Annotated in this window: 53 protein-coding genes (2 of these 53 running past the window's edge); 28 read left to right on the top strand and 25 right to left on the bottom strand. The window is 69.0% G+C overall.

Annotation, left to right across the window (positions count from 1 at the left end):
• Both treS and MKD38_RS16820 read right to left on the bottom strand, forming a co-directional pair.
• A protein-coding gene (gene treS / locus MKD38_RS16825) for a maltose alpha-D-glucosyltransferase (RefSeq protein WP_252678413.1) crosses the window boundary here: on the bottom strand, positions 1-3177 show its 5' portion. Its footprint begins 177 nt before the window's first position; only the first 3177 of its 3354 coding nucleotides appear in the window; its start codon is at positions 3175-3177; its stop codon lies beyond the left edge, outside the window.
• Positions 3178-3198: 21 nt separating this feature from the next.
• Complete coding sequence (locus MKD38_RS16820; protein ID WP_252678412.1) at positions 3199-6624, bottom strand: maltotransferase domain-containing protein; 3426 nt, start codon at positions 6622-6624, stop codon at positions 3199-3201.
• Between the two features lie 338 nt (positions 6625-6962).
• On the opposite strand from MKD38_RS16820, the gene MKD38_RS16815 reads away from it, so the two are divergent.
• Genes MKD38_RS16815 through MKD38_RS16805 form a run of 3 tightly spaced genes read left to right on the top strand, consistent with a single transcriptional unit; the run spans position 6963 to position 8457 of the window.
• Positions 6963-7334: a hypothetical protein gene (locus tag MKD38_RS16815; protein WP_252678411.1), complete on the top strand. Its 372-nt coding sequence runs from the start codon at positions 6963-6965 to the stop codon at positions 7332-7334.
• 36 nt (positions 7335-7370) lie between these two features.
• Positions 7371-7811 (top strand): PA2169 family four-helix-bundle protein, encoded by a 441-nt coding sequence (locus MKD38_RS16810; protein ID WP_252678410.1) that lies wholly within the window; start codon positions 7371-7373, stop codon positions 7809-7811.
• 28 nt (positions 7812-7839) lie between these two features.
• A complete protein-coding gene (locus tag MKD38_RS16805; RefSeq protein WP_252678409.1) occupies positions 7840-8457 on the top strand; it encodes a diguanylate cyclase in 618 nt (205 codons plus the stop codon).
• A gap of 105 nt (positions 8458-8562) precedes the next feature.
• Here MKD38_RS16805 and MKD38_RS16800 read toward each other — a convergent pair whose 3' ends face one another.
• Together MKD38_RS16800 and MKD38_RS16795 are read right to left on the bottom strand one after the other, a co-directional pair.
• A complete protein-coding gene (locus MKD38_RS16800; protein WP_252678408.1) occupies positions 8563-8907 on the bottom strand; it encodes a hypothetical protein in 345 nt (114 codons plus the stop codon).
• An 81-nt stretch (positions 8908-8988) separates the two neighbouring features.
• A complete protein-coding gene (locus MKD38_RS16795; RefSeq protein ID WP_252678511.1) occupies positions 8989-9555 on the bottom strand; it encodes a CinA family protein in 567 nt (188 codons plus the stop codon).
• Positions 9556-9827: 272 nt separating this feature from the next.
• Here MKD38_RS16795 and MKD38_RS16790 point away from each other — a divergent pair, with 272 nt between their 5' ends.
• From MKD38_RS16790 to MKD38_RS16775, 4 genes are all read left to right on the top strand, one after another.
• Positions 9828-10982: a flavodoxin family protein gene (locus MKD38_RS16790; protein WP_252678406.1), complete on the top strand. Its 1155-nt coding sequence runs from the start codon at positions 9828-9830 to the stop codon at positions 10980-10982.
• Positions 10983-11026: 44 nt separating this feature from the next.
• On the top strand, positions 11027-11593 hold the full coding sequence (locus tag MKD38_RS16785) for a BON domain-containing protein (protein ID WP_252678404.1): 567 nt from the start codon (positions 11027-11029) through the stop codon (positions 11591-11593).
• A 22-nt stretch (positions 11594-11615) separates the two neighbouring features.
• A complete protein-coding gene (locus MKD38_RS16780; protein WP_252678402.1) occupies positions 11616-11891 on the top strand; it encodes a BON domain-containing protein in 276 nt (91 codons plus the stop codon).
• A gap of 98 nt (positions 11892-11989) precedes the next feature.
• Positions 11990-12310, top strand: coding sequence for a hypothetical protein (locus MKD38_RS16775; RefSeq protein ID WP_252678400.1), 321 nt, complete (start codon positions 11990-11992; stop codon positions 12308-12310).
• 34 nt (positions 12311-12344) lie between these two features.
• Here the strand turns inward: MKD38_RS16775 and MKD38_RS16770 are convergent, their stop codons facing one another.
• Positions 12345-13742 (bottom strand): erythromycin esterase family protein, encoded by a 1398-nt coding sequence (locus MKD38_RS16770; protein ID WP_252678398.1) that lies wholly within the window; start codon positions 13740-13742, stop codon positions 12345-12347.
• Between the two features lie 59 nt (positions 13743-13801).
• Positions 13802-14023 (bottom strand): DUF2188 domain-containing protein, encoded by a 222-nt coding sequence (locus MKD38_RS16765; protein ID WP_018007233.1) that lies wholly within the window; start codon positions 14021-14023, stop codon positions 13802-13804.
• Positions 14024-14196: 173 nt separating this feature from the next.
• Between MKD38_RS16765 and MKD38_RS16760 the strand changes: the two genes are divergently transcribed.
• A complete protein-coding gene (locus MKD38_RS16760; protein ID WP_010814535.1) occupies positions 14197-14505 on the top strand; it encodes a hypothetical protein in 309 nt (102 codons plus the stop codon).
• 56 nt (positions 14506-14561) lie between these two features.
• On the opposite strand, the gene MKD38_RS16755 is transcribed toward MKD38_RS16760, so the two are convergent.
• The 4 genes from MKD38_RS16755 to MKD38_RS16740 all read right to left on the bottom strand — a co-directional run bounded on the left by MKD38_RS16755 (position 14562) and on the right by MKD38_RS16740 (position 19106).
• On the bottom strand, positions 14562-15929 hold the full coding sequence (locus MKD38_RS16755) for an MFS transporter (RefSeq protein WP_252678397.1): 1368 nt from the start codon (positions 15927-15929) through the stop codon (positions 14562-14564).
• Positions 15930-16083: 154 nt separating this feature from the next.
• Positions 16084-16308: a DUF2783 domain-containing protein gene (locus tag MKD38_RS16750; protein ID WP_252678396.1), complete on the bottom strand. Its 225-nt coding sequence runs from the start codon at positions 16306-16308 to the stop codon at positions 16084-16086.
• A gap of 36 nt (positions 16309-16344) precedes the next feature.
• Positions 16345-18087 (bottom strand): FAD-dependent oxidoreductase, encoded by a 1743-nt coding sequence (locus MKD38_RS16745; RefSeq protein WP_252678395.1) that lies wholly within the window; start codon positions 18085-18087, stop codon positions 16345-16347.
• 59 nt (positions 18088-18146) lie between these two features.
• Entirely contained in the window at positions 18147-19106 is a 960-nt protein-coding gene (locus MKD38_RS16740; protein WP_252678394.1) for an MBL fold metallo-hydrolase, read from the bottom strand.
• A gap of 311 nt (positions 19107-19417) precedes the next feature.
• On the opposite strand from MKD38_RS16740, the gene MKD38_RS16735 reads away from it, so the two are divergent.
• Together MKD38_RS16735 and MKD38_RS16730 are read left to right on the top strand one after the other, a co-directional pair.
• A complete protein-coding gene (locus tag MKD38_RS16735) occupies positions 19418-20242 on the top strand; it encodes an IclR family transcriptional regulator (RefSeq protein WP_252678393.1) in 825 nt (274 codons plus the stop codon).
• Positions 20243-20247: 5 nt separating this feature from the next.
• A complete protein-coding gene (locus MKD38_RS16730; protein WP_252678509.1) occupies positions 20248-21078 on the top strand; it encodes an IclR family transcriptional regulator in 831 nt (276 codons plus the stop codon).
• A gap of 10 nt (positions 21079-21088) precedes the next feature.
• Here the strand turns inward: MKD38_RS16730 and MKD38_RS16725 are convergent, their stop codons facing one another.
• Positions 21089-22069: a Bug family tripartite tricarboxylate transporter substrate binding protein gene (locus MKD38_RS16725; RefSeq protein ID WP_252678391.1), complete on the bottom strand. Its 981-nt coding sequence runs from the start codon at positions 22067-22069 to the stop codon at positions 21089-21091.
• A 113-nt stretch (positions 22070-22182) separates the two neighbouring features.
• Positions 22183-24156, bottom strand: coding sequence for a PAS domain-containing hybrid sensor histidine kinase/response regulator (locus tag MKD38_RS16720; protein WP_252678389.1), 1974 nt, complete (start codon positions 24154-24156; stop codon positions 22183-22185).
• 248 nt (positions 24157-24404) lie between these two features.
• Between MKD38_RS16720 and MKD38_RS16715 the strand changes: the two genes are divergently transcribed.
• The 3 genes from MKD38_RS16715 to MKD38_RS16705 are packed head-to-tail and all read left to right on the top strand — an operon-like array spanning position 24405 to position 26403.
• Positions 24405-25178 carry a Crp/Fnr family transcriptional regulator gene (locus tag MKD38_RS16715; RefSeq protein WP_252678387.1) on the top strand — a complete coding sequence of 258 codons (774 nt, stop codon included), beginning with the start codon at positions 24405-24407 and terminating at the stop codon, positions 25176-25178.
• A 9-nt stretch (positions 25179-25187) separates the two neighbouring features.
• Entirely contained in the window at positions 25188-25541 is a 354-nt protein-coding gene (gene flhD, locus MKD38_RS16710; protein ID WP_252678385.1) for a flagellar transcriptional regulator FlhD, read from the top strand.
• A 28-nt stretch (positions 25542-25569) separates the two neighbouring features.
• Positions 25570-26403 carry a hypothetical protein gene (locus tag MKD38_RS16705; RefSeq protein ID WP_252678383.1) on the top strand — a complete coding sequence of 278 codons (834 nt, stop codon included), beginning with the start codon at positions 25570-25572 and terminating at the stop codon, positions 26401-26403.
• Between the two features lie 12 nt (positions 26404-26415).
• On the opposite strand, the gene gabD is transcribed toward MKD38_RS16705, so the two are convergent.
• The 7 genes from gabD to MKD38_RS16670 all read right to left on the bottom strand — a co-directional run bounded on the left by gabD (position 26416) and on the right by MKD38_RS16670 (position 34028).
• The gene (gabD, locus tag MKD38_RS16700; protein ID WP_092315737.1) at positions 26416-27864 is read right to left on the bottom strand and encodes an NADP-dependent succinate-semialdehyde dehydrogenase; all 1449 of its coding nucleotides are present in this window, start codon (positions 27862-27864) and stop codon (positions 26416-26418) included.
• A 72-nt stretch (positions 27865-27936) separates the two neighbouring features.
• A complete protein-coding gene (locus tag MKD38_RS16695) occupies positions 27937-28149 on the bottom strand; it encodes a DUF3079 domain-containing protein (protein WP_115682572.1) in 213 nt (70 codons plus the stop codon).
• Between the two features lie 79 nt (positions 28150-28228).
• Complete coding sequence (locus MKD38_RS16690) at positions 28229-28444, bottom strand: hypothetical protein (RefSeq protein WP_252678381.1); 216 nt, start codon at positions 28442-28444, stop codon at positions 28229-28231.
• 106 nt (positions 28445-28550) lie between these two features.
• Entirely contained in the window at positions 28551-29765 is a 1215-nt protein-coding gene (locus tag MKD38_RS16685) for an AI-2E family transporter (protein WP_252678379.1), read from the bottom strand.
• A gap of 190 nt (positions 29766-29955) precedes the next feature.
• Complete coding sequence (locus MKD38_RS16680; RefSeq protein WP_252678378.1) at positions 29956-31377, bottom strand: aldehyde dehydrogenase family protein; 1422 nt, start codon at positions 31375-31377, stop codon at positions 29956-29958.
• Between the two features lie 30 nt (positions 31378-31407).
• Entirely contained in the window at positions 31408-32319 is a 912-nt protein-coding gene (locus MKD38_RS16675) for a TauD/TfdA dioxygenase family protein (RefSeq protein ID WP_252678377.1), read from the bottom strand.
• 38 nt (positions 32320-32357) lie between these two features.
• Positions 32358-34028, bottom strand: a complete 1671-nt coding sequence (locus MKD38_RS16670; protein ID WP_252678376.1) for a GMC family oxidoreductase — start codon at positions 34026-34028, stop codon at positions 32358-32360.
• Positions 34029-34213: 185 nt separating this feature from the next.
• Between MKD38_RS16670 and MKD38_RS16665 the strand changes: the two genes are divergently transcribed.
• Together MKD38_RS16665 and MKD38_RS16660 are read left to right on the top strand one after the other, a co-directional pair.
• The gene (locus MKD38_RS16665; protein WP_252678375.1) at positions 34214-34924 is read left to right on the top strand and encodes a GntR family transcriptional regulator; all 711 of its coding nucleotides are present in this window, start codon (positions 34214-34216) and stop codon (positions 34922-34924) included.
• Between the two features lie 283 nt (positions 34925-35207).
• Positions 35208-35459, top strand: coding sequence for a hypothetical protein (locus MKD38_RS16660; protein WP_252678374.1), 252 nt, complete (start codon positions 35208-35210; stop codon positions 35457-35459).
• A gap of 54 nt (positions 35460-35513) precedes the next feature.
• Here the strand turns inward: MKD38_RS16660 and MKD38_RS16655 are convergent, their stop codons facing one another.
• The 3 genes from MKD38_RS16655 to MKD38_RS16645 all read right to left on the bottom strand — a co-directional run bounded on the left by MKD38_RS16655 (position 35514) and on the right by MKD38_RS16645 (position 38837).
• The gene (locus tag MKD38_RS16655) at positions 35514-36038 is read right to left on the bottom strand and encodes a host attachment protein (protein ID WP_252678373.1); all 525 of its coding nucleotides are present in this window, start codon (positions 36036-36038) and stop codon (positions 35514-35516) included.
• Between the two features lie 218 nt (positions 36039-36256).
• Complete coding sequence (locus MKD38_RS16650) at positions 36257-37825, bottom strand: sulfatase-like hydrolase/transferase (RefSeq protein WP_252678372.1); 1569 nt, start codon at positions 37823-37825, stop codon at positions 36257-36259.
• A 34-nt stretch (positions 37826-37859) separates the two neighbouring features.
• Entirely contained in the window at positions 37860-38837 is a 978-nt protein-coding gene (locus MKD38_RS16645; RefSeq protein ID WP_252678370.1) for a Bug family tripartite tricarboxylate transporter substrate binding protein, read from the bottom strand.
• A 96-nt stretch (positions 38838-38933) separates the two neighbouring features.
• On the opposite strand from MKD38_RS16645, the gene MKD38_RS16640 reads away from it, so the two are divergent.
• The gene (locus tag MKD38_RS16640) at positions 38934-39494 is read left to right on the top strand and encodes a MarR family winged helix-turn-helix transcriptional regulator (protein ID WP_252678368.1); all 561 of its coding nucleotides are present in this window, start codon (positions 38934-38936) and stop codon (positions 39492-39494) included.
• A gap of 20 nt (positions 39495-39514) precedes the next feature.
• On the opposite strand, the gene MKD38_RS16635 is transcribed toward MKD38_RS16640, so the two are convergent.
• Positions 39515-40456, bottom strand: a complete 942-nt coding sequence (locus tag MKD38_RS16635) for a LysR substrate-binding domain-containing protein (protein ID WP_252678366.1) — start codon at positions 40454-40456, stop codon at positions 39515-39517.
• Between the two features lie 162 nt (positions 40457-40618).
• Here MKD38_RS16635 and MKD38_RS16630 point away from each other — a divergent pair, with 162 nt between their 5' ends.
• Genes MKD38_RS16630 through MKD38_RS16620 form a run of 3 tightly spaced genes read left to right on the top strand, consistent with a single transcriptional unit; the run spans position 40619 to position 43915 of the window.
• Complete coding sequence (locus MKD38_RS16630; protein ID WP_252678365.1) at positions 40619-41611, top strand: Bug family tripartite tricarboxylate transporter substrate binding protein; 993 nt, start codon at positions 40619-40621, stop codon at positions 41609-41611.
• Between the two features lie 53 nt (positions 41612-41664).
• Complete coding sequence (locus MKD38_RS16625) at positions 41665-42687, top strand: DUF1338 domain-containing protein (protein WP_252678364.1); 1023 nt, start codon at positions 41665-41667, stop codon at positions 42685-42687.
• Between the two features lie 13 nt (positions 42688-42700).
• Complete coding sequence (locus MKD38_RS16620; RefSeq protein WP_252678363.1) at positions 42701-43915, top strand: aminotransferase-like domain-containing protein; 1215 nt, start codon at positions 42701-42703, stop codon at positions 43913-43915.
• A 28-nt stretch (positions 43916-43943) separates the two neighbouring features.
• On the opposite strand, the gene MKD38_RS16615 is transcribed toward MKD38_RS16620, so the two are convergent.
• Positions 43944-44768: a FadR/GntR family transcriptional regulator gene (locus tag MKD38_RS16615; RefSeq protein WP_252678362.1), complete on the bottom strand. Its 825-nt coding sequence runs from the start codon at positions 44766-44768 to the stop codon at positions 43944-43946.
• A gap of 425 nt (positions 44769-45193) precedes the next feature.
• Here MKD38_RS16615 and MKD38_RS16610 point away from each other — a divergent pair, with 425 nt between their 5' ends.
• The 7 genes from MKD38_RS16610 to MKD38_RS16580 all read left to right on the top strand — a co-directional run bounded on the left by MKD38_RS16610 (position 45194) and on the right by MKD38_RS16580 (position 52643).
• Positions 45194-46396, top strand: coding sequence for an ABC transporter substrate-binding protein (locus MKD38_RS16610; protein ID WP_252678361.1), 1203 nt, complete (start codon positions 45194-45196; stop codon positions 46394-46396).
• 111 nt (positions 46397-46507) lie between these two features.
• Positions 46508-47365 carry a branched-chain amino acid ABC transporter permease gene (locus tag MKD38_RS16605; protein WP_252678360.1) on the top strand — a complete coding sequence of 286 codons (858 nt, stop codon included), beginning with the start codon at positions 46508-46510 and terminating at the stop codon, positions 47363-47365.
• Entirely contained in the window at positions 47365-48360 is a 996-nt protein-coding gene (locus tag MKD38_RS16600; protein ID WP_252678358.1) for a branched-chain amino acid ABC transporter permease, read from the top strand. Before MKD38_RS16605 ends, MKD38_RS16600 begins: the two co-directional genes overlap by 1 nt.
• Positions 48357-49133: an ABC transporter ATP-binding protein gene (locus tag MKD38_RS16595; RefSeq protein ID WP_252678356.1), complete on the top strand. Its 777-nt coding sequence runs from the start codon at positions 48357-48359 to the stop codon at positions 49131-49133. The genes MKD38_RS16600 and MKD38_RS16595 overlap by 4 nt, the downstream gene beginning before the upstream one ends.
• On the top strand, positions 49130-49834 hold the full coding sequence (locus tag MKD38_RS16590; protein ID WP_252678354.1) for an ABC transporter ATP-binding protein: 705 nt from the start codon (positions 49130-49132) through the stop codon (positions 49832-49834). The genes MKD38_RS16595 and MKD38_RS16590 overlap by 4 nt, the downstream gene beginning before the upstream one ends.
• A gap of 15 nt (positions 49835-49849) precedes the next feature.
• Positions 49850-51133, top strand: coding sequence for a Zn-dependent hydrolase (locus MKD38_RS16585; protein ID WP_252678352.1), 1284 nt, complete (start codon positions 49850-49852; stop codon positions 51131-51133).
• Between the two features lie 19 nt (positions 51134-51152).
• The gene (locus MKD38_RS16580; RefSeq protein WP_252678350.1) at positions 51153-52643 is read left to right on the top strand and encodes a M81 family metallopeptidase; all 1491 of its coding nucleotides are present in this window, start codon (positions 51153-51155) and stop codon (positions 52641-52643) included.
• Positions 52644-52686: 43 nt separating this feature from the next.
• Here the strand turns inward: MKD38_RS16580 and MKD38_RS16575 are convergent, their stop codons facing one another.
• Positions 52687-53355, bottom strand: coding sequence for a GntR family transcriptional regulator (locus MKD38_RS16575; RefSeq protein WP_252678348.1), 669 nt, complete (start codon positions 53353-53355; stop codon positions 52687-52689).
• 330 nt (positions 53356-53685) lie between these two features.
• On the opposite strand from MKD38_RS16575, the gene MKD38_RS16570 reads away from it, so the two are divergent.
• Positions 53686-54972: an MFS transporter gene (locus MKD38_RS16570; RefSeq protein WP_252678346.1), complete on the top strand. Its 1287-nt coding sequence runs from the start codon at positions 53686-53688 to the stop codon at positions 54970-54972.
• A gap of 4 nt (positions 54973-54976) precedes the next feature.
• Positions 54977-54978, top strand: a 2-nt sliver of a protein-coding gene (locus MKD38_RS16565; RefSeq protein WP_501985976.1) for a LamB/YcsF family protein. The gene runs 97 nt beyond the window's last position; just 2 of its 99 coding nucleotides fall inside the window; only part of the start codon is in view: it crosses the right edge, with 2 bases visible at positions 54977-54978; its stop codon lies off the right edge, out of view.

Genomic DNA, 54978 nt, shown 5'->3' with positions numbered 1-54978 from the left:
CGCGGCCTCCATGTGCTGCCGGTAGCAGTTCAGGAAGGCCTCGTTGGCGGTGGTGCGGAAGCGCTCCAGCAGCACCGCGCGCCGTTCCGCCAGCTGCGGTGGCAGTTCGCTGTGGGTGCGTTCGCTGCGGTCGGTGCCGACCGTGGCCGCGGCATAGTCGAGCGAGCGCAGCAGCCCTGCCACGTCGCGCAGCGGCGAGGTCTTGCGCCGGCGCCAGTCCAGCGGCAGGCCCGGCTCGCCTTCGAAGTCCACCAGGTAGGTGTCGTTCTGCGCGATCAGCACCTGCCCCAGGTGGAAGTCGCCGTGGATGCGGGTCTGCAAGCTGCCAGGCGCCGCGGCGGCGAGCTGCTCGACCAGCCCGGGCAGCGCATCGCCCGCGGCCATCAGGGTTTGCACATCGGCCTCGAAGGCCGGGCTGGCGGTCTCGGTGGCGGACGGTGCCTGCAGCCGGCTCAGGGCGCGCTGCAACGCTTCCATCGCCTGCGCGGCCCAGGCGCGCGCATCGTCGTCGGTGGCGGGCAGCGGCGCGAAGGCATCGTCGTCGCTGGGGCGCGCCAGTACCGCGTGCAGTTCGGCCAGCCGTCGCCCGAGCGTGCCGGCCAGCGCGGCGTAGCCGTTCATGGCCTCGGCGAACTCGTCCTCGCTGTCCTGCGACGGCAGCGCATCGTCGATGGCGCGGCCCAGGTAATCGAGGGTCCAGTCCCAGCCGTTGCCCTGGTTCAGGATATAGCCCTGCAGCAGCATCATGGTATGCGGCACGCCGTCCGGCCCGGTGCGCACCACCTCGCCCAGCAGCGCCGCGGCGTGGGCATAGCGCTGCGCGGTCAGGTAGCGCGTCATCTCGGCTTCGGGGTGGATGCCGCCCGAGAGCCGGCGCACCAGCTTGAGCACGGCGGTGTTGTTGTACGACAGCGAGCTGTTGGACTGCTCGGCCGACATGTACTCGATCGGGTCGCGCTCCAGTTCCAGCGCGGCCAGCCCGGGCTCGGCGCGGAAGTGGATCACGTCGGGCCCGGCGTGCACCCGCAGGTCGTTGCGCAGGGCGCGCACCACCTCGCGCGCGAACGGTTCGACCACGAAGCCGTCGGTGGCCAGCCCGACGCGGCTGCCCTGGCGCACGCGCGCCATCGACAGCCCGTGCGCCAGCTGCGAGACGCCGTCGGCGCTTTCGCGGTCCCACAGGATGCCCACCGGCAGCTGGTAGCGCTCGGTGCGCCCGGGCAGGCCCACCTCGACCTCGCCCAGGTAGATGTCCTCGCCGCCGCTGCCGCGCGCAAACGGCAGCAGGTAGGCCAGCGCGACGCGCTCGATGCGCTCGTGCTTGGCGCCGAACCAGCGGCGCCGGCCGATGTAGTGCGGCAGCACCTCGCTGGCCATCAGCCGGCGCGAGGCTTCGGTCAGCTCGGGCCGGCCCGTGTTCTGCATCACGAGGGTGATCTGGTCTGGCATTTGTTCGGGCGCCTCCACGTGCCACGACGGCGGCTGCGCCTCGTCGCTGAGCACGAACCAGTAGAAGCCATAGGGCGGCAGCGTCAGCAGGTAGGTCAGCGTGCCGATCGCCGGGAACGGCGTCGCGCCCATCATCTCCACCGGCACGCGGCCGTTGAACGCGGACAGGTCGAGCTCCACCGCCTGCGGCGCGCGCGACAGGTTGGCCACGCACAGGATGTGCTCGCCTTCGAACTCGCGCAGGTACGCCAGGATCTTGCGGTTGCCGGGAAACAGGAAGCGCAGCGTGCCGCGGCCGAAGGCGCGGTGCTTGCGCCGCAGCGCCAGCATGCGCCGCATCCAGTTCAGCAGCGAATGCGGATCGCGCGCCTGGGCCTCGACATTGACCGCCTCGTAGCCGTACAGCGGGCCCTGCAACGGCGGCAGCACCAGGCGCTCGGGATCGGCATGCGAGAAGCCGCCGTTGCGGTCGGGCGACCACTGCATCGGCGTGCGCACGCCGTCGCGGTCGCCGAGGTGGATGTTGTCGCCCATGCCGATCTCGTCGCCGTAGTAGATCACCGGCGTGCCCGGCATCGAGAACAGCAGGCTGTTCATCAGCTCGATGCGGCGCCGGTCGCGTTCCATCAGCGGCGCCAGGCGGCGGCGGATGCCCAGGTTGATGCGCGCGCGCCGGTCGGTGGCGTAGACCTCCCACAGGTAGTCGCGCTCGCTGCTGGTCACCATCTCCAGCGTCAGTTCGTCATGGTTGCGCAGGAAGATCGCCCACTGGCAGTTGGGCGGCACCTCCGGCGTCTGGCGCATGATGTCGGTGATCGGGAAGCGGTCCTCGCGCGCGATCGCCATGTACATGCGCGGCATCAGCGGGAAATGGAACGCCATGTGGCATTCGTCGCCTTCCGGGTCGGGCCCGGTCAGGCCGAAGTACTGCTGCGCGTCCTCCGGCCACATATTGGCCTCGGCCAGCAGCATGCGGCCGGGGAAGTGCTGGTCCAGGTGCGAGCGGATGCTGCGGATGACGGCGTGGGTCTCGGGCAGGTTCTCGTTGCTGGTGCCTTCGCGCTCGACCAGGTAGGGCACCGCGTCCAGGCGCAGGCCGTCGACCCCCATGTCGAGCCAGAAGCGCATCACCGACAGCACTTCGTTGAGCACCTGCGGGTTGTCGAAGTTCAGGTCCGGCTGGTGCGAGTAAAAGCGGTGCCAGAAATACGCGCCCGCCACCGGATCCCAGCTCCAGTTGGACTTTTCGGTATCGCAGAAGATGATGCGCGTGTCGGCGTAGGCCTGGTCATGGTCGGACCACACGTAATAGCGGCGCGCCGCGGAGCCGGGCTTGGCCTTGCGCGCGCGCTGGAACCACGGATGCTGGTCCGAGGTGTGGTTGATCACCAGCTCGGTGATCACGCGCAGGCCGCGCGCGTGCGCCGCGGCGATAAAGCGCCGCGCGTCGGCCAGCGTGCCGTAGTCGGGGTGGACGTTGCGGTAGTCGGCGATGTCGTAGCCGTCATCGCGGCGCGGCGACGGATAGAACGGCAGCAGCCATACCGTGTCGACGCCCAGGTTGACCAGGTAGTCGAGCTTGCCGAGCAGGCCGGCGAAGTCGCCCACGCCATCGCCATTGGCGTCGAAGAAGGACTTGATGTGCAGCTGGTAGATGACCGCATCCTTGTACCAGAGCGGGTCGGCGTTGAGCAGGGCGGCGCTGGCGGTTTCGGTAAGGCGTTTCATCCGTGTCTCCACGTATGCCTGTCAGGCGCCGTGCGGGTCGGTCGAGACCGGCGCAGCAGGTGGGCGGGGGGCGGGACGTTCCAGCGGCTGCGCATGCCAGACCGCGAACGGCAGCTGCGCCGGGTCGAGGCGGATGCGCTGGTGCTTGCCGCGCAGCTCGAAGCGCTGGCCGCGCATCAGGTCCTGCACCGCGAGGCCGGCCTGGTCGGGCAGGCCCCATTCCCACAGCGGGATTTCGATATCGGCATCGTGCGCGGTGCGCGGGTCGAGGTTGATCGCCACCAGCAGCACGTCGTCGCCGAACAGATAATCGGTGCCCGGCACGAAGCGCGCGAACCACAGCACCGCGTCGCTGCCGGCATGGTAGAAGCGCAGTCCCAGGTGGTTCTGCAGCGCGGGGTGGCCGGCCCGGATCTCGTTGAGGCGCGAGATCTCGGCGACGATATTGCCGGGCTGCTGCCAGTCGCGCACGCGCAGCTGGTATTTCTCGGAGTCCAGGTATTCCTCGCGCACCTTGCCGTCGAGCACGAAGGGCGCGCTCTCGCACAGTTCGAAGCCGCTGTACATGCCCCACAGCCCGGACAGCAGCGTCGCCAGCGCCGCGCGGATCAGGAACGCGGGCCGGCCGCCGTGATGCAGGAAGTAGGGGTTGATGTCGGGCGTGTTGACGAAGAAATGCGGCCGGAAGAAGTCGCGCAGCGGGCTCTGCGTCAGTTCGGTCAGGTACTCAGTCAGTTCCCACTTGGTGTTGCGCCAGGTGAAGTAGGTGTACGACTGGCTGAAGCCCAGCTTGGCCAGCCGCGCCATCATCTTGGGCCGGGTGAAGGCCTCGGCCAGGAAGATGGTGTCGGGATGGCGCGCGCGCACGTCGGCGATCATCCATTCCCAGAACGGCAGCGGCTTGGTGTGCGGGTTGTCGACGCGGAAGATGCGGATGCCGTGGTCGGCCCAGAACATCACCACGTCGCGCAGTGCCTGCCACAGCGCGGCACCGGCCGGCGCCGCGGCGTAGAAGTCGACGTTGACGATGTCCTCGTACTTCTTTGGCGGGTTCTCGGCGTAGCGCAGCGAGCCGTCGGGCCGGTGCGCGAACCACTCCGGATGGTCCCGCAGCCACGGATGGTCGGGCGAGCACTGGATCGCGAAGTCCAGCGCCAGCTCCAGGCCGTTGGCGGCGGCGGCGTCGATCAGCCGGCTGAAGTCCTCGAACGTGCCCAGCTCCGGATGCAGCGCATCGTGGCCGCCTTCCGCGCCGCCGATGGCATAGGGGCTGCCCGGGTCGCCCGGCTCGCTGCGCAGGCTGTTGTTGCGTCCCTTGCGATGGGTGCGGCCGATCGGGTGGATCGGCGGGAAGTACAGCACGTCGAAGCCCATCGCGCGGATCGCGGGCAGGCGCGCGATGACGTCATCGAAGGTGCCATGGCGCTGCGCGTCGTTGCTTTGCGAGCGCGGAAACAGCTCGTACCAGCTGGCGAAGCGCGCCGCCAGCCGGTCGGCCTCGACCGGCATCGCCACCGGATGGCGCGACGCGAACGGGCGTCCGGCCGGGGTCTGCATCACGGCCTGCATGGCTGCGGCGGTGCGCTCGGACAGCAGCAGCTGCAGGCGCCGTTCGTCATCGCCGGCGGTGGCGGTCAGTTCGTCGACGATGGCGGACAGTTCGCTGTCGGCGGTCTTCTGGTTGCCTTTCTTGCCGGTTTTCCTGCCGTTGCCCGCTTTTCCATTCGCGGTCGGCCGCAGCAGCGCATCCGCCACCAGCCGCGCGCCTTCCTCGGTCTCGAGCGCGACGTTGAGTCCGGCCGCGCGCTTCTTGCCGATTTCGTCGAGCCAGCTGGCGTAGGTGTCGCGCCAGGCCTCGACCGTGAATTCATGCCGGCCCAGCGCCACCAGCGGGAAGCTGCCTTCCCAGCGGTCATTGATGCCTGGCAGCATCGGTGTCTCGTGCCAGTCGGTCTCGCCCGGCGCGCGCCATAACACCGCGGCGGCAAGCTTGTCGTGGCCATCCATCCAGATATCGGCGCTGACGGCGACACGCTCGCCCACCACCCGGCGCACCGCGAAACGGCCGGCGTCGCAGGCGGGCTCGACCTGTTCGATGGCGATGCGCGGCGCCTCCATGGCGGCGACCACGCTGCCCAGGCCGGTGACCGCCAGGGTTTCGTGGCCGTGCGGCGCGGTCGCGTCGGGCCGCGGCATGCCGGGCCGGCTCAGCGGCACCGGCGGCACTTCGTATAGGCGGATGTCGGCCGGCGCCAGCGTGATGCTGGACAGCGCATCGAGCCGGCTGGTGCCGTCAAGCGTGCCGCCAGGGCCGCCCGCAGCGGGCTCCAGGCGGGCGCTGGCATGCGGCATGGCACTGAGCACGCGGTCGGCACCGAGGCTGGCCGGCTCCATCGGATCGGGATTGAGCACCACCGCCAGTGCGGGGCCCGCGTCGGGCACGGCCGGGTCATCGCGGCGGGGCGCGGCATCGGGCCCATTGCCATGGCCGTCGGGGGTGGGCAGGCGCGCCAGCACGGTCAGCGGCGCGTCGGGGCCGCTCAGCAGGCGCACCGCCAGGGCCGGCGCGGGGTCGCGCGCCGCCAGCCAGGTATTGGCTTCCAGCACTTCGTGGGTAATGTCGTAGGGCACGCCGTCATGCACGTGGCCGTCCGGCGCCAGCGGATCGCGCGCGTGCGCGCCGCCGGTCTCGAATCCCGCCGGCACCAGGATGCCGTCGCCGATCGCCGCGGCAGTCCACAGCGCGCGCCGCGCGCTGAGCGCGTCATGGCGCGCCGGCGCCAGCGCCGGCGCCGCCAGCACCCGGCCGAGGCGGCGCAGCCGCGCCATTTCCTCGGTCAGCCAGGCGCTGCGGTAGTCCCACCACGGCAGCGAGCAGAAGGCGCCGTCGAAGCCGGCGGGCGCCAGCTCGTCCAGTTGTGCCGGCGTCAGCCCCGGGGTCCAGGCGAGGAAGCGCGGCGTGCCGCGCGCCGTTTCCGGCACCGCATCGCCACGCAAGGTCGCCAGCAGTGCGGCCCAGCACTGGCCCGGCACGCGTGCCGGCGCACGGCAGCAAAAGCCGGCCGCGCCGGCGGCCCACGCCAGGCGCAGCCGCGCCGCCCACCATTGCACCAGCGCCTCGGCGATCTGCCGGTCATGCCAGCGCAGGCGCGAGCCGGGGATGTGGTTGTCGGTTTCATGCGGCGCGAAGGCGGGCGCCGCGGTGTCGATCCAGGCCGCATCGGGAAGATCGTCGGTCCCGGCGGCGCCGTCCGCCATATAACGGTCGAGTGATATATCGAGCAGAGGGGCCAGTCCATGCCGGGCGCACGCCGCGAGCGTGTCGTCCTCAGGCAGGTGCGGCCAGCCGCCGATCAATACGTGGTCGAACCCCAGTGCCGCCACACGCTGCAGCGCATGCTGATCGGCTTCGGGCGTTCCGGTCAGGTCGATCTGGCAGATCCGCACATGTCCTCCCGGTGTTTCGCTCCGGCGGAGCAACAAAAATCCCGGAGCGGCGCCTTGCGGCCTGCCGCCGGGATGGCTCTGCCATGCGAAGTGCGTGCCAGCGCGCCCGCGCGCCGCGACGGGCCGGTTCGCCCAAGCACCGCAAGGGCGTGCGGCGCGGCAGCGCATGTGCCGATCCGGCAACGCCTTGTAAAAAGTACTGGTGGCCGCCGCGCCGATGGAAATAACGCGCAAGCCCGCACGGCCGCTGCCGGCCGGTGCGCGCGCCGGTATGGTTCTTGCCCCTTTGAGCCCATGCGTGCCATCGCCGGCACGTGGCAAGCCATCTAAGGAGACCCATGGATCAGTGGCTGGAGGCGGCGCAATGGCCGGCAATGGTGGTGACGGTAGTGGCGACCTGGCTGGTCGGTTCGCGCTCGATCGCGCGGCGGCGTGCCGGCTTCTGGGTGTTCCTGGCCAGCAACGTGCTGTGGATTGCGTGGGGCTGGCACGGCGAAGCCCATGCGCTGATCGTGCTGCAGCTGGCGCTGATCGCCATGAACCTGCGTGGCATGCGCGAGGCGCGCAAGGCGTGGCGGGCCGCCGCGCAGCACGCCTTCGCCGCAGCTGGCGCCAGGCCGGGCCAGCCGCTATCCTTGGACCAGTCCGGCGTGCGCAACATGTCCGGCGCCAACGCGCAACCGCCGGCAGCCGCCGGCTCCGATCGGTGACTTCACGGTCCGCCCGCGGACCAGGGCAGGTGTGCCATGGCGAAGAAAAAAATCCTGTTGCTGAACGCGCTGATCGCGGCCTCCCGCGAGGGCGAACTGGGCTGCCGCCGCGCTGCCATCGCGGCGGCCAACCCGCATCTCAAGTCCGTGCTCACCAGCCGCGCCAATGCGTTCGCGCAGGCCGCGCATGAGTTGCAGGCGTGCCTGCTCGACCTGGGCGAGGTGCCGGAGGCATTGCCACCGGCCCCCGGGACGACACAAGGGATGGGCAAGCACAGGTCGGACCGTTCCATCGTGCAGGCCATCAGCAAGCGCGAGCATGCGGTGCAGCGTCGCTATGCGCGGGCGCTGCGCACGCATGTGCTGGGCTCGCGCCTGCGCGCCGTGGTGCGCAGGCAGTATCGCGGCGTGCAGGTGAACCACGAGCTGTTCCGGGTGCTGCGACAGCAGTACCGCGCGCCGCAAGAGCGGCCGTAGCCGGCGCGCATCGGGCCACAGCACTGCCATGCCGGCCGACCTCCCTGCCTTCGAACATGCCGCCCGGCTCGTGCTGATGTACGGGCTGGTGCCGCTGTGGCTGCTGGCGGGCGTGGGGGACTGGCTCTGCCACCGGGCCACGCAGATCGAACGCAACGCCGGCGTCACCGAATCGCTGCTGCACATGCTGATGCTGGCCGAAGTCGGGCTGCCGCTGCTGCTGGTGCTGTTCCTGGAGGTCAACGCGCTGGTGATCGCGGTGGTGCTGGCGGCGCTGGTCATCCACGAGCTCACCGCATGGTGGGATGTGCATTACGCCAGCAGGCGCCGCCATATCGCACCGGTCGAGCAGCACATGCACAGCCTGCTGGAAGTCCTGCCGCTGGCCGCGGCGTCGTATGTGGTGGTGTTGCACTGGGGCCAGTTTCTGGCCTTGTTCGGGCGCGGCTCCGAGCCGGCGCGGATGGCGCTGGCGTTGAAGGCAGAGCCGCTGCCGCCGGCCTATCTGGCCGGCCTGCTGGTGGCGGTGGTGCTGCTGGCGGGGCTCCCTTACCTGGAGGAGCTATGGCGCTGCGTGCGCTGGCGCCGGCGTGAACGCGAGGCGCTGCTGGCGCAGGCGACGCGGGCCATGCGCGGCGGCGGCTAGCCTGGCGCGACGCCCGTTAACGCGATAGTCCGTTGCGTTGCGGGCGCTGCAGGCGAGCAGCCGGCGCGCACGGCGCGCCGCGTGTTTTCAGGATTGATCGGGCGCTTACTGCTTGGGCGCCGGATCCGGCGAATCGCCCTTGGGGCCGCTCGGCGCATCGGCGGTCGGTGCGGCGGGCGCGCCTTGCTCGCGCGGCTTCTTGCTGGGCGCGGTGTTCGAGGCCTTGTCCGACTTCGACTTCGATTTCTTCATAGTGTCCTTGGCGCCGGGGGCGGAAGCGGAGCCCATGTCGGTAGCGGCCGGCTGGTTGCGCGAGGCCGGAGGCGAACCTTCGATCGGCGGCACGCTGGGGTTCGGCACGTTCGGCGACGCCGGGGCTTGTTGGGCAAAGGCCGGCAGGCAGAGCGCGGTGCCGACGACCAGTGCCGTGGTAGCGAGAGTGCGTTTCATGATGGTCTCCGTTGCAAGACTACGTCGGTCGGGCCCAGGGCCCTCGGGATTGCCGGCATGCCGTTTCGGCACGCCGGCGATTCATGTGCGCGGCTCGCGGCCTTGCCCGCTGCGCGTCAGTTCGTGGTAATGGCAGATGCGTGCCAGCGCCCAGTCGGCGGCCGCTTCGCGCACGGCATTGCGCGCGCCGGCAAAGCGGCGTGTCTCGGTAAATGCCGCAATCCCTTCCGCATGCGATACCACGTCGTGCGCGGCATGGCCGTGGCGACGGAACACCCACGCAAAGCATTGCGTGCCGGCGGGGATATCGCCGTCGCCGCCGCCATCGGCAACGCCGGTGTTGGCGATCGCCAGGTCCGCGCCGGTCAGTTGCATGGCGCCGCGCGCCATCGCCAGCGAGACGGCCTCGCTGGTCAGGCCATGGCGCCGGATGGTCTCCGCCGGGACTTGCAGCAGCTGTTCCTTGGCGGACGGCGAGTACGCCACGATCGCGCAGCGCAACACATCGCCGCAACCCGGCACCTCGGCGATGCGCGAGGCGATCAGGCCGGCGGTGCAGGATTCCGCCGTGACCACGCGCAGCCTATGGCGCAGCAGATAGCGCGCGATGCCGACGTTGTTGCTGCCGTCAGCACCACCGTGGCTTATCGCACTCACTCGCATGCTCTCCATCGCGGTATCCGCAGTCGATTTCCCGCAGGGCGGCAGGTTCCGTGCCAGCAAGTGGCTAGTGCACGCGCGGCGCTGCAGGGACAGCAAGCGCCCGCTGGCGGCAGCGGCGGGTGCTAATGCGGGGAAAAATGTACATGCAGCGCCGGAGCGCGCCTGTAAAAGCTGCGCGCCGCGCGCGGCGCACACCTTGCGCGGTGGTGGCGCTCATCTTGCATGTCCGGTGCGCAACGACTTGTACGGAGACCGACATGCCCGAGCAGCCGCCGAAGCCACCCACGCGCCCCGACCGTCCCGCGCACGATGCGCCGCGCGCGCCGCGCCACGCCGGCAACCCCGAGGACGTGCGCAAGGGCCAGGTAACCAGTCCGCTGCCGCGCGAAGTCTTTCGCCAGCGCTTCCTGGCGCGCTTTACCGACCCCGCCTATCGGCACGAGGACGAAGCGCTGGGCCGGCTCGAGCGCATTGCCTGGGACGCCTATGAGCAAAGCCGCAAGGCGCCGCTCACGCACAAGGCGGGCGCGGGCTATGCCGACCCGGATTACGACCTCTCCGACGAATGGCGCGCCGCCAGCGAGGCGGTGCGCGTGGCCCAGCAGCGCCAGGCCGACCCGGCCACGCGCTCGCGCGTGCTGCTGGTGTGTGCGGCCTCGCGCAACGACTACACCTGCCCGGGCGAAATGTCGAAATCCTGGCGCCTGGCCGGGCGGGCGCGCGAGCGACTGGAAGCGCAGGGCATCGAGGTCGACCTGCTCGACCTGAGCCACCTGACTTCCGACGCGCAACTGCATATCCATCCGTGCAAGGGCTGCGTATCGACCGCGATGCCGCTGTGCCACTGGCCGTGCAGCTGCTATCCCAACCATGCGCTGGGCCAGGTCAATGACTGGATGAACGAGATCTACCCGCGCTGGGCCGCCTGCCATGGCGTGCTCATCGTCACGCCGGTGTACTGGTACCAGGTCAGCAGCCCGCTCAAGCTGATGATGGACCGGCTGGTCTGCGCCGATGGCGGCAACCCGGATCCCACCACCACGCGCGGCAAGGACGTGGCAAGGGCCAAGGCGATCGAGCTGTCGGGCTGGGACTATCCCAAGCACCTGGCCGGGCGCGCCTACGGGCTGGTGGTGCATGGCGACGTCGCCGGCATCGAAGGTGTGCGCCGCGCGCTGTCGGACTGGCTGGACTGGATGGGATTGATCGATGCCGGCGCCCAGGCGCGGCTGGACCGGTATATCGGCTACTACGAGCCTTATGCCACCAGCCATGTCGCGCTGGACCACGATACCAGCGTGCAGGGCGAAGTCGACAACGTGGCGCGTGCGCTGGCGTGCGCGGTCGAGCAGCTGCGCCATGGCCAACTGCGCACCGCGGACCACGGCCTGGTACCGCCCCGGCTGAAGTAGCGCAACAGACCAAGGCAGGAGCGGAGGCAACAACGGAGGCAACGATGGATCGCAGAGACAACTGGCGCGGCCCGCCATGGCACGAAAGCGCCGTGCCCGAGGCCGATATGCGCAGCCACTACGTGGGTGCCTATGGCGTGTACGACTATGACCAGCCGGTCGACCCCGGCGAATTTGGCGGCGGCCGCGTTGCCGGACGCGGTACCGGGGAATGGCGGCCGCACGAGGCCCAGGCCCCGCAAGCCCGGGGCAGGACCGACCCTTACCGCCAGTTCACCGGCTACAACGAGCGCATGGACCTCTACCGTGGCGGGACGGAACCATGGCGGCCGGTCGGGCCGCGCAACTACCAGCGCAGCGACGAACGCATCCTGGAAGACCTGTGCGAGCAACTGACGCGCAGTGGCCGGCTTGACCTGAACGAGGTCGAGGTGCGGGTCCAGCAGGGCGTGGTGACGCTGGAGGGCAGCGTGCCGGACCGGCACCAGAAGTACCGCATCGAGGATATCGCCGACGAGGTCTTCGGCGTCAGGGATCTGGTCAACCACCTGCATGTGGCAAGGCCGGCCGCGGCCGAGGGCCATCCCGGCCACGGCATGCGCATGTACTGAGGCCGCGGCGCGGACCTTGCTCATGCCTGCTTCCCCGAAGACGGACACCAACCCACGCGGCAATGCCGTCGGCGCGGCCGACACGGCGCTGCAGGCCTCGCTGTGCGAGCGCTTGTGGGAGAGCGGCCTCGACGTCAGCGAGATTGCGCTGGACGTGGCGCAAGGCCGCATCACGCTGCGTGGCGCGATTGGCAGCGCCGCTGACCGCGATGCGGTCGAGGCCTGCGTGCGCACGCATGCCGGCGGGTGCGACGTCGTCAATCAGATCGAGGTCGCGCCCGATCGTACCGGCGGCTGAGTTGCGCACGCTGGCATGGCTTTCGCAACGGAGCCAGTTCCGGCCGCTGCCGAACGCCGTTGGCCATCAGCGATGGATTCACGAGGAAGGAGACTGTCATGAGACACACCGCGATTTTTGCGCTGGCCGCGCTACTCAGCGTGCCCGCGTGGGCCCAGACCACCACCACCACGCGTCCTGGCGCCGACACGCGCGCGCCGGGCACGTCGGCCTCCGATGTCATGCCGGGCCAGGGCGACACGCGCCGCGCCACCCCTGCAACGCCTGCCACACCCGCGACGCCAGGCGGCCCGGGCACCCGCGCCACACCGGCAACGCCTGCCACGCCGGCCAGCCCCGCCGTCAACGAGGGGCCGCAATCGCCGCAACGGTATGACTATCCGGCTTCGGAACCGAAGGCGCCGAAGAGCCGCAAATAACTGAGGCAAGGAGCGGCTGGGCCGCGCCAGCGTCTCAGAGTCCTGAAGGCCAGGTCTCGGGCGCGCCCGGTGCCGGCGCAGCGGGCAGCGCCGGCACCGCGCTGCTGCGGTCGAACCACGCCAGCACGTCGAACTGCCGCGGCAGGATGGCGCGTGCGTAGTGGCTCTGCAGTTCCGTCTCTGGGCGGTAGATCACGCCGATAAAGCGCTCCTGCCGCGCCGGCATCAGCAGTTCGCGCAGTTCGTCGTGCACGGCGCTGCCCTTGCCGTCGTCAACACCGTCACCCCGCAAATCCGTCCAGCCCTGCGCATGACCAGCGGCGTGGAACAGGTGCTCGTAGCTGTCTGTTCGCGCGGGCCGCACCTGCTTGATTTCCATGGGCCCGTCCCACGAAGTCGCCGCCGCGACGGTGCCATCGTAGGTGCTGAAGCCGACCAGCGCGGCCGCGTCGCCGAAGGCCTCGCGGCATAGCTGGCCGATATTCAGCTGGCCCTGGCTGGTGCCCATCTCGGTGTGCGACGCGTCGCCGATATGCGAGTTGTGCGCCCACACCACCGCGCGCGATGCCGGCCCATGGGCGTGCAGCAACTGCTCCAGGGTTTCGAACATATGCGTGTCGCGCAGGTTCCAGCTGTCGTCGCTGCCGTGGTACATGACGCGGTAATAGCGTTCGGCCGAAGCCACCAGGCGCGCATTCTGCGCGGCGTCAAGGAAATCCTCGTGTCCGTCGCGCGCATAGGCGAGGCGCTTGTCGAGCAAGGCCTGCAGCTGTTCGACCACCGCGTCCTCGCAGTCGGCATGGGTGCCATGCAGCACGGCGCGGCCGTAGCGCGCCGGATCGCGCCGCCACGGTTCCAGGCAGCCATAGCGCTCGCGCGCGGCCTGCGCGGCGCGAGGGTCGACGCCTTCCAGGTAAGCCAGCACCGCCGCCATCGAGGCGCCCAGGCTATAAATATCGAGGCCGAAGAAGCCGGCGCGCCGGGCCGGCGCCAGCGCGGCATTGTGCGCGTGCAGCCAGCGGATAAAGCGCGCCACCTCGAGGTTGCGCCACATCCAGACCGGGAAGCGCGTAAAGGCGGCGCCAGGGGATTCGGCGGGCCGCGGCGGGCGCCCGCGCACATGGCGGTCGACCGCGGCGGCGTCAGGCCAGTCTGCCTCCACCGCGATGATGCCGAAGCCGTGCTGGGCCACCAGCTGCGCGGTCAGTGCGGCGCGGGCGTGATAGAACTCGGCGGTGCCATGCGTGCTCTCGCCCAGCAGCACCACGCGATGATGGCCGAGCCGATCGGCCAGCGCCGCGGCAGCGTTGGCGAAGGGGCCGATGAACGGGCTCTCGGCCGCGTGGTCGATCGCCGGCCACGGCACGGTCGCGGCCGCAAGGGCGGACACAAGCGCGGCCGCGGCGTGCGGGTCGGCCCGGTGTTGTGGCATGGTGGCGCGGGCTGCCGGCTGCGTGCCGGCATCCTCAGCGTTGCGGCAAGCAGTGCGGGTCAGCCGTGAATGGTGCGCGGATCGTGGCCGAAGCTGTTGCGCGAGCGGATCTGGCCATCGCGGCCATGAATCAGCAATTCGACGTGCTCGCGCTGCGCCTGCGAGGTGCCGGCGGCGACCGCCTCTTCCTGCGTGGCGTGGTGCGATTCGGCGTAGCGTGCGCCTTCGTGGATGACGTCCCAGCCTTCGTCGTGCGGAACGACGTGTATGTTGCTGCCCATGTCGGGTCTCCTCGGATATCGGTCCTTTTATTGTGGTCGATCTGCGCGCGCTGTCTATCCGGCGGCGTCTGACAGGCGCGAAGCGCTTCCGGTTCCACTTTCGGATGGAAATCCCTGGTTATTTGTCCGGCCTCTTGTAAGCTGGACTTGGATCGCAATAAGAGGAGCGGACCATGCGTGCAAGATTTGCCAGGGGGCTGACGCAGTCGCCGGTGACCGTGGTGGCCCGGGCGTTCGACGGAGAAGCGGTGCGCACTCCCCAGGTGGGCGACCTGGTGACGGTGTATAGCCAGGACCAGGACACCGAATTCAATATCCGCCTGTGCGAGGCCGTCGAGCCCGGCCGCTGGCGCGGCGTGGTCTACGCCATCGGGCGCGGACAGGACGTGCTGGTCACCGCCGAGGGGCTGGAAATCGACGATGTGGTCGAGGTGATGCGGGAGGAAATCGCCTCCGTGATTCCCTGCGGCCGATCCCACTGAACGCCGCACCCGTGCGGGTGCGGACCATCCGGAATTGAGGTTTCCCGAGGCCTGGCTCACGCCGGCCGCGCGGGTAGTTTCGGCACGCCCAGCCACATCGCCAGGCCGCTTGCCAGCAGCAGCGCCGCCAGCAGGTAGAGCGCATGGTCGAGGCTGCCGGTGCGGGTCTTGATCTGGCCGATCACCCACGGGCTGACGATGCCGCTGGTGATGCCGATGCTGCTGATGAAGGCGATCCCGGCGGCGGTGCCGGCGCCCGGCAGGTAGCCCGGCGGCAGCGCCCAGAACACCGGCAGCGCGGCAAAGATCAGCACCGCCGCCACCGACAGGATGGCCAGCATCGCGGCCAGCCCCGGCAGCGGCAAGGTCAGCGCCGCCAGCGCCAGCGCGCCGCCCGCCGTGCACAGCAGGAAATGGCGATGGCGCTCGCCGGTGCGGTCCGAATGCCGCGCGATCAAGATCAGGCCGACCGCGCCCACCGCATTCGGCACCACCGAATACAGGCTCACCGACATCACGTCGGTCACGCCGAAATCGCGGATCATCAACGGCATCCAGAAGCTGAGCGCCAGCGAACCGCAGGTCAGCGAAAAATAGATAAAGGCGAACACGTACACGCGCGGGTTGCGCAGCACCTGGCGCAGCGCGTGCAGCGAATGGCCGCCGCCCTGGGCGTGCGCGGCGGTGTCGCGCAGCAGGTGGGCGCGTTCGCGCTCGCTCAGCCAGCTGGCCTGCTGCGGCCCGTCCACCAGCAGGCGTGCGGCCGCCAGCCCCAACAGCACCGCCGGCGCCCCTTCGATCGCGAACATCCACTTCCAGCCCTGCAAGCCCAGCACGCCGGCCATGTCGCGCATGATCCAGCCGGACACCAGTCCGCCCAGCACGCCCGCCACCGCCACGCCGGCAAAGAAGATCGCCATCACCGCGGCGCGCCGGCGCGCGGGGAACCAGTAGGTCAGGTACAGCACGATGCCGGGGAAGAAGCCGGCCTCGAACACGCCCAGCAGGAAGCGCAGCGCGTAGAACTGCGCGGGCGTCGACACCGCCATCATCGCCACCGACACGGTGCCCCACAGCACCATGATGCGGGTGAAGGTGCGACGCGCGCCGAAGCGCGCCAGCAGCATGTTGCTCGGCACCTCGCACAGCACGTAGCCGACGTAGAACACCGCGGCGCCAAGGCCGTACATGGCATCGCTGAAGCCCAGGTCCTGCTTCATCTGCAACTGCGCGAAGCCGATGTTGATGCGGTCCAGGAACGACACCACGTAGCAGACGAACAGGAAGGGAATGATGCGCAGCCAGACCTTGCGGTAGAGCGCGTCCTCGTCGCGCGCAGCGAGTGCGGTGGGGGCTGTGGGGGCTGGGGCGGGAGGCGCCAGGCTGGATAGGGACGAAAGCTCCCCTGAGACCGGATGGCTCATCGATGTTGTCTCCGTGCGGTGGTGGCTGCGGCGGCAGGCAGCCGGGCGGTTGCCGCCAGTGGGCCCGCGTCTGGTGCGCGTTGGCCCGGGATGTGTTGAAGGACAGCGGGTGGCGCAGGCTCGGACAGGTCCGCGCCTGCGCCTGGCTATCCGGTCAGGCCGGCGCCGTGTCCGGGCTGGCGACGATGCCGGCGCGCGCTTCGGTCATGGCCGCCAGCAGCACATCGTGGTCGCCGATGTGGTTGGCCAGCAGCAGGATCAGCTGCGCGTTGGCGGCCTGGCTCTGGGCCTCGTCGAGGTCGCGGTGCATCTCGATCAGGGCCTCGTAGAAGTCGTCGGGCCGCGCCAGGTTGGGCTGGGTGTTGAGCGAATTGGGCATGGCAATCTCCGTGGGGCAGGGCTGGCGTCCGGGCAATCAGGCGGCCATGCGGCCCGGCTGCGGTGCGCGCAGGTCGGCGCCGGTGGCGCGCGCCAGCGCGGCGCGGATCGCGGCCGGGTCGGGACGGTGCCAGCGCGCGCACACATGCTGGTCGGGACGGACCAGGTAGCAGGTGCCGGGCGTGGCGCCGTAGCGTGCCGCCGCCAGGCCTTCGTCGTCGTGCAGCACGGTGGCGTGGGTGCAGGTCATGGGCGGCTGCGCGGCGTCGGTGACATAGACCAGCTGCAGCGGCGTGCCGGCCTGCTGCAGGGCGGCCAGGTCGGCCAGCGTGCCGGCCTCGATCGTCTCCGGATTGCCGAACACCAGCAAGGTGAAAGCGCCGCCCAGGTAAGACAGCAGCCAGCCCGCGCCGTCCACGCCGGAGACCGGCGCATCGCAGCAGACCGCGCCGGGCACCAGCTTGCCGGCAGCATCGGGGGCGGCGTCCTCGGTGTTCAGTGGCGAGCCATGCAGCACCGCCGGCACCGACAGCCTGCCGCTGTTGACCAGGGCGCGCGCGAACGCATGGCGCCTGGACAACGCCAGCACCGCGTCGCGGAACACGCGGCTGGCGGCGCTCTTGGGCGTGATGAAGTCGGTCGAGCGGGTCGAGTTGCGGATGTTCTCGTCGGCGGCGAATTCGCGCTCGCTGGCGTAGGTGTCGAGCAGCCGGTCGCAGGCATGGCCCTGCAGCACGTAGGCCAGCTTCCACGCCAGGTTCTCGGCGTCCTGGACACCGCTGTTGGCGCCGCGCGCGCCGAACGGCGAGACGCCGTGCGCGGCATCGCCGGCGAACAGGATATTGCCGTGGCGGAAGCTGTCCATGCGCTGGCAGGAGAAGGTGTAGACGCTGACCCACTCCAGCTCGAACTTTGCGTCCTTGCCCAGCAGCGCCTGCACCCGCGGGATCACGCGCTCGGGCGATTTCTCCAGCACCGGGTCGGCGTCCCAGCCCAGCTGGAAGTCGATGCGCCAGACGTTGTCCGGCTGCCGGTGCAGCAGCACCGACTGGTGCGGATGGAAGGGTGGGTCGAACCAGAACCAGCGCTCGGCCGGGAAATCCGCCTCCATCTTCACGTCGGCAATCAGGAAGCGGTCGCGGAAGGTGCGGCCCTTGCTGTCCAGCCCCAGCAGCTTGCGCATCGGGCTGCGCGAGCCGTCGGCGGCCACCACATAGCGCGCGGCCAGCGGGTAGCAGCCGTCAGGGGTCTCGACGGTCAGCCCCACGCCGGCGTCAGGCGCGCGGCGGCTTTCCACGCCGACGACCTTGTTGTGCCAGCGGATCTCGAGATTGGGCAGCGCCTGCGCGCGCTCCAGCAGGTAGCCTTCGAGGTAGTACTGCTGCAGGTTGATGAAGGCCGGACGGCGGTGGCCGCTCTCGGGCAGGAGGTCGAAGCTGTAGACCTGCTCGTCGCGCAGGAACACCCTGCCGACATGCCAGCGCACGCCCTTGTCGACCATGCGTTCGCCGCAGCCGAGACGGTCGAAGATATCGAGCGTGCGCTTGGAAAAGCAGATCGCGCGCGACCCGGTGGACAGCGTGCAGTCGTCGTCCACCAGCACCACGGGCACGCCGCGTTGCGCCAGGTCGATGGCGGTGGCCAGCCCCACCGGGCCGGCCCCGACCACGACCACCGGATGCACCGCCGCGGGCGCGGCCTCAGCGGATTGCCCGGCGCGCTGCTGTTCCGCGCAGGGCTGGTAGGCGAACGTCAGCCGCTGGTAGTCGATGCTGCTCATGCTTGTGTCTCCTCCACCTGAAATACCTTGTTGTGCGATGGCTTGCCGGGGTGCCGTCGTCAGTCCTGCAGCGCGGCCCACATCTCCTGGTCGCGCTGGGCGGTCCAGATGCGCGGATGGCGCATGCCGCTGGCCTCGTCGTAGGCGCGCGAGACATCGAAGGGCAGGCAGTGCTCGTAGATAAAGACGTGGCCGAACTTCGGGTCCATGGCGCGGCGCGTGTGCGCCATCGCGGCCTTCAGGTCGAGCTTTTCCGCCACCGCTTCCTGGCCGGACTTGAACAGCGTGGTGACGAAGTCCTTGGTGTAGGCGATGCCCTTTTTCACTTCATCGGGCGTGGTCAGCGCGGGGCCGCGGCCCGGCACCAGCTTCTCGGGGTTCAGCGCCTGCAGCGCATCGAGCGTGGCCGGCCATTCGGCCAGTTGCGCGTCGCCGCAGTAGCAGGCGGCGTCGTACTCGACCAGGTCGCCGGAGAACAGCACCTTCTGCTGCGGCAGCCAGACCACGGTGTCGCCCTTGGTATGGCCAGAGCCCAGGTGGGCGATGCGCACTTCCAGCTGGCCCAGGAACAGGGTGATCTCCTTGTCGAACACCAGCGTCGGCCAGGTCAGGCCCGGCACCGTTTCCACGCCGGCGAACAGGCGCGGGAAGCGTTCGATCTCGGACTTCATGTCGGCCTCGCCGCGCTCGACGATCATCTCGTAGGTGCCGCGGCTGGCGATGACCTGCTGCGCGCCCTCGGCAAAGTAGGCCGACGCGCCCAGCACGCGTACCGCGTGGTAGTGCGACAGCACCACGTACTTGATCGGCTTGTCGGTGATGGTGCGGATGCGCGCGATCAGGTCCTGCGCCATCGCCGGCGTGGCCGTGGTGTCGACGATCAGCACGCCGTCATCGCCGATCACCACGCCGGAGTTGGGATCGCCCTCGGCGGTATAGGCCCACGCGTTCTCGGACAGCTGGGTGAAGGTGATCTGCTTGGCTTCCAGGTCGGCCTGCGATGCGAATGCCTTGGACATGGCGTCTTTTCCTTTTGTGGGCAGGGCGGGACGGCGCGGGAATGGCCGCAAGCGCATGCGACGTGGCACTGGCTGTCTCGCCCCCGTTCGTATGGATTTCCGGATGTCGCACGGCCGGGTGTGCCGTGTCGCGACGGGGTAATGCCATCTTAGGAAAGGTCGAGAAATTAATCAATAGCTAAATGATTAGCCTATGACAAATGATTGGAGCGACGAACTTCGGCCGGATCGAGATGGGGGTAAACCCGCGTGCGGCCGGATCCGGGAGGCGTTCGATTAATATCCGGTTTTTCCGATCACACAGGACGCTGATGGCCAGACCCAGGGCGCGAGCAGCGGTAACACCGGCGGGCGCACCGGCGCATGCCGACAAGGCGCAGCGCGGCATCCAGAGCGTGGAGGTGGGCGCGCGCCTGCTCGCGGCGCTGGCCGCGGCGCGCGTGCCGATGCCGCTGGCGGCGCTGGCCGACGCCGCGCAGCTGGCGCCGGCGCAGGCGCATGCCTATCTGGTCAGCCTGGCGCGGCTGGGCCTGATCAAGCGCGACCACCTGTCCGGCCGCTACGAGCCAGGACCGCTGGCGCTGCGCCTGGGCCTGCTGCACCTGGAGCAGGACGCCGCCTGGCGCGCCGCGCTGCCACGCGCGGACGCGCTGGCGCAGGCGCTGGGCTGCAGCGTGGCGATCTGCCTGGCCGGGCCGCAGGGACCGACTATCGTGCGCTATGTGCCGGCCACCGCGCCGCTGCACGTCAACCTGCACGTGGGCACGGTGATGGCGCTGGCGGCCACTGCCACCGGCCGGGTGTTCTGCGCGTTCCAGCCGCCGGCGCAGTGGCAGCCGTTGTGGCAGGCGCAGCAGCCGGATGCCAGCGAAGCCGACCTGGCCGCGTTCAGCGCCAGGCTGGCGGAAATCCGTGCGCGCGGGATCGAGCGCAGCATCGATGCGCCCAGCCCGGCCGTCAGCAGCCTCAGCGTGCCGGTGCTCGACGGCGCCGGCGCGCTGCGGCTGGTGCTGACGCTGGTGGGATCGACCGGTGCCATCGATGTCGACTGGCACGGCGCGGCGGCGCGGGCGCTGCTTGCCGCGGGCGCGGAGATCGGCGCGGCGCTGCGCGAACCGGACGGTGAACAGGCATGAACGGCATGAGCGACGTGAGCGAAACCCCGCAGGACCCCGACGACGGCAAGCCGCAGCGCGGCATCCAGTCGCTCGACAGCACCGGCCAGTTGCTCGGCGCGCTGGTGGCCGCGGGGCGGCCGCTGCCGCTGCGCGACCTGGCGCTGGCCGCGGGCATGCCGGCGGCCAAGGCCTTTCCGCACCTGGTCAGCCTGCAGAAGACCGGACTGCTGGCGCGCGATGCCGCCGGCAACTACCTGTGCGGACCGCTGGCGCTGGAACTGGGGCTGATCGCGCTGCAGCGGCTGTCGCCGACGCGCGAGGCCGAGCCGGAGGTGATCGAGCTGGCCGGGGCCACGGGCCTGAGCGTGGCGATGGCGGTGCTGGGGCCGCTGGGGCCCACCGTGGTGCGGCTGGAAGAATCGGCGCGGCCGCAGCATGTCAGCCTGCGCGTGGGCACGGTGCTGTCGCTGGTCCATACCGCCATCGGCCGCAACGTCGCGGCGCACCTGCCGGACAACGTGCTGGCGGGCCTGCTGCAGAACGATGCGCTGCGCATGGCGGGTGCCGCCGCCGACCAGGTGCGCGGACCCGGCGGCAAGCTGGCGCCGGCCTACGCCGCGCGGCTGGCGCAGGTGCGCGCCGCGCGCATCGACAATGCGCTGAGCCACCCGGTGCCGGGCATCGACACGCTGGCGGCACCGGTGTTCGACCACACCGGCAGCCTGGCGCTGGTGATCGCGGTGATGGGTTCCAGCGGCAGCTTCGACAGCAGCACCGAAGGCGCCACCGCCGCGCTGGTGCGGCAGGCGGCGGCGCGGCTGTCGTGGCGCTTCGGCGCGCCGGACGCAGCCTGAGGCCAGGCGGTCAGTTGTCCAGCTTGATGTTGGCCGACTTGATCAGGCCGTCCCATTTCTCGTATTGCGCGCGGATATAGCTGCCGAACTGCGCCGGCGTGGCGGGGAACGGCACCGTGCCCTGGCTGGCGAGCCTGGCGGCCAGGTCCGGCTGCTTGAGCGCGGCCACGATCTCGCCGTTGAGGCGGTCGATCACGGCCTTGGGCGTGCCCGCCGGGGCCGCCACGCCAAACCATGCGGTCAGCTCGTAGCCGGGCACGCCGGCGGCGGCCAGCGTCGGCACGCCGGGCAACTGCTCGGACGGCTTCTGCGTGGTCACCGCCAGCGCGCGCACGCGCTTGTCGCGGATATACGGCAGCGCCGTGGAGACACTGTCGAACATCATGGTGATGCGCCCGCCGATCAGGTCGGTCATCGACGCGGCGCTGCCCTTGTACGGAATGTGCGTGATCTCGACACCGGCCAGGTGCGTGAACAATTCGCCCGCCAGGTGCGACGACGAGCCGTTGCCGAACGAGCCGTAGGTCAGCTTGGCCGGCTCCTTGCGCGCCAGCGCCAGCAGTTCCGGCACGGTGCGCGCCGGCACGCTGGGATGAACCACCAGCACGTTGGGCAGGTAGGCCACCGACGCCACCGGCGCGAAGTCCTTGAGCGGGTCGTAGCCGGGCTTGTCATAGAGGCTCTTGTTCACCGCCAGCGAGCCGAAGGTGCCGAACAGCAGCGTGTAGCCGTCGGCCGGGGCCCGCGCCACGGCGATCGCCGCCAGGTTGCCGCCCGCACCGGGGCGGTTGTCGATCACCACCGGCTGCTGCAGCCGCGCCGACAGCGCGTTGCCGATCTCGCGCGCCAGCAGGTCGGTGGCGCCGCCCGGCGGGAACGGCACCACCAGCCGCACCGGCTTGTCGGGGTAGTCCGCCAGTGCGGTGCCTGCGGCCGTGGCCGCGCATGCAAACAGCAGCCCCATGGCCGCACGCCTGATCCAACCCTGCATCGCTGTCTCCTTTCCTTGATCTGTTGCGATGGAACGGGCGTCAGTGTGTCGCAGCGGCGGCGCGCGCGGGTTCGGGATTGGCGAAGGTCGGGTTCGGCCGGATGCCGTGCGGCTCAGTCGGGCTGGCGCAGCCGCGCGATGGTGCCGAACAGGGTTTCCAGCTCCACCGGCTTGACCAGGTGCGCATCGAAGCCGGCGGCCTCGGTATGCTGCCGGTCCGCCGGCTGGCCGAAGCCGGTCAGCGCGACGTAACGGGTCGATTCGGTGCCCGCCACGCCGCGCATGGCCCGCACCACCTCGAAACCGTCCATGCCCGGCATGGCCAGGTCGATCAGCGCGATATGCGGACGGCAGCGCGGCGCCACGTGCAGGGCTTCGGAGCCGTCGTAGGCGATGGTTACCTCGTGGCCGCACATCTCGAGCAGCATCGCCAGGCTGTCGGCGGCGTCGCGGTTATCGTCGACCAGCAGGATGCGCTGCGCCTGCAGGTCGGCCTGGTCGGGGCCGGTGGCGGGCAGGGCGGTGCGGTGCGCATCGTCGGACGGGCGCGCGGCGGGCAGCGGCAGCCGTAACGTAAAGGTGCTGCCCAGCCCCGGCCCGGCGCTGGAGGCCGCGATGGTGCCGCCGTGCAGCTCCACCAGCGAGCGGCACAGCGACAGGCCGATGCCCAGCCCGCCCTGCACATCGGTGCCCGGCCGGCTTTCCTGCACGAACAGCTGGAAGATGTCCTCGAGCGCATGCGGCGAGATGCCGCGGCCCTGGTCGGTCACCCGCAGCTCAAGGGTACGGTTCTGCACCGCCGCGGCAATCGTCACCACCGAGCCGGGCGGTGAAAACTTCGACGCATTGAGCACCAGGTTCTGCAGCACCTGCACCAGCCGGGTCTTGTCGGCATCCATGCGGATCGCGCCGGGCGTGCCCTGCACGTCGACGCGCTGCGACTTGGCATCGAGCGCCGGGCGCGCGCCCTCGATCGCCAGCCCAATGATCTCGTCGAGTTCCACCGGTCCGGTGCGCAGCTCGATCCGGCCGGAGGTGATGCGCCCGATATCGAGCAGGTCGTCGACGAGCCGGCTCAGGTGCGTCACCTGGCGCTCGATCAAGGCCAGGCTCTGATTGGCCAGCGCGCCGTCGCCCGGGGCGAGCCGCATCGCGGTCAGCGCGCTGCGCACCGGCGCCAGCGGATTGCGCAGCTCATGCGAAAGCGTGGCCAGGAACTCGTTCAGGCGCTGGCTGGAGCGTTCCAGCTCTTCGCGGCGGCGGCGTTCGCTCATGTCGCGCGTCACCTTGGCAAAGCCGCGCAGCGCGCGCGAATCGTCGTAGACGGCGGTCAGCGTGACATTGGCCCAGAACAGCGAGCCGTCCTTGCGCACGCGCCAGCCCTCGTCCTCGATGCGCCCGGCGCGCCGGGCCAGGTCCAGGTGCCGCGCCGGCTTGCCCGCGGCGACGTCTTCCTGCGGATAGAACAGCGAAAAATGGCGGCCGATGATCTCGTCGCGGCGGTAGCCCTTGATATAGGACGCGCCTGAATTCCAGCTGACGATATGGCCCCCGGGATCGAGCATGAAGAGCGCGTAGTCCTTGACGCCTTCCACCAGCAGGCGCAGCGATTCCTCGCTCTGGCGCAGCGCCTCGGCGGCGCGGCGCTGCTCGGTCAGGTCGCGCGTGACCTTGCCGAAGCCGATCAGCCGGCCGTCGGGGTCGCGCAGGGCGGTGATGACGACGTTGGCCCAGAAGCGGCTGCCGTCCTTGCGCACGCGCCAGCCCTCGTCCTCGAAGCGGCCCAGTTCGGCGGCCGCCTTGAGCTCGGCGTCGGGCCAGCGCCGGGCCACCGCGTCGGGCGTATAGAAATGCGAGAAATGCTTGCCCAGGATCTCCTCGCGCCGGTACCCCTTGATGCGGGCCGCGCCCTTGTTCCAGCTGGAGACATGGCCACCGACGTCGAGCGTGAAGATGGCGTAGTCCTGCACGGCTTCCACCAGCGTCCGGTAGGGGGTATCGGCGGCGTGCGGAAGGTCCGGGCCGCTGGCCTCGGGGCTGCTGGCATTGCCGGCAATGGGCGGTGGATCGTCGGGGCGTCTTGTCATGGGATGGGTTGGGGCGACGTGCCGGCGCTGCCGGCGCATCCGATCCTGATGGTCCGGTAAGGATACGCCTGCTTGCGCTTCGCTGGCACCCGCCGCACGGCCAAGTGCAGCACGGACGTCCCGCGGGCCGGCACACCGCAACCTCGGACGCTTCCGTGCCGAGAATCGGAATGTACGGATTGTCTGGCCAGTGCGGCTCCATAGAATGGACGCACGAGGTTCTCCAGGTCTTCCAGCCTACCGCGCAGATGACACAGTCCGACGATTGCCAGCCGCAGCGCGAAGCCATGCCGTGCAGCACGTGTTGCCAGATGGCCGGCGCCTGGCCTGAGTGCGCACCGGCCGGCCAGGCACGCGGCGCGCCAGGCGTCGAGGCAGCGCAACGCATGGTGCGCCTGCGTAAGGGCGAATTCCTGTACCTGCTGGGAGACCCGGTGACATCGGTCTATGCGATTCGCGTCGGCACCATCAAGACCCATGTCACCACTGAAGACGGGCGCACCCAGGTGGTCGCCTTCCACTTTCCCGGCGACATGGTCGGGCTGGACAGCCTGGTGCGCCCGCACTATGCCTCGTACGCCACCGCGCTGGAAGACACCAAGCTGTGCCTGTTCACCGTGGACGCGCTGCGCCTGGCCGCGGCCACGCTGGCCCCGCTCGGCCGGCAACTGCTGCTGGCGCTGGACGGCCAGCTGCAGCGCGCGCGGGCGGTGCAGACCATGCTGGCGCTGATGACGGCCGAAGAGCGGCTGGTGACGTTCCTGCTGTGGCTGGCGGACGGCTTCGCGCTGCGCGGCTTTTCCTCGTCGGCCTTTGTGCTGCGCATGAGCCGCGAGGAAATCGGCAGCTATATCGGCCTGACGCTGGAAACGGTGAGCCGGCAGTTCTCGCGGCTGGCCGAGAGCGGATTGATCACGGTACGGCACCGCACCATCACGCTGCTCGACAAGCCCGCGCTGCGGGCCATTGCCGCGCGGCCGATGATCCTTGCGCACGCACCCGCGCCGCATCCGCACCGGTGAAAGACTGAGATGGAACAGGACAAGCCCTCGTGCGCACGCGTGCCGGACCTGCACCAGGAAGCGGACCCCGACAGCCTGCGCCAGATCGAGGCGCTGAACCTGTCCTACCTGCTGCTGGTACAGCGGCTGATGCGCGAGAACGAGGCCGAGGCGCTGTTCCGGCTCGGCCTGGATCGCGAGATGGGCCGCCTGCTGGCATCGCTGACGCCGACGCAGATCATCGCGCTGGCGCGATCCAGCCTGATGCTGTACCGCTTCCGGCTGGATGACAGCCTGCTGGTGGCCGCGCTGACCGGGGCCGAGCCGCCGCACGCCTTGCACGGCATGCATGCTGCGATCGTGATGGCATCGCGGCGGGATTGAGACACGACTTCTGTAATCGGAGGGTTATATGACGGGCAATGCGATCACGCATGTCGATCTGAAGCGGATGACCATGGCCGCCGACCGCCGCGGCGGCTGGCCGCCCGCGGTCGACCGCACCGAAATCGCCGGCACGCTGCAGATGCAGGACATCGTCCAGGCCCTGGGCGCCGAGGCCGCCGAGCAGCGCTGCATCGAAGCCGGCCTGGAAACGCTGGCCATGGCAGGGCGACCGCCGGTACGGGCGGTGGTCTCGGTGGGCCACGGCCGGCAGCCGGCGCTGGACTTCTATGTCGATGCGGACATCAGGACGTGCTGCGCGCTGGACCGCACCCTGCAGCAGGCCATCGCCAGCCGCTTCACCAGCGTGCTGCCGCCCGGCCTGGCGGTGTCGGTGCTGCCGCTGGACGTCTATGTGCGCGAATGCGGCAAACAGGACCATGGGCCCCAGGCACAGGCCTGGGGCGCGTGCGCGCGCGAGTTGCTGTCCGGCGGCGAGATGCAGCAGCGGCTCGCGGTCGTATGCGCCTATTTGTCGGTGTTGCACGACGCGCAAGGACTTGCCGAGCGGCTCGGCTACCTGCAGCAGAACCTGCTCGACCAGGGCCAGGAGGCGCTGTCGTGGCGCCTGCGGCGGCACCGCAGCGTCGAGGGGCGCGCGCTGGCGCAGGCGCTGGAAGGCCTGGCCCGCGCCGCGGACGGCGCGCTGTATGAGTCCGGCACCCGCTACAGCCAGGAGCGGGCCAGCTACCAGATCGAACAGATGCAGCAGCTGCACGACCAGATCGCGCGCTTTCGGGACAGCTGCCGGCTGGCGCCGCCGCAGTCCGGCCCCCGGCACGCCGCCGGTACGGCGGGCTGAGGGCGCGCCGGGTCAGATGCCGGCCATGCAGGTGTACTTGATCACCAGGTAGTCGTCGATGCCGTAATGCGAGCCCTCGCGGCCCACGCCCGATTGCTTGACGCCGCCGAACGGCGCCACCTCGTTCGAGATCAGGCCCGTGTTGACGCCGACCATGCCGTATTCCAGCCGTTCCGAGACGCGCCAGACCCGGCCCAGGTCGCGCGCATAGAAGTAGCTGGCCAGGCCGAACTCGGTGTCGTTGGCCATGGCGACCACGTCGTCCTCGGTGTCGAAGCGGAACAGCGGCGCGAGCGGACCGAAGGTTTCCTCGCGCGCCACCAGCATGCCGGGCGCGACGTCGGCCAGCACCGTGGGCTGGAAGAAGGAGTGCCCGAGCGCATGGCGCTGGCCGCCCTGCAGCAGCCGCGCGCCCTTGCCGAGCGCGTCGGCGATATGCTCCTCGACCTTGGCCACGGCCTTGTCATCGATCAGCGGGCCGATGCGCACGCCGTCGTCCATGCCGTTGCCCACCTTCAGCGCCGCCACCGCGGCCACCAGCTTCTGCGCAAATGCCTCGTACACGCCGGATTGCACGTAGATGCGGTTGGCGCAGACGCAGGTCTGACCGGCATTGCGGTACTTGGAAACGATCGCGCCTTCGACGGCGGCGTCGAGGTCGGCATCGTCGAACACGATAAAGGGCGCGTTGCCGCCCAGTTCCATCGACACCTTCTTGATGGTGGCGGCGGTCTGCGCCATCAGCACGCGGCCGACTTCGGTCGAGCCGGTGAAGGTCAGCTTGCGCACCAGCGCATTGCTGCTCATCTCGCCGCCGATCGCGCTGGCCGAGCCTGTCACCACCGACAGCACGCCGGCAGGAATGCCGGCACGCTCGGCCAGGGCCACCAGCGCCAGCGCCGTCAGCGGCGTCTGCGAGGCGGGTTTGACCACCATGGTGCAGCCGACTGCCAGCGCCGGGCCGGCCTTGCGGGTGATCATGGCGGCGGGGAAGTTCCACGGCGTGATCGCGGCACAGACCCCGACCGGTTCCTTGGTCACCACGATGCGCTGGTTGCTGACCGGGGCGGGAATGGTATCGCCATAGACGCGCTTGCCTTCCTCGGCAAACCATTCGATGAACGAGGCCGCGTAGGCGATCTCGCCGCGCGCCTCGGCGATCGGCTTGCCTTGCTCCGCGGTCATGATGCGGGCCAGGTCTTCCTGGTTCGCCATGATCAGCTCGAACCATTTGCGCAGCAGCGCCGAGCGTTCCTTGGCGGTGCGGGCGCGCCACGCCGGCAGCGCGCGGTTGGCGGCCTCGATGGCCTGGCGGGTCTCTTCGGCGCCCAGCTGTGGCACCTGGCCGACGCGCTCGCCGGTGGCGGGATTGGTCACGTCGATGCGGCGCTCGCCATCGATCCAGCGGCCGTCGATCAAGCACTGCTGCCGCAGCAGCGAGGAATCCTGGAGGTTCAGCATGGTTGTCTCGGTGTATGCCGGCAGTGGCGCCGGGTCTTTGTCGTTGGGCCGGAGACAACGATTGTAATCCCGCTACCCGGGGGTGGTTCCGGACGGTGCCTTGGCGGACGGCGCCTCGATGCCCCAGTCGCCGCATTCGAGCCAGTCGTCGCCCAGCAGTTCGACCGGATGCTGGGTGCGGCTGGAGCCGTTGCCGCAGCGCATCGAGTCGACCGGGCAGTATTGGTCGCAGCCCCAGCAGATGCGCTCGGGATGGCTGGGATGGATGGGAAATTTCTTGGCCATGATTGGGCCATTATGTCGGCGCTGCTAGTCAGCAGTGTTGCGCGGGATCAAGGCGGCGCCAACAGCGCTGTGTCCCCGTTCAGCGCCAGCCGTCCGCGTCGAGGCGCGTCCAGCGGTCCGGCGCTTCTTCGTCATCGGACGCAAGCAGCAGGGTCTGGCCGCAGCGGGCGCAGCGGTACACGAACGCATTCTGTCCGCTCGCCATGCGCAGCGTCGCCGAGATCGCCAGTTGCGGATGCGGCGGCACATGGCCGGGGCGGTCCAGTTGCGACTCGCATTGGTCGCATAGAGACATGGTGGTTTCCTCCGCGCGAAGGGCTGCGCCTGTAATGCTGTGGTGCAGCATTCGCTGTTTTCAGTATAGCGGTGCAGTGGCGATGCGACAGGTGTGCGAACGCACGCTACTCGCCAAGGAACTCCGCCACCACTTCCATGCCTTCGATGTGATCCGCCACCACCTTGGCAATGGTGATCAGCGGTATGGCGAGCAGCATCCCCCACACACCCCACAGCCAGGTGAACAGCAGCAGCGCCACGAACACCGCCACCGCGTTCATGCGCGCCATGCGGCCGGTCATCCATGTGGTAATGACCGAACCGATCAGCGTGGCGATCAGCAGCGAGCCGCCGGCCGCGGCGGCGGCCATCCCCAGCGTGCCGAACTGCATGAACGTCACCATGCCCAGGCACAGCGCGATCGCCAGCGCGCCGAAGTACGGCACCAGGTGCAGCGCCGCCGCCGCGATCGACCAGCTGCCGGCATTGTCGACCCCCAGCCATTTCAGCAGCAGCCAGGTGCACACCCCCAGGCCGGCGTTGGTCACCAGCAGCATCCCCATGTAGCGGCGGATGGAGCGGTTGACCTCGTCCAGCATGTGCACGCTGATCTTCTTTTCCGAGATGGTGGTGCCGACCATCTTGATGAACTTGCGCTTGAAGGTATCGCCGGCAAGCATCAGGAAATACAACAGGAACACCACCACCACCGCCTGCGCCGCCATGGTGAAGATGCTGACCGAGCCGGCCAGCAGCATGTTGTTGATCTGGCCCGCCGACTGCTCCACCACCACATGGGTGCCGCGCGCCGGCGGCGGCTGGCCGGTGCCGCTGAGCACGGTGGCGGCGCGGCGTATCTTCTGCCACATCGAGTCGTCGCCGCTGAGCAGCGCGCCGACGGAGCGTGACAGTTTGCTGGCCATCTCCGGCAGGCTGTTGACCATCGACTCGACCTGGCCTTGCAGCAGGTAGGCGCCGCTGAGCAGCGCGGCGAGCAGCGCCAACAGCACGATGGTGCTCGCCAGCGAGCGCGCCAGCCCCAGCCGCTGCAGCGCGCACACCAGCGGATCGAGCAGGTAGGCCATCACCACCGCGATCACCACCGGCACCAGGAAGTCGCGCGCCACGTGCACGGCGTACAGCGAGAACAACACCGCCAGCACCATCAGCGCGGTGCTGGCGCGATGCAGCGCGCCGGCGACGGCGGCATCGGTCAGCAGCGCGGGCACTGGCGTGGACGGATCCGCGGGGGCGCCTGCCGGGCGGCCATCGTCGGTCAGTTGTGGGGCGGGCTGCGCTGGCGGCAGCGCCGGGGCGGTGGGATCGGGAACGGTCGACATAGCCGGGCGCTTCGGCAAAAGGCCTGGCGCTACCCTCGAAGATAGCGTTCCGGCAGGCGTTGGACTGTCGGACGCCGCCGCCTGCCGATGTCAGACAAGCGCGGCAGCGCGGGTGCATGCGTCGCCCAGACGACACCGCCCGGCGGCCGGGCTTGTGCCGGCGGCCGGGCGGTGCATGGCCGGGCCGACTTCAGCCCGTCACGGTCTTGGTCTCGAGGAACTCGGCGATGCCTTCGGGGCCGTACTCGCGGCCGTTGCCGGAAGTCTTGTAGCCGCCGAAGGGCGCGGAGATATCCATCATCGCGCCGTTGATGCGCACGTTGCCGGCGCGCAGCCGCGCCGCCAGCCTGCGCGCCCGCGCCGGGTCGGACGAGGCGACATAGGCGGCCAGGCCAAACTCCGTGTCGTTGGCGATGGCCACGGCTTCCTCTTCGCTGTCGTACGGCAACAGGCACAGCACCGGCCCGAAGATTTCCTCGCGGGCAATGGCCATGTCGTTGCGCACGTCGGCAAAGACGGTCGGGCGGGCATAGAAGCCGCGCGCCAGGCCGTCGGGGCGGCCCGGGCCGCCGGCGGCCAGCCGCGCGCCTTCCTCGATGCCGATGCCGATCAGGCGCTGCACCTTGTCATACTGGCCGCGGTTGGAAATCGGGCCCATCTTGGTGTCGGGATCGGACGGATCGCCGACCTTCACCGCATTGGCCACCGCCGCCGCGATCTGCACCGCTTCCTCGTAGCGTGCGCGCGGCACCAGTACGCGCGTGGGCGCCACGCAGGTCTGGCCGGAGTTGACCATGCACTGGGCCACGCCGCTGGTCACCGCGGCCTGCAGGTCGGCGTCGTCCAGCACGATCAGCGGCGACTTGCCGCCCAGCTCCTGTGCCACACGCTTGACGGTGGGCGCGGCGCTGATGGCCACTTCCACGCCGGCGCGGGTCGAGCCGGTGATCGACACCATGTCGACCTCGCGATGCGACGACAGCGCGGCGCCGACCACGCGGCCTTCGCCATAGAGCATGTTGAAAACGCCCGGCGGCGTGCCGGCGGCATCCATGATCTCGGCGAAAATCTGCGCATCCAGCGGCGCGATCTCCGAGGGCTTGAGCACCACGGTGCAGCCCGCCGCCAGCGCCGGCGCCACCTTGGCCGCGATCTGGTTCAGCGGCCAGTTCCACGGCGTGATCAGCGCGGCCACGCCGATGGCCTCGCGCAGCACATGGCTCTTGCCGCGCGGGCTTTCGAAGGCAAAGTCGCGCAGTGCTTGCAGCGTCGCCCGCAATTGCCCCAGCCCGATCGCCGCCTGCAGGTTGGTGGCCAGCGTGATCGGCGCGCCGATCTCCTGGCGTACCGCTTGCGCCAGGTCGGCCATGCGCGCCTGGTAGGCGGCGATGATGCGCTCGAGCAGCGCAATGCGCGTTTCGCGGGTGGATACCGACCACGCCGGGAAGGCCGCGCGCGCGGCGGCCACGGCGCGGTCCACGTCCGCGGCGGTGCCCATGGCGAGCCTGCCCGCCACTGCTTCGGTGGCCGGGTCGATGATGTCGGCGTGGGTGGCGCCCTCGGCGGGCTGCACCCATTGGCCCTGGATATAGAACTTGTCGACGCTATGCATGTCCGGTTGCCTCGATGGGTTGGTTTTCGGTCAGACCGGACGGTCGCCGATGATGGTGGCGCGGTTCATGTGGCGCACCGCGGGGAAGTAGTCCTGCACGGCGTAGTGCTGGGTGGAACGGTTGTCCCACAGCGCGATCGTGTCCGGCTGCCAGCGCAGCCGCACCTGGTATTCGGGCGCGGCGGCCTGGCGGTACAGGTACTGCATCAGGTCCAGTTCCGCCGGCCGGAAATCGGAACCGAAGCGGTAGGGCTGTTCCTTGGCGAAGTTGGCGAAGTGCGTGGTGAAGGCCTCGTTGACGAACAGGATCTGCTCGCCGGTTTCCGGATGGGTGCGTACCACGGGGTGCACCATGGGCGGATACTTGGCGCGCATCTCGGCGTATTTTTCCTCGCTCAGGGCGGTGCCGAATGCCGGCATGGCGTCGTGCACCGCCTTCAGGTTGGCGATGCGGTCCTTCATCTCCTGCGGCAGGTTGTCGTAGGCCGCGGCCATGTTGATCCAGATGGTGTCGCCGCCGACCTCCGGGCACTCCAGGCAGCGCAGCATCGAGCCCATCGAGGGGATCTCGCGCCACGACACATCGGAGTGGTACAGGTTCTCGCGGCCGCGGGTCTTGTCGTTGCGGCCGAACACCACCAGTTCCGGATGCTCCGGATGGTTGGTGAACATCGGGTGGACTTCCAGCTCGCCGAAGCGCCGCGCCACCGCAACGTGCTGGGCCGGCGTGATGGCCTGCTTGCGGAAGAACAGAACCTTGTACTTCAGCAGCGCGCGGCGCAGCGAGAGATAGGTGTCGCGGTCCAGCGTCTCGCGGAAATCGATGCCCTCGACCTCGGCGCCGATGGTCGGCGTGCAGCGGCGCACGGTGAAGGGAAACGGCTCCTGCTCGAGCGCCCGGTAGTCTTGCGGGCTGATGGTGGCGGGTGCGGTGGCTTGCATGGTGGTCTCCTTGGTGTGTTGTTCCTGTGCGGTTTGGCTCAGCGCAGCGCGGCCCTGAGCAGGTCCGCGGCCTTTTCGCCGATCATGATGGCCGGCGCGTTGGTGTTGCCGCCGACCAGGGTCGGCATGATCGAGGCGTCGGCGATGCGCAGCCCCTGCACGCCGCGCACGCGCAGTTCGGGATCGACCACGGCCATGTCGTCGACGCCCATCTTGCAGGTGCCGACCGGGTGGTAGACCGTATCGGCATGGTTGCGCACGAAGTCCTGGATCGCCGCCTGGTTGCCGCTGCCGGGGCCGAACGCGTCGGTCAGCACCTCGCGCCCGCCGTGCTGCGCCAGTGCCGGCTGGGCAAAGATGCGGCGGATCGCGCGCACCCCCTCGACCATGCCGGCCATGTCTTCCTCGGCCGACAGGAAGCGCGGATCGATCAGCGGGGCTTCGCGCGTGTCGGCGCTGCGCAGGCGCACGTGGCCGCGGCTCTTGGGACGCAGCACGCAGGCATGGCAGGAATAGCCGTGGCCGAGGTTGCCCAGGTTGCGGTTGCCGAGCAGCGCCACCGCGAAGTGCAGCTGCACGTCGGGGATCTCCAGTTCGGGCCGGCTGCGCAGGAACGCGCCGGCCTCGGCGATATTGGAGGTCACCATGCCGGTGCGGGTGCGACGATAGCGCATCACCTCGCGCGCCAGCTTCAGCATGCCGCGGCCGGTCTTGCCGAACAGCTCGGTGGTCTGCAGCTGCTTGTTGACGATGATGTCGAGATGGTCCTGCAGGTTCTCGCCCACGCCCGGCAGCTCGTGGACCACGTCGATGCCGACCTCGCGCAGGTGCGCGGCCGGGCCGATGCCGGAGGCCAGCAGCAGTTGCGGCGAATTGAAGGCGCCGCCGCTGAGCACGATCTCGCGCCGCGCGCGCAGCACCTGCACCGCGCCGCCACGGACCATCTCCACGCCGGTCGCGCGCTTGCCGTCGAACAGGATGCGCAGTGCCTGCGTGTCGGTCATCACCGCCAGCCCGCGGCGGCCGCCGTTCAGCGCGGTGTCGGCCGCGTTGCCGCTGTGCAGGTAGGCGCGCGCCGCGTTCCAGCGCTCGCCGTTGCGCTGCGTCACCTGGTACAGGCCCGCGCCTTCCTGGGTGGCGCCGTTGAAGTCGTCGTTGCGCGGCAGCCCGGCCTGCATCGCGGCCTCGACGAAGCGCTGCGCGAACGGGTTGGGCGAGCGCAGGTCGCTGACGTGCAGCGGCCCGTCGCTGCCATGCAGTGCGTCCTGGTGTCCGCCCAGCCGGGGGTTGCGCTCGCTGCGGCGAAAGTAGGGCAGCACCTCGTCATAGCCCCAGCCGCGGCAACCCAGCGCGGCCCAGTCGTCATAGTCGCGCCGGTGCCCGCGGATATAGACCATGCCGTTGATCGACGAGCTGCCGCCCAGGCCGCGCCCGCGCGGCTGGTAGGAGCGGCGGCCGTTCAGGCCCGCCTGCGGCTCGGTGTAGTAGGCGTAGTTGCGCGGGCCGGCCTTGGGCACCACGGCGGCGATGCCGACCGGCGCCCAGATCGCGTAATGATGGTCATGCGGTCCCGCCTCGAGCAGCGCCACCGTGACGCTGGCGTCCTCGGCCAGGCGCCCGGCCACGGCACAGCCCGCCGATCCCGCGCCGATGACGATGTAGTCGAACTCCGCCGGCGCGCCGACGGTGTCTTTTGCCCTGGTTTCCAATTGAGTTGTCTCCTGTGTTGCCAGCACGCGGTGATGGGTGGGGCGCAGAGCGCTGGTGACGACGGATACTGCCATTACCTGTTATAACAGGTCAATAGGTTATGACGACACCTGTCATGATAGGTATAATCCGCCTCATTCATCCGCATCACTCAGTTCGGAGCCGCCCGCGGGGCGGGACACACGTGGCGCTGCCCAGGTTCAAAGAGATCGAAAGCGAGATTCGCCAGCGAATCGCCAGCAACACCTTCGGCCCCGGGGCGAAGCTGCCGTCCGAGGCCGAGCTGATGACCGAGTTCGGGGTCAGCCGCATCACGGTGCGGCAGGCCTTGTCCGGCCTGCACAACGCCGGCCTGATCGAGAAAGTGAATGGCAAGGGCAGTTTCGTGACGCGGCCGGCCGATACCCCCAGCCTCGGCGCGCTCACCGGCTTCTATGAGACCGGGCGGGCGCGGGGCCAACTGGCCTACGGCAAGCTGGCGTCGGTGCGCCTGTTGCGGGCGCCGCCGCATGTGGCCGCGGCGCTGAGCCTGCAGCCGGGCGAGAAAGTGCTGAGCGTGGCCACGGTGCGCTACTGGGACGACGTGGCGGTCGCCTATTTCAACCTGATGGGGCCCGAGCCGCTGATGCGCCGCCTGGTGCAGGAAGATGTCGAGACCAACGACGCCATGGCGCTGTTCGAAAGCCGGCTGGGGTATCGCTTTCGCGACGTGGCGATGGAAGCCAGCGCGATCCCGGCGCCGGCCGACGTGGCCCGCAAGCTCGACGTCGCCGAAGGCCTGCCGCTGTTGCGACTGCGCTGCACGCCCTACGACATCGAAGGCACGCCGCTGTTCTGCGCCGACCTGCTGTTCCGGCCGGACCGCTATGCCTACAAGTGGACGCTGACGCGCTAAAGCGCCGAGTCCAAGGCCGGCGATTGCAGCAAGCGCCGCAACGGAGCGCCGATCCCGCACTCATCAGGTACCCGCACGGTAACTTTTACCGGCCGCACGTACTTCTTACTGCGGCGAAGGCACGGTCCGCTGCCGTGCCCGCTTCGCCGCAGCGGTGCCCCCCGTGTATCCCAATCTGGTACGTCCGTTGCGTCTTCTCCAGCGCAGCGGCGCCGCTGGCGCCCTGCCGGCAGGCTGCGCCATGCAGCAAGGCTTGCCGCCAACCTGCCAGATGGAGGACAACATGAAAACACCCTTACGCATCGGCACAGCCTTGCTCGCCCTTGGCATCCTGGCGGGTTGCACCGCCACCGGCAGCACCAGCGGCTCCGGCTCGCTGTCCGGATCGGGCGCGGTGACGGAACAGAACCGCAGCCGCACCACGCCTGGCGCCAGCACGTCCACCGGTACTTCCGGTGCGACCAGCACCACCAGCCCGAGCGGTACCTCGAGCGGCAGCAGTGGCGCCGCCAGCGGTTCCGGCACCGCCCGCTGACGGCGGCGCAGCCGCCTGCGCCAGCACGGGCGGCTGCGTTGTCAGGCCTTCCTGCTAACGGTCGCGGCCGGTATTGACGCGTTCGTCGCGCCGCGCCGGCACGATGCCTTCATCGGCCAGCCGCTGCTGCAGGTCGTTATTGGCCACGTACTTGAAGTCCTTGTCGATTTCCCGGGTGATCACGTCGGTGACGCCGGGCGGCAGGGTCTTGCGCAACAGCCCGAGGAAGCGCGGCGCCGCGATCAGCGCGAGTTCGTCGAAGCGCTGCTTGTTGCGTGCGTTGTCGAGGTAATCGGCCACGCGCCGGGCAAACAGCTGCGCTTCCTGGTGCAGCTCGTCCTCGCCCGCCGAAGACGTGACCGTCGACGGCCCCACCTGGTGGGCGCCGGGGTGTCCGGCGTCGCCCTGGGCGGCGGCCTGGCCCCGGCGGCCATAGGCGTCGCGGCGCAGGTCGGCGCGGTCGGCATGCGCGGCCGCGTCGGTGATTTCCTCGACGACTTCCAGCGGGGCGCTGTCGCCATGCGAGGCAAAGATGCGGGCGACGGATTCATCCGCCACCAGGATCCAGATGTTCTTCATGATCGCTCCGGTTGCCGGCCCGAACACAGGGCCCTCCGGCACCTGTTGCAAGGGATACGCCATCCGGACCGCCGCCCGGGTCCTGGCTCCCGGGCGGCGCCAGATGCGGGCCTGAGATGCCGGCCGCGGCACACGGTTGCAGTATCGACAGGCAAACCGTGCAACTTTTTCAGGCAACCGGCGCCTGCCACGCGGGGCCAGTTGCGGCGGCGCTCCGGCTACCAGACGCCGAAGAACACGCCGGCCTGCTTGTACACATTGGTCTTGGCCGCGACCTCTTGGTTGGTCACCGTCACGCGCGGCTTGAGCGTGCAGAACCAGTCCAGCAGGCGCAGCCGCATGGCACTGCGCACGGCTTCATGCCCGGGGTCGGCGCCGAGGTCGAAGTACTCCTGCGGATCGTTGTGCAGGTCGAACAGCTGCGGCCGGAAGCCCTGCCAGTGCACGTATTTCCAGCGCGCGTCGCGCACCATCCAGGCGCGGCATTCGCCGGCATGGCGGCCCAGCGCGACGCGCGCGCCGCGGTAGGCATAGTCCAGCTCGGAGACCACGGCATCGCGCCACGCACCCGCGCCGTCGCGCACGGCGGCGCGGGTCAGGTCCAGCAGCGAGCGGCCTTCGACGCGGTGGTCCGCGGGCGGCAGGGCCAGCGCATCCAGCACCGTCGGCACCACGTCGACCGCGCTGACCAGGCTGTCTTGCGCGGTGCCGCGGGTGGCATCGGCCTGCGGCGAGGGGTCGTAGACGATCAGCGGGATGTTCTGCACGGTGTCGTAGAACTGCTCTTTCTCGCCCAGCCAGTGGTCGCCCAGGAAGTCGCCATGGTCAGCGGTGAACACAATCAGCGTGTCGTCCCAGCGGCCCAGCCGTTCCAGCTGTTCCCACAGCAGGCCGAGCCGGTCGTCGATCTGCTGGATCAGGCCCTGGTAGGCCGGGCGCACCGTGTCCGAGACCTCGGCGCGCATGAAGTTGGCGCATTCCTCCTGCGTGCGGTACGCCGACAGCACCGGATGCGGGTCTTCGAGTTCGGCGTCGTGGCGCTGCAGCGGCAGGCAATCGTCCAGCGCATAGGCGGCGTGGTACGGCGCGGGCGCGAGGTAGGGCCAGTGCGGCTTGACCAGCGACAGGTGCAGCACCCACGGATCGTCGCCGCGCGCCGCGATGTACTGCATGGCCTGGCCGACGGTGTAGGCGGTCTCGGAGTGAGGCTCGGCCACGCGCGCCGGCAGCCCGGCATTGCGCATGTGCCAGCCCGAGACGATCTCGCCTTGCGCGTTCTCGGCGCTGATCACGTAGTCGGTCCACGGGTCGGCGCTGTCGTAGCCTTGCCGGCGCAGCCAGTCGGCATAGGCGCTGCGCGGCTCGGCGTGATGCCCGTCGTGGCGGTCGACTTCGGTGAAGTGGCCGCTGCGCAGCAGCGTCTCCAGCTCGGTGCCGCCGTCCAGGTGCAGCCGCTTCAGGTTGGCGTGGTCGGGCATCACATGGGTCTTGCCCGCCAGCGCCAGTGCGCGCCCGCTGTCCTTCAGGTATTCGCCCAGCGTGACTTCTCCGACCGACAGCGGCACGCGGTTCCAGGTGGCGCCGTGGCTGCTGACGTAGCGGCCGGTGTAGAAGCTCATGCGGCTGGGTCCGCAGACGCCGGAGGTGACATAGGCGCGGTCGAAGCGCACGCCGCGCGCGGCCAGGGCATCGATATTGCGCGTGCGCAGCGTCGGGTGCCCGTAGCAACCGAGATGGTCGCGCCGCAGCTGGTCGCACATGATGAAAAGGGTATTGCGGATCGTCATGGTCGGTAAGGTTGCGGGAAGCCGGCTGGCGGCATCAGTCGCCGGTATATCCCGATGCCTTGACCACCGGCGCCCATTTGGCTGCGTCGGCCTTCAGCACCCCGGCGAAGGCCTCGGCGGGACCGGTGGCGGGTTCGAGCCCCAGCTTCAGGAATCGGTCGCGCACGTCGGGCGACTGCACCGCCTTGACGATGGCGGCGTTGAGCCGCTCCAGCGCCGCGCGCGGCGTACCGGCAGGCGCCAGCACGCCATAGCGGCCTTCGCCCTCGATGCCCTGGTAGCCGAGTTCCGTAAAGGTGGGCACGTCAGGCAGCGCCACCGAGCGATGCTTGCCCGAGGTCGCCAGCACGCGGATCTTGCCGGCGCGGTGCATCTCGGTCAGGTCGGCCAGGGTGTCGACCGAGGCCGGCACCTGCCCGCCGACCAGTGCGCTCATCAGTGGCGCCGAGCCGTTGAACGGCACGTGCAGCATGTCGACGCCGACCTGCTTGCCAATCATCAGCCCGAAGAAATGCGGAATGCTGCCGAGCGCGGGCGAGGCGTAGGAGTTGTTCTGCGCACCGGCCCTGAGCCAGGTCACGTAATCCTTCAGCGAGCGCGCCGGGCTGCCCGGACCTGTGGCCAGCGCCAGCTGGAAGTTGGCGGCCTGCGCCACCGGCGTGAAATCGCGCTGGATATCGTAGTTGAGCTTGCGGTAGACCAGCGGCGCGATGGTCATCACCGCCGAGTTGGCCACCACCAGCGTATTGCCATCTGCCGGTTGCGTGCGCGCGTAGTCCATCACCAGCCGCCCGCCGGCGCCGGGCTTGTTCTCGATCACAACGGTCTGGTTCAGGGTCTCGCGCAGCTTGTCCCCGACCAGGCGCGCGGCCAGGTCGGCGGTGCCGCCGGCGGGGTAGCCCACCAGGATGCGCAGCGGCCGGTCCGACTGCGCGCTGGCAGGTGCGGTCCACGCCGCGGCGACGGCCAGCAGGCATGCGACGAGGCGGGGAACGAAGTTGCTGGGGCTCACGGTGTCTCCTGTCTGTTATGCGCCGGCGGCCGGCATGGAGAGGAAGCTAACACCCGTCGATATAATTGACAAAGTCAACTAAATCGAGGGTGTGGCATGGCGCGCGAGAACAGCGGGAGCGACAGCAACCGCCTGCAGCGGCCGCGGCGGCTGGCCGATTTCATCAACTACCGGGTCTACCATCTGAACCGGGTCGCGCTGGGCGCGGCTGCGCTGCACCTGCGCGCGCGGGCGGGCGTGACGCGGCGCGAATGGCGCATGATTTCCTTCCTCGGAGAGCAGCCCGGCACGCGGCTGACCGAACTGGCGGAGAGCGCCGGCCTCGACAAGGTACTGGCCAGCCGCGCCGTGCACGCACTGGCGGAACGCGGCCTGGTGCGCCGGGAAACGCGCACGCAGGACCGGCGCGCGGCCGCTTTCACGCTGACGGAGGAGGGCGAGGCGGTCTACCGCACCGCCTTTGCGCAGGCGCGTGACTTCAATACGCAGCTGGCCGCCTGCCTGACGGCCGAAGAGGCGCGGGTGCTGTCGCGCTGCCTCGACAAGCTGCAGGCGCAGGCCGGCGCCATGCTGGCCGAAGCCCAGGCCTTGCCGCAGCCGGCGGGCGAGGTGCCGGCGTGGGAGCTGCAGCGGGTGTGGCGCGGGGAGAATGGCTAGGCCGCGCACGCCTGCGGCCTTCAATCCCGCGCAACCGACTTCGGTCCCACAGATCCTGTGCCCTGGCCCTCGGCAAATGCCGAGGCCGCCTCCAGCAGCCAGGTACGCAGATGCTGCATGGCATGGCTCATCGGGCGCGTATCGGGCTGGACCAGGTAATACGCGCTGGTGGAGCGCAATGAGCGGGCCACGGGGCTTACCAGTTGCCCGTTCGCCAGGTACTCCTCCACCAGGAAGCGCGGCACCAGGCCGATGCCCAGGCCGGCCCGCGCCGCGGCGATCACCATGCTGTGATGGTCGAAGCGGGCGCCGCGCATGGCGTTGACGTCGTCGATGCCGGCTGCCTCCATCCATTGCTTCCAGCCGAAACTGCGCGTGGCCAGGTGCAGCAGCGGCGCATGCGCGATGTCTTGCGCGCTGAGTCGTTTCTTGCGGCCGAACAGCTGCGGGTGGCACACCGCCACGGATTCTTCCCCGAACAACAGATCGGCCCGCGCGCCGGGATAGACCGCTTCGCCGAAGTGGATCGCCGCGTCGTAGGGCGTGCCGTCGAACAGAAACACGTCGGACTGTGCGCTGATATTGACCACCACCCGGGGATGGCGCGCGTAGAAATCGGGCAGCCGCGGGATCAGCCATTCGACCGCCAGGGTCGGCACGCACGCCAGTTCGACGGTGCCGCCCGCGCCTTCATGCGCCATCACCTCCAACGTGTCGCGCTGCAGCTTGCGCAGCATCTCGCGCACCTGGACGCTATAGAGCGCACCGGCCGCGGTCAGCGTGATGCGCTGGTTGGCGCGGTGAAAGAGTTGCACGCCGAGCAGGCTTTCCAGTGCGGCGATCTGGCGCGATACCGCGCTTTCCGTGATGAACAGGTCGGCGGCGGCGCGGCGCAGGTTCAGGTGCAGTGCGGCGGCTTCGAAGGCACGCAGGCTGGAAAGGCTGGGAAGGCGTTGCCGCATTGCGGGAAGGAAAGGGTAGTTGATGACATAAAGTCATCATCCTATACCGAAATCTCGCTTGAACCGGCGGACTTGATGAGAAATGATTCAGCCCTGGTCCCGCGGCCCCCACCATCGCGGCACCGCCATAACGACAACCATCAGGTAGACAGGAAAACAACAATGAATCGCTTGTTCAGCGCGCTGGCCGCCGGCACTTTCGCCTTTGGCATGACCCTATCCGGCCTCGTCGCCGCCGAGGATTTTCCCGCCAAGCCCGTGCGCATCATCGTGCCGTATCCGCCGGGCGGCACCACCGACATGGTGGCGCGGCTGGTCGGCGAGCGGCTCGCGCTGCAATGGAAGCAGCCGGTGCTGGTGGAAAACCGGCCCGGCGCGGGCGGGATCGTGGGCACCGGCGTCGCCGCCAAGTCCACCGCCGACGGCTATACGCTGCTGATGGGCTCGGTGGGCGAGTTCGGCATCAATCCCACCCTGTACAAGAAGCTGCCCTATGACGCCGCGGCCGATTTCGCGCCGGTGACGATGGTGGCGCGCGTGCCCAACGTGGTGGTGCTGTCGCCGGCGTTTGCCGAGCGCGCCCAGGTGCAGACGCTGGCGGAGTTCATCACCTACCTGAAGGCCAACCCGAAGCGCGTCAACATGGCGTCGGCGGGCAACGGCACCTCGACGCACCTGGCCGGCGAGCTGTTCCAGCGCATGACCGGCACCGAGATGAGCCACGTCGCTTACAAAGGCAGCAGCCCGGCGATTGCCGACCTGATGGGCGGCAGCGTCGACGTGATGTTCGACAACCTGCCGGCGTCGCTGCCGTTCGTGCGCTCCGGCAAGCTCAAGGCGCTGGCGGTGACCACGCCGGCGCGCTCGTCCGCGCTGCCCAACGTGCCGACCGTGGCCGCCGCCGGCCCGGTGCCGGGCTTCGACGCCAGCCCGTGGTTCGGCCTGCTGGCGCCGCGCGGTGTACCCAGCGCGGTGGCGCAGAAGATCAGCCAGGACCTGGCGCGCGCGCTCGGCGATCCCGCCGTGCAGTCCCGCATGCGCGACCTCGGCGCGGAACCTGCGCCGAGCACCCCCGAAGCCTTCGCCGAGGTGCTGAAGAAAGACCGCCAGAAGTGGGGCGAGATCGTGCGCCTGTCCGGCGCTTCGGTGGACTGAAAGCCGTCATTGAATTTCATCTCGTTATCAGCCTGAGGGGATCTCCCTGCATCATGAGCAATAACATCAACCAACTCGTTTCCCTGCATCTTGGCACCACCGGCGCCGACCGCCTGTCCGCGCTGGTGAGCGCGCCCGCGCAACTGCCGGCTGGCGAAGCCGGGCGCCCGTCGCGCGCCGAGATTGCCCACGCGCTGAACCTGGTGCTGTTCGCCGGCATCCTCGAGCGCGTGCCGACCGGCAAGGCCTACACCGAAGACGTGGCCGCAGCGGGCGGCAAGGTCCACTTCGACCATGGCGCGCTGCGCACCGTGCGCTGGCCCGACCACGGCGCGCTGCCCGCCGGCGAGGCCGCCTTCACGCGCATCCTGCGTCCGCTGGGCTACCGTCTCAACGGCACCTATCCGCTCGACCGCATCGGCATGACCGGGCGCTCGTACGCGCATGAAGACGCGCCGGAAGAGATCGCGCAGTTCTTTGTCAGCGAGTTGCATCCCGAGCGTTTCAGCGCGGGCTTCCAGCAGGCCGTCAGCCGCGTCCTCGAAACCTCGGTCGATCCGCTGACGCCGCGCGCGCAGGCGCTGCTGTGGGAACTCGAGCGCGAAGGGTCGTTGCCGCTGGCGGATGCCGGCGAGCTGATCGGTGCGCTGGCGCGCTGCTTCGAGCGCCATCACGCCGCGCCGCGGCTGGCCGACTACGAGGCCCTGCTGGCTGAATCGGCCGAGATGGCGTGGATCGCCACCGAGGGCAATGCCTTCAACCATGCCACCGACCGTGTCGAAGACGTGTTCGCACTGGCCGAGGCGCAGAAGCGCCTGGGCCGGCCGATCAAGGACAAGGTGGAAGTGTCGCGCAGCGGACGCGTGCGCCAGACCGCGTTCCGCGCCGACCCGGTGCGCCGTGCCTTCGTGGGCGCGGACGGCGCCGAGGTGATGCGCGAGGTGCCGGGCTCGTTCTACGAGTTCATCACCCGCGACCGCTACGTCGATGACGCGCAGGCGGTCCCGCGCACCGACCTGGGTTTCGATGCCGGCAATGCGCAGGGCATCTTCAAGATGACCGCCGCGGCATGCTGAGGCCAGCCTGACCATGACCGCCGCCTACCCGTTCGTTCCCGCGCTGCGCGAGCCGGAAGGCTCGCCGATCCGCGAGCTGTTCAAGTACCTGTCGGACCCGGAGATGATCTCTTTCGCCGGCGGCTACCCGTCGGCCGCGCTGTTCGATGCCGACGGCATTGGCGCGGCGTCCGCGCAGGTGCTGCGCGAGCGGCCCGCGGAATGCCTGCAGTACGGCGCCACCGAAGGCGCGCCCGTGCTGCGCGACGCCCTGGTTGCGCTGATGGCCGGGCGCGGTGCCGCCGTGACGCGGGACCAGCTGCTGGTCACCAGTGGCTCGCAGCAGGGCTTCGATTTCCTGGTGCGCGCGCTGGTCGAGCCGGGCAGCGTGGTGCTGGTCGAGGAGCCGACCTATTCGGCGACGCTGCAGGCGCTGCGTCTGGCGGGCGCCGACGTGCGCGGCGTGCCGTCCGACCAGCACGGCATGGACGTCGACGCGCTCGCGGCCATGCTGGCCGACGGCGCGGTGCGCCCGCGGCTGATCTACACCGTGCCGACCTTCGCCAACCCGACCGGCGCCACGCTGTCGCCCGAGCGCCGGCTGCGGCTGCTCGAGCTGGCGGCGCGGCACCAGGTGGTGCTGGTCGAAGACGATCCCTATGGCGCGCTGAGCTTCGACGGCACCGCGCCGCCGTCGTTGCTGGCGCTGTGCGACCAGGTGCCCGATGCCCGTCCGTGGCTGGTGCACCTGGCCAGCCTGTCGAAGACGCTGGCGCCCGGCCTGCGCATCGGCTGGATGGTGGCCGCGCCGGAAATCATCCGCCGCGCGGTGATTGCCAAGCAGGTGTCGGATCTCTGCACGCCGCCGTGGATCCAGCTGGCGGTCGCGCAATACCTGGCAGACGGGCGGCTGCCCGCGCAGGTGGAGCGCGAGATCGCGTTCTACCGCGACAAGCGCGACCGGTTGGCCGAGGCGCTGCGGCTGGCTTTTGGCGAGCGCATCCGCTTTGCCTTGCCGGCCGGCGGCATGTTCCTTTGGGCTGCGCTGGAAGGCGTCGACGATGCCGCCGCGCTGCTGCCGCATGCGATCGCGGAGAAGGTGTTGTTCGTGCCCGGCGCCGGCTTCTACGCGCAGCGCCGCGCACGGCCCGCGTTCCGGCTGTCGTTCGCCGGCGCGGCGCCGGAGCAGATCGCCGAAGGCGTGGCGCGGCTGAACAGGGCGGTGGCGCGCCTGGACGCGGCCGGCTGACGCGATAGCGGGTGCGCCGGTGCGCGGTTCATTCGTCGTCCGCCGGCAGCATCCGGCCGCGCCGCGGCATTTCGGAGTCCAGCACCAGGCGGCCATGGACCCGCCCGTTCATGCGCGTGACGTAATGCGTGCACTCTTCCATATGCGCCGACATCAGCGCGCGCACCGTGTCGGCGTCGCGCTGGCGTGCCGCCTCGACAATGCGCTTGTGGAACTTGACGTTGGCCGCGCCGAATTTCTCGTGCTCGCAGGCAGGGGTGTCGTTGCCGAACACCACCAGCTGGCGAATCATCTCGTTGATCAGCTCGCATGAGAACCGCAGCATCGGGTTGGGATTGGCGGCGGCCAGGATGTCGTGGAAGGTCAGGTCTTCCTGGCGCTGGTCCAGCAGCGGCGTCGCGGCCGCGGCCGAGGCCGGGTCGCACAGGTCGATGGTGCGTTCCAGCGCCCGGAAATCGTCATCGGTCAGATGCGGCACCGCGCCGGCGGCCAGTTCCGGCTCCAGCAGCCGGCGCACGGTATAGATGTCGGCAATGCCGACGTCCTTGAAGAACAGGTAGTTCTGCATCAGCTGGAAGGTGCGGTCCAGCGGCACTTCGACGATCGTGCCGCCGCCCGCCGGTCCGGTGCTGACCCGGATCAGCCCTTGCACTTCCAGCGACTTCAGTGCCTCGCGGATGGTGCTCTTGCTGACGGAGAACATCTGCTGCAGCTTGACCTCGTGCGGCAGCTTGTCGCCCGGGCGCAGGTTGCGCTGCGTAATCAGCCGCTTGAGCTCTTCCGCCACCAGGTCCGCGCGCTTCTGCTTGCGGATCTCGATGGTCCCGGTCTTGCCCTCCCGAAACATCGCCATTGCTCTTTCCTTGTCATGCGCCGCAAGCCATGGAGGCCTGGGCGCTTGCATTCTAGCCAAGCGCGCCGGCGCAGGGCCGCGGCTTGCCCCAGCCGCGTGCATGCTGCCCGATTCGCTGGCATTGCCGGGTTCAGCGCGTACCTTTCTGTCCCGCCGTCGCCTCATGCGCGGCGCACGTAGCGCCATGCGCCGAGGGTGCGTAAACCCTGACCTTTCCTTTGTTGACAACGATTCCGGCCGACTCCTAAGATGATTCTATTCTATTTATACGTATAAATAGAATAAACAGGTTCGATTCTTGCTCGGCCAGTGTCGGCGCCGGGCGAAAGTCACCAGCATGTCGGGGAGACGGTGCAGCGCCAGGCCATGGCGTGGCCAGACTTTCGCCCCGTGCAGCCCGATCCCCACATAACGAGGAGTGAGCCTTGAATCGTCGTGACCTGCTGAAACTGGCGGCGCTGTCCGCCGTCCCCACTTCCCTGATCCATGGCCGGAGCGCTTTTGCCGCGGGCGAGGCGCTGGAATTCGGCTGTCCGGTGCCGATGTCGGGCGCCTTCGCCGCCAACGGGAAATTCGCCGACCTGGGCATGCGGCTCGCCCTCGACCAGTACGGACAGGTGCTGGGCCGGCCGCTGCGCTACAGCGTGCTCGACACCGAAGGCAAGCCGGCCACCGCGGTGCGCAAGGTGCAGGAGCTGGCGCAGCAGAAGGCGGCGCGCTATTTCGCCGGCGGCATCCTGTCGTCCGAATCGCTGGCCATGGGCAAGGAGGCGGAAAAGTTCGGCGGCGTGTTCGTCACCACCGCGGGGGCCGACGAGATCACCGGCAAGGACTGCAACCGCGCCACCTTCCGCTGGTCGGTGCCGACCTTCGGCGCGATCGAGCGCACCGTGCGGCCGCTGATCGAATCGATGCCGAAGGCCAAACGCTGGTACACCATCACGCCGCAATATGTGTTCGGCGACGGGCTGCTGTCGGCGGCGAAGGCGATCTTCAAGGAGAAGGGCATCGAGCATGTCGGCAACAGCTACCACGCCCTGACCGAGAAAGAATTCAGCGGCTACCTGACCAATGCGCTGGCCGCCAAGCCGGACGTGCTGCTGATCCTGAACTTCGGCTCGCAGTCCGCCGACACGCTGCGCCAGGCGGTCAGCTTCGGCATGAAGAAGAACACCACCATCCTGCTGGCCTGGGCCTCGGGGCTGGAACAGTTCGAGTCGCTCGGCGCCGACCTGTGCGAGGGCGTTTATTTCGGCGCGCAGTACTGGCACGGCGTCGATACGCCGCTGAACCGCGACCTGGTCAAGCGCACCCAGGCCAAGTTCAAGGCCAATCCCAACTACAGCCTGGCCGGCTCGTACATCTGCACCAAGATCATGGTCGACGGCATGATCAAGGCCGGCAGCGCCGATCCGAAGGCCGTGGTCGCGGCGCTCGAAGGCTTGAAGTACGAGGGCCTGACCGGGCCGGAGGAAATCCGCGCCGCCGACCACCAGGTGCTGAAGAACTACTACCTGCTCAAGGGCAAGGCCAGGTCACGCATGAAGGACAAGGACGACTACGCCGAAATCGTCAGCGTCGGCAAGGCCTTCCTGCCGGTCGAGCAGACCCAGTGCAAGATGGCCTGAGGCCCTGACGCTGCGGGGCCGCCGCCCCGGCGATTCACACACTGAAGCACACCGAAGCACCGTGCCGCGCAGTCAAGCGCGGCATGGCGGCTTCCTACATCCGTACGACTCATGAACGTCTATCTGTTGCAGGTGATCAACGGCGTCGGCATAGGCATGCTCTACTTCTTGCTGGCGGTAGGGCTGTCGATCGTGTTCGGCCTGTTGCGCTTCGTCAATTTCGCGCATGGCGCTTTCTATGCGCTGGGTGCCTACCTCTGCTTCCAGGCGCTGCAGATCGGCATGAACTTCTGGGTGGCGCTGGTATTCGCTCCGATCATCATCGGCGCGCTGGCGTGGCTGACCGAGAAGGTCATGCTGCGCCATGTCTACGCGCAGCCGCACGAGTTCCACATCCTGGTCACGGTGGGACTGGCGCTGGCCATCCAGGAACTCATCATCGTCGGCTGGGGGCCGCTCGGCGTCGACGTGCCGCCGCCGGATGCGCTGCAGGGCGTGGTGATGTGGGGCGACTTCATCTATCCCAAGTACCGGTTGTTCGTGATCGGCTTCACCGGCCTGCTGGCGATCGGGCTGTGGTGGCTGCTGGAAGGTACGCGCCTGGGCAGCGCGGTGCGCGCGGGCAGCGAATCCACCGAGATGGTGTCGCTGCTCGGCATCAATGTGTTCCGGCTGTTCAGCCTGATGTTTGCACTCGGCGCCGCCACCGCGGCGATCGCCGGCGTGCTGGCCGCGCCGATCCGCGGCGCCGAGCCGTTCATGGGTGTCGAGGCGCTGGGCGTGGCCTTTATCGTGGTGGTGGTGGGCGGCATGGGCAGCTTCACCGGTGCGCTGGTGGGGGGCTTGCTGGTCGGCGTGGTGCAGAGCCTGATGAGCACGCTGTGGCCCGAAGGCGCGCGGCTGATGATCTATGTCGCCATGGCCGCGGTGCTGCTGCTGCGTCCGCATGGCTTGCTGGGGAGGGGATGATGGCTATGCAAAGACAATGGCTGTTGCGCTACCGCTTCTGGTGGCTGGCACTCGGCGTCACGCTGCTGCTGCCGCTGACGATGCGCTCCGGCACGCTTGCCACCGAAGTGCTGATCTACGCGATGGCCGCGATGGCGTGCAACCTGCTGCTTGGCTACACCGGCCTGCTTTCGTTCGGCCAGGGCATCTTCTTCGGGTTGGGCAGCTATGCGGTGGGGTTGGCGCTGACCCGCGCCAGCCTGCCAATGCCGCTGGCCCTGCTGCTGGCGATCGCGATCGGCGCGGCCGCCGCGGCGCTGGTGGGCTGGTTTGCGATCCGGCAGCGCGGCACCTACTTCGTGATGCTGACGCTGGCGTTCGCGCAGATGTTCTACTTTCTTGCCTATACCACGCCCGGCATCACCGGCGGCGACAACGGCCTGCTGGATATCCCGCGTCCGCCGCTGTCCGTGGCTGGCCATGCGCTGGTGCCGCTGGCGTCGCCGTGGCAGTTCTACGGCTTTGTCGCGGTACTGTTCCTGGCGGTGTTCCTGGTGGTACTGCGCGTGACCGAGTCGGTGCTGGGCCGCACGCTGCTGGCGATCCGCGACAACGAAGAGCGCGCGCTGGCGGTCGGCTACAACGTCAAGACATTCAAGCTGCTGGCGTTCATGGTCTCGGGCGCGGTGACCGGGCTCGCCGGCGCGCTGCATGCGATGCTGACCGGCATCGCGCCGCTGACCAATATCGACTACCACGCCAGCGAGATGATCCTGGTGATGACCGTGATCGGCGGCACTGGCAACATCTTTGCCTCGGTGCTGGGCGCCGCCTTCTATGTGCTGCTGGCGGACTGGCTGTCGACGCTGTGGCCGCGCTGGCTGATGCTGCTCGGCTTCCTGCTGATCGCGGTCAGCCTGTTCATGCAGCGCGGGCTGTGGGGGCTGGGCGCCACGCTATGGGATCGCCTGCGCGGCGTGCGCCGCGCCCCCGTCACGCAAGAGGAACGCGCATGAGCACCGCCACCACACCGATTCTTGAAGCCACCGGCATCGTCAAGCAGTACGGCAAGTTCATGGCGCTGGGCGGGGTCGACCTGCGCGTGATGCCGGGCACGATCCATTCGGTGATCGGACCCAACGGCGCCGGCAAGACCACGCTGTTCCACATGCTGACCGGAACCAAGGAAGTCAGCGCCGGCCGCATCGTCTTCGACGGCAAGGACGTCACGGCCGAAGCCGACTACCAGCGCGTGCAGCGCGGCATCGCGCGCTCGTTCCAGGTCACCAGCCTGTTCCCGAGCCTGCCGGTGCGCGAGAATCTGCGCCTCGCAGCGCTGGGCACGTCGCCGCGCAAGGCCATGAGCGGATGGCGCCTGCCGGTGGGCGAACTCGCCTGCGGCGAGGTGGTCGACCAGGTGCTGGAACGGCTGGAACTGGCGCGCGTCGCCGACAGCGCGGCGGGCGTGCTGTCGCACGGTCAGCAACGCCGCCTGGAAGTCGGCATGGCGCTGGCGGCGCGGCCGCGCGCGATCTTCCTGGACGAACCGACCTCGGGCATGGGCGTGGACGACCTCGGCGCGATGAAGCGGCTGATCCGCGGGCTGGCGCAGGACCACACCGTCGTGCTGATCGAACACAACATGGACATCGTCATGGATATCTCGGACACCGTCACCGTGATGCAGCAAGGCAAGGTGCTGATGGAAGGGCCGCCCGCGGCCGTGCGCGGCGACCCGCGCGTGCGTGCCGCGTATCTCGGCAACATGATCACCGGAGGCAAGGGATGATGCTCGACGTACAGGAGATCCATGGCTACTACGGCAAGAGCCATGTGCTGCAGGGCGTGTCGCTGGCGGTCGGCGAAGGCGAGCTGGTGACGCTGCTGGGGCGCAACGGCGCCGGCAAGTCGACCACGCTCAAGGCCATCGCCGGCGTGGTCGAGCCCAAAGGCGGGCGCGTGATCTTTCGCGGCAAGGAGGTTGCCGGCATGGCGCCGCACCGGATTGCCGCCGAAGGCCTGTGCCTGGTGCCCGAGCATCGCGGCATCTTCAAGCTGCTGACGGTGGAAGAGAATCTCAAGCTGGCCGCGCGCCGCGATTCGCCGTGGCAGCTGCAGGACATCTACCGCATCTTCCCGCGCCTGCGCGAGCGGCGCGGCAACGGCGGTGCGCAGCTGTCCGGCGGCGAACAGCAGATGCTCGCGATCGGGCGCGCCATGATGAACCATCCGCGCCTGCTGATGCTCGACGAGCCGGTCGAAGGGCTGGCCCCGGTGATCGTGGAAGAGATCGTGGCGCAGCTCAAGGTCATCAAGGCCGCCGGGGTGCCGATCCTGCTGGTCGAGCAGAACCTCGAGGTCTGCACGCAGCTGGCCGACCGCCACGTGATCATCGAGCAGGGCAGGGTGGTCTACACCGGCAGCAACGACGCGTTCCGCGCCGACGAGGCGGTCAAGGACCGCTATCTCGGCGTCGGCCTGGCGGCCTGAACCATGAGAAATGACATGACGACATTGCAAGCAGCGCGCGCGGCAGCGGCGAGTGCCGGCGCACGCGCCGACCTGCGCATCGACGGCCAGCGCCTGTGGGACACCCTGATGCGCCTGTCCACCATCGGCGCCACGCCCAAGGGCGGCGTTTGCCGGCTGGCGCTGACCGACCTGGACCGGCAAGGCCGCGACTTCTTTGTTGCCGAAGCCAAAGCCGCCGGATGCACGGTCCGCGTCGATGCCCTCGGCAATATCTTTGCGCGGCGCGCCGGCCGCGACCATGCCCTGCCGCCGGTGATGACCGGCAGCCATATCGATACCCAGCCGACCGGCGGCAAGTTCGACGGCAACTATGGCGTGTTCGCCGGCATCGAAGTGCTGCGCACGCTGGCCGACGCCGGCATCGTCACCGATGCCCCGCTCGAGGTCGCAGTCTGGACCAACGAGGAAGGCTCGCGCTTCGTGCCGGTGATGATGGGCTCGGGCGCGTTCATCGGCGAGTTCGCGCTGGCGGACGTGCTGCAGCAGCGCGACCGCGACGGCATCAGCGTCGGGCAGGCGCTGCAGGCCATCGGCTATGCCGGGCCCGAGCCGGTCGGCGCGCGCCCGGTCGGCGCCTACTTTGAAGCGCATATCGAGCAGGGGCCGGTGCTGGAGGCCAACGACACCACCATCGGCGTGGTCACCGGCGCGCTCGGCCAGCGCTGGTATGACGTGGTGCTGGCCGGCATGGAAGCGCATGCGGGCCCCACGCCGATGGCGTTGCGCAAGGATGCGCTGCTGGCGGCGTCCGAGCTGGTCGGCATCGTCAACCGCATCGCACTCGATCATCCGCCGCATGGCCGCGGCACGGTGGGTTGCCTGGCCGTGCATCCCGATTCGCGCAATGTCATCCCCGGCAAGGTGACGATGACGGTGGACCTGCGCGCCGGCGACGACACGGTGCTGTCCGCGATGGACGCGGCACTGCGTACCCAGGTTGCCGGGCTGGCGGCGCGCAGCGGCATCGCCATCGATCTGCAGCAGGTGGTGTACTTCCCGCCGCAGCCGTTCGATGCGCGGCTGGTCGAGGCCGTGCGCGGCGGCGCGCAACGGCTCGGCCATTCCGCCATGGACGTGATCAGCGGCGCCGGCCATGACGCGGTCTACCTGGCCCGCGTCGCCCCGGCGGCGATGATCTTCGTGCCATGCAAGGACGGCATCAGCCACAACGAAATCGAAGACGCGCGGCCCGAGCACCTCGAGGCCGGCTGCAACGTGCTGCTGCACGCCATGCTCGATGCCGCCACGCGGCCATGACACCGGAACGGACTGCCCGATGAAGATCCTGATTGCCCGACTCAACCACGAGACCAACACTTTTTCACCGGTGCCGACGCCGCTGGCTGCGTTCGCGCCGGCCTATGGCGACGCCGCCTATCGCGCCGCCAGGGGCACCCGCACCGCCGCCGCCGCCTTCATCGACCTGGCCGAGGCCGCCGGCGCCGAGATCGTGGTGCCGGTGATCGCCGGCGCCAACCCGAGCGGACGCGTCGCCGCCGACGCCTACACCTACCTGTGCGACACCATCATCGCGGCGGCCCACGGCTGCGATGCGGTAATGCTCGACCTGCATGGCGCGATGGTGGCCGAAAACAGCGACGACGGCGAAGGCGACCTGCTGCGGCGCCTGCGCGGCGTGCTGCCGCATGCGCCGTTCGCGGTTGCCCTTGACCTGCACGGCAACATCACGCAGACGCTGGTCGACCATGCCGACATCGCGGTCAGCTTCAAGACCTATCCCCACGTAGACATGTATGAAACCGGCGCACACGCTGGCCGGCTGCTGCTCGACATGATCGCGGGACGCGTGCGGCCGGTGATGGCGTGGCGGCGCCCGCCGCTGATCACGCACACCTTGCGCAGCCGCACCGACGAAGGCGCCATGCTGCGCGCCGTGGCGCTGGCGCGCGAGGCCGAGCGCGACGGCATACTGGCGGTGTCGGTGCTGGCCGGCTTCGGCCTGGCCGATATCGCCGCGCCATGCCTGAGCGTGATCGTCGTCGGCGACGGCGACCAGGCCAAGGCCGACGAGGTCGCCAGCCGGATCGCGGCGCAGGCGTGGTCCGAGCGCGATGCCTTTGCCTACCAGGCGGAGCCGCTCGCCAGCTCCATCGCGCGCGCCGCACAGCTTGCCGACAGCGCCGGCAGTGCTGACGCGAGGCCGGTACTGTTGCTCGACCATGGCGACAATTGCATGTCCGGCGGCACCTGCGACAACATGGCGGTGCTGCACGAAGCGCTGGCGCAAGGACTGACCGGCATCGCGGTCGGGCCCGTATGCGACCCGGAGGCAGTGGCGGCGCTGGTCGACGCCGGCGTCGGCGCCCGCATCACGCTGCCGGTCGGCGACAAGGTGGCGTTGCCCCAGCTGGAGGTCTATCCGCAAAGCATGCCGCTGACCGGCACGGTCGCGGCGATCAGCGACGGCGAGTACACCATCACCGGACCGACCTACACCGGGCAACGCGTCCGCATGGGACGCACCGCCTTGCTCGACATCGGCGCGGCGCAGGTGATCGTGACCGAGACCCCGCAAGAGCACTGGGACCTGGGGATCTTCACCCATATCGGCGTTGATCCGCATCGGGCCAGGTTCCTGCTGCTGAAGTCGCGCATGTACTGCCGGCCGGTGTTCGTGCCGATTGCCAAAGCGGTGGTGGAGTGCGACGGGGAGGGGGTTACCAGTTCGCGCTATGAGCGGTTTCCGTTCCGGCGGGTCAAAAGGCCGGTTTATCCGCTGGACGATACGGCAGCCTGGGTGGGATAGGAGGGCTTGGGGGGAAGCTTTTCGCGAGTTTGCGCGACAGCGCTCAACGCCCCTTGAAAATCGGGTGCCGCGCGCAAACCGACAGCACGATCCGTTCGGACTGCACCAGGTAGTCGTTAAGGGCCGCGGCGCACTCCGCCAGCTTGCCCGATTCGAACAACTGCAGGATGTGCTGGTTCATCTCGACATAAGGGCCATGCAGGAATTCCGGATCCTGCAGCAAGCCGAAAGCCAGGCGCAGTTCGGCCAGCAGGTGGGAGAACATCACGTTCAGCCGCTCGCTGTCGGCCAGTTCCACGATGGCCATGTGGAATTCCATATTGGCGGTGCCGGCCCCTTGCCAGTCGCCGTTGTCGCGGCAGCGCAGTCCCATTTCCACCGCTTCGCGCATGTGCTTCCTGGCCGGATGGCTGGGGTAGGCCTGGGCAATCGCCTGGCATTCGATCATGCGGCGCACGCGGTAGATATCGATGATGGCCGCGATGCTCGGAATCGCCACGGATACCCCGCGGTTGGGCTCGTGCTTGAGCAATCCTTCCTTGGTCAGCACGCGAAAGGTTTCCCGCAAGGTATTGCGCGAGATCTGCAGGCTTTCGCTTAGCGCCGCTTCCGACAAGCGCTGCCCCGGCGCGAAGTCGCCACGCACGATGCGCTGGCGCATCTGTTCCGTGACCCGCTCGGCCAAATTTCTTATGTCAGTACTGGTGGTCATGTTGGCTTGAATGGGGCCGGCTGGTACCGGGATGCCCTGGGCCAGGATGTTAGCGCACTTTGTTGAACAATATACACATGATTGGTGCCAACCTCGCCTTCCCCGCTGGCTTAGGTGTATACCACGATCGATCCAGTCAAAATATTGTTCAACAATGTGTTCAAGGTGGTTGAGTGATGCGTGCAGATATATCAACACGGCATGCATTTTGCTAAACAGCGCTGGGAAGCAGCGCCGCTGGTTAGTGTTACCGCTCGCTACCGGAACATCGTCGTGACGACGGCTCGATGAGCCTGGTACACGCTTTATCCCTACCAGTGAGCGCAAACCATGTGGCTTAAAGAAACAACCCGGGCAGAGCGCAAGACGCTCTTTGCCGCCTTCGTCGGCTATGGCGTCGATGCATTCGACTACATGATCTACACCTTCATGATTCCCACCTTCATCCTGGTGTGGGGCATGACCAAGGCCGAGGCTGGCTACATCGCGACGGGCGCGCTGATCAGCTCGGCCGTCGGCGGCTGGCTGGCCGGCATCCTGGCCGACAAATACGGCCGCGTGCGGATCCTGCAGCTGACCGTGCTCTGGTTCAGCTTCTTTACCTTCCTGAGCGGATTCACCCAGTCGCCGGAGCAGCTGTTCGTGACCCGCATGCTGCAAGGCCTCGGGTTCGGCGGCGAATGGTCGGTCGGTTCGGTACTGATCGCCGAGATGATCCGTGCGCGCCACCGCGGCAAGGCCGTGGGTCTGGTGCAAAGCAGCTGGGCCGTCGGCTGGGGCCTGTCGGCGATTGCCTTCTGGGCCATCTATGCGGCGTTCGACCAGCAATACGCATGGCGCGTACTGTTCTGGACCGGCGTGCTGCCGGCGATCTTTATCCTCTATATCCGCCGCAATATCAGCGAACCCGCGGTGTATCAGGAAACCAGGGCCAAGCTGGCACGCACCGGGCAAAGCAATAACTTCATGCTGATCTTCAAGCCGGGCGTGCTGCGCGTCACGGTGCTGGCCAGCCTGCTGGCGACCGGCATGCAAGGTGCCTACTACTCGGTAACGACGTGGCTGCCCACCTACCTGAAGATGGAGCGCAACCTGTCCGTGCTCAACACCAGCGGCTACCTGATGGTGCTGATCGCGGGCTCCTTCGCCGGTTACCTCACCAGCGCCTGGCTGTCCGACCATCTGGGGCGCCGGCGTTGCTTCATGCTGTTCGCGGTGAGCGCGGCCAGCCTCGTGATCTGCTATACGCAGCTGCCGATCACCGACGCGGCGATGCTGCTGCTGGGCTTCCCGCTGGGCTTCTTCCTGTCGGGCATCTTCTCGGGCATGGGGGCTTACCTGACGGAGCTCTATCCGAGCCATATCCGCGGTTCCGGCCAAGGTTTTTCCTACAACTTCGGCCGCGCGGTCGGCTCTGTGTTCCCGGCCATGATCGGACATATGAGCGCGACGATGTCGCTGGGCGTCGCCATCGGTTATCTCGCCGCCGGCTCCTATGGGCTGGTCGTTGTCGCCTGCCTGCTGTTGCCGGAAACGCAGGGGCGCGAACTGCTCGGCGAAGCCGAGCCTGGCACTGATGAACCGGCTGACGCGGCAACTTCGCGCACGGTAGCCTGACATCAT

The sequence above is a fragment of the Cupriavidus sp. WGlv3 genome, from assembly GCF_023952475.1.
Taxonomy (GTDB): Bacteria; Pseudomonadota; Gammaproteobacteria; order Burkholderiales; family Burkholderiaceae; genus Cupriavidus; species Cupriavidus phytorum.
Note: the sequence above shows the minus strand (reverse complement) of the source record. Positions and strands in the feature narration are given on the sequence as shown.

What these genes read in the sequence shown, in the direction of transcription:
- MKD38_RS16815 (WP_252678411.1), top strand. Translation starts at nt 6,963, where the DNA reads ATGGATCAGTGGCTGGAGGCGGCGCAATGGCCGGCAATGGTGGTGACG.
- MKD38_RS16810 (WP_252678410.1), top strand. Translation starts at nt 7,371, where the DNA reads ATGGCGAAGAAAAAAATCCTGTTGCTGAACGCGCTGATCGCGGCCTCC.
- MKD38_RS16805 (WP_252678409.1), top strand. Translation starts at nt 7,840, where the DNA reads ATGCCGGCCGACCTCCCTGCCTTCGAACATGCCGCCCGGCTCGTGCTG.
- MKD38_RS16800 (WP_252678408.1), bottom strand. Translation starts at nt 8,907, where the DNA reads ATGAAACGCACTCTCGCTACCACGGCACTGGTCGTCGGCACCGCGCTC.
- MKD38_RS16790 (WP_252678406.1), top strand. Translation starts at nt 9,828, where the DNA reads ATGCCCGAGCAGCCGCCGAAGCCACCCACGCGCCCCGACCGTCCCGCG.
- MKD38_RS16785 (WP_252678404.1), top strand. Translation starts at nt 11,027, where the DNA reads ATGGATCGCAGAGACAACTGGCGCGGCCCGCCATGGCACGAAAGCGCC.
- MKD38_RS16780 (WP_252678402.1), top strand. Translation starts at nt 11,616, where the DNA reads ATGCCTGCTTCCCCGAAGACGGACACCAACCCACGCGGCAATGCCGTC.
- MKD38_RS16775 (WP_252678400.1), top strand. Translation starts at nt 11,990, where the DNA reads ATGAGACACACCGCGATTTTTGCGCTGGCCGCGCTACTCAGCGTGCCC.
- MKD38_RS16770 (WP_252678398.1), bottom strand. Translation starts at nt 13,742, where the DNA reads ATGCCACAACACCGGGCCGACCCGCACGCCGCGGCCGCGCTTGTGTCC.
- MKD38_RS16765 (WP_018007233.1), bottom strand. Translation starts at nt 14,023, where the DNA reads ATGGGCAGCAACATACACGTCGTTCCGCACGACGAAGGCTGGGACGTC.
- MKD38_RS16760 (WP_010814535.1), top strand. Translation starts at nt 14,197, where the DNA reads ATGCGTGCAAGATTTGCCAGGGGGCTGACGCAGTCGCCGGTGACCGTG.
- MKD38_RS16755 (WP_252678397.1), bottom strand. Translation starts at nt 15,929, where the DNA reads ATGAGCCATCCGGTCTCAGGGGAGCTTTCGTCCCTATCCAGCCTGGCG.
- MKD38_RS16750 (WP_252678396.1), bottom strand. Translation starts at nt 16,308, where the DNA reads ATGCCCAATTCGCTCAACACCCAGCCCAACCTGGCGCGGCCCGACGAC.
- MKD38_RS16745 (WP_252678395.1), bottom strand. Translation starts at nt 18,087, where the DNA reads ATGAGCAGCATCGACTACCAGCGGCTGACGTTCGCCTACCAGCCCTGC.
- MKD38_RS16740 (WP_252678394.1), bottom strand. Translation starts at nt 19,106, where the DNA reads ATGTCCAAGGCATTCGCATCGCAGGCCGACCTGGAAGCCAAGCAGATC.
- MKD38_RS16735 (WP_252678393.1), top strand. Translation starts at nt 19,418, where the DNA reads ATGGCCAGACCCAGGGCGCGAGCAGCGGTAACACCGGCGGGCGCACCG.
- MKD38_RS16730 (WP_252678509.1), top strand. Translation starts at nt 20,248, where the DNA reads ATGAGCGACGTGAGCGAAACCCCGCAGGACCCCGACGACGGCAAGCCG.
- MKD38_RS16725 (WP_252678391.1), bottom strand. Translation starts at nt 22,069, where the DNA reads ATGCAGGGTTGGATCAGGCGTGCGGCCATGGGGCTGCTGTTTGCATGC.
- MKD38_RS16720 (WP_252678389.1), bottom strand. Translation starts at nt 24,156, where the DNA reads ATGACAAGACGCCCCGACGATCCACCGCCCATTGCCGGCAATGCCAGC.
- MKD38_RS16715 (WP_252678387.1), top strand. Translation starts at nt 24,405, where the DNA reads ATGACACAGTCCGACGATTGCCAGCCGCAGCGCGAAGCCATGCCGTGC.
- flhD (WP_252678385.1), top strand. Translation starts at nt 25,188, where the DNA reads ATGGAACAGGACAAGCCCTCGTGCGCACGCGTGCCGGACCTGCACCAG.
- MKD38_RS16705 (WP_252678383.1), top strand. Translation starts at nt 25,570, where the DNA reads ATGACGGGCAATGCGATCACGCATGTCGATCTGAAGCGGATGACCATG.
- gabD (WP_092315737.1), bottom strand. Translation starts at nt 27,864, where the DNA reads ATGCTGAACCTCCAGGATTCCTCGCTGCTGCGGCAGCAGTGCTTGATC.
- MKD38_RS16695 (WP_115682572.1), bottom strand. Translation starts at nt 28,149, where the DNA reads ATGGCCAAGAAATTTCCCATCCATCCCAGCCATCCCGAGCGCATCTGC.
- MKD38_RS16690 (WP_252678381.1), bottom strand. Translation starts at nt 28,444, where the DNA reads ATGTCTCTATGCGACCAATGCGAGTCGCAACTGGACCGCCCCGGCCAT.
- MKD38_RS16685 (WP_252678379.1), bottom strand. Translation starts at nt 29,765, where the DNA reads ATGTCGACCGTTCCCGATCCCACCGCCCCGGCGCTGCCGCCAGCGCAG.
- MKD38_RS16680 (WP_252678378.1), bottom strand. Translation starts at nt 31,377, where the DNA reads ATGCATAGCGTCGACAAGTTCTATATCCAGGGCCAATGGGTGCAGCCC.
- MKD38_RS16675 (WP_252678377.1), bottom strand. Translation starts at nt 32,319, where the DNA reads ATGCAAGCCACCGCACCCGCCACCATCAGCCCGCAAGACTACCGGGCG.
- MKD38_RS16660 (WP_252678374.1), top strand. Translation starts at nt 35,208, where the DNA reads ATGAAAACACCCTTACGCATCGGCACAGCCTTGCTCGCCCTTGGCATC.
- MKD38_RS16655 (WP_252678373.1), bottom strand. Translation starts at nt 36,038, where the DNA reads ATGAAGAACATCTGGATCCTGGTGGCGGATGAATCCGTCGCCCGCATC.
- MKD38_RS16650 (WP_252678372.1), bottom strand. Translation starts at nt 37,825, where the DNA reads ATGACGATCCGCAATACCCTTTTCATCATGTGCGACCAGCTGCGGCGC.
- MKD38_RS16640 (WP_252678368.1), top strand. Translation starts at nt 38,934, where the DNA reads ATGGCGCGCGAGAACAGCGGGAGCGACAGCAACCGCCTGCAGCGGCCG.
- MKD38_RS16635 (WP_252678366.1), bottom strand. Translation starts at nt 40,456, where the DNA reads ATGCGGCAACGCCTTCCCAGCCTTTCCAGCCTGCGTGCCTTCGAAGCC.
- MKD38_RS16630 (WP_252678365.1), top strand. Translation starts at nt 40,619, where the DNA reads ATGAATCGCTTGTTCAGCGCGCTGGCCGCCGGCACTTTCGCCTTTGGC.
- MKD38_RS16625 (WP_252678364.1), top strand. Translation starts at nt 41,665, where the DNA reads ATGAGCAATAACATCAACCAACTCGTTTCCCTGCATCTTGGCACCACC.
- MKD38_RS16620 (WP_252678363.1), top strand. Translation starts at nt 42,701, where the DNA reads ATGACCGCCGCCTACCCGTTCGTTCCCGCGCTGCGCGAGCCGGAAGGC.
- MKD38_RS16615 (WP_252678362.1), bottom strand. Translation starts at nt 44,768, where the DNA reads ATGGCGATGTTTCGGGAGGGCAAGACCGGGACCATCGAGATCCGCAAG.
- MKD38_RS16605 (WP_252678360.1), top strand. Translation starts at nt 46,508, where the DNA reads ATGAACGTCTATCTGTTGCAGGTGATCAACGGCGTCGGCATAGGCATG.
- MKD38_RS16600 (WP_252678358.1), top strand. Translation starts at nt 47,365, where the DNA reads ATGGCTATGCAAAGACAATGGCTGTTGCGCTACCGCTTCTGGTGGCTG.
- MKD38_RS16595 (WP_252678356.1), top strand. Translation starts at nt 48,357, where the DNA reads ATGAGCACCGCCACCACACCGATTCTTGAAGCCACCGGCATCGTCAAG.
- MKD38_RS16590 (WP_252678354.1), top strand. Translation starts at nt 49,130, where the DNA reads ATGATGCTCGACGTACAGGAGATCCATGGCTACTACGGCAAGAGCCAT.
- MKD38_RS16585 (WP_252678352.1), top strand. Translation starts at nt 49,850, where the DNA reads ATGACGACATTGCAAGCAGCGCGCGCGGCAGCGGCGAGTGCCGGCGCA.
- MKD38_RS16580 (WP_252678350.1), top strand. Translation starts at nt 51,153, where the DNA reads ATGAAGATCCTGATTGCCCGACTCAACCACGAGACCAACACTTTTTCA.
- MKD38_RS16575 (WP_252678348.1), bottom strand. Translation starts at nt 53,355, where the DNA reads ATGACCACCAGTACTGACATAAGAAATTTGGCCGAGCGGGTCACGGAA.
- MKD38_RS16570 (WP_252678346.1), top strand. Translation starts at nt 53,686, where the DNA reads ATGTGGCTTAAAGAAACAACCCGGGCAGAGCGCAAGACGCTCTTTGCC.